The organism is Bradyrhizobium manausense, assembly GCF_018130615.1.
Classification (GTDB): Bacteria; Pseudomonadota; Alphaproteobacteria; order Rhizobiales; family Xanthobacteraceae; genus Bradyrhizobium; species Bradyrhizobium manausense_A.
In genome coordinates this window covers 1-57,044 of record NZ_JAFCKB010000029.1, presented here as the reverse complement: position 1 = coordinate 57,044, position 57,044 = coordinate 1, and the positions used below count along the sequence as shown (strand labels likewise).

Annotated in this window: 50 protein-coding genes (1 of these 50 running past the window's edge); 27 read left to right on the top strand and 23 right to left on the bottom strand. The window is 64.2% G+C overall.

What is annotated here, in order from left to right; genetic code table 11:
- From kynA to JQ587_RS34365, 4 genes are all read right to left on the bottom strand, one after another.
- Positions 1-517: the 5' portion of a tryptophan 2,3-dioxygenase gene (gene kynA / locus JQ587_RS34380; protein ID WP_212428300.1), read on the bottom strand. The gene continues 323 nt to the left of window position 1, outside the view; only the first 517 of its 840 coding nucleotides appear in the window; it begins with the start codon at positions 515-517; its stop codon lies beyond the left edge, outside the window.
- Positions 518-551: 34 nt separating this feature from the next.
- Positions 552-1,361, bottom strand: a complete 810-nt coding sequence (locus JQ587_RS34375; protein WP_212428299.1) for a hormone-sensitive lipase — start codon at positions 1,359-1,361, stop codon at positions 552-554.
- A 192-nt stretch (positions 1,362-1,553) separates the two neighbouring features.
- Positions 1,554-2,831 (bottom strand): ArgE/DapE family deacylase, encoded by a 1,278-nt coding sequence (locus JQ587_RS34370; protein WP_212428298.1) that lies wholly within the window; start codon positions 2,829-2,831, stop codon positions 1,554-1,556.
- A gap of 51 nt (positions 2,832-2,882) precedes the next feature.
- Complete coding sequence (locus JQ587_RS34365) at positions 2,883-3,608, bottom strand: pyridoxamine 5'-phosphate oxidase family protein (RefSeq protein WP_212299503.1); 726 nt, start codon at positions 3,606-3,608, stop codon at positions 2,883-2,885.
- Positions 3,609-3,683: 75 nt separating this feature from the next.
- On the opposite strand from JQ587_RS34365, the gene pdxR reads away from it, so the two are divergent.
- Together pdxR and JQ587_RS34355 are read left to right on the top strand one after the other, a co-directional pair.
- Positions 3,684-5,144, top strand: coding sequence for a MocR-like pyridoxine biosynthesis transcription factor PdxR (pdxR, locus tag JQ587_RS34360; RefSeq protein ID WP_212428297.1), 1,461 nt, complete (start codon positions 3,684-3,686; stop codon positions 5,142-5,144).
- A gap of 69 nt (positions 5,145-5,213) precedes the next feature.
- Entirely contained in the window at positions 5,214-5,471 is a 258-nt protein-coding gene (locus JQ587_RS34355) for a DUF6719 family protein (protein WP_212299499.1), read from the top strand.
- A 4-nt stretch (positions 5,472-5,475) separates the two neighbouring features.
- On the opposite strand, the gene JQ587_RS34350 is transcribed toward JQ587_RS34355, so the two are convergent.
- Both JQ587_RS34350 and JQ587_RS34345 read right to left on the bottom strand, forming a co-directional pair.
- A complete protein-coding gene (locus tag JQ587_RS34350; RefSeq protein WP_212299497.1) occupies positions 5,476-5,841 on the bottom strand; it encodes a hypothetical protein in 366 nt (121 codons plus the stop codon).
- A 34-nt stretch (positions 5,842-5,875) separates the two neighbouring features.
- Entirely contained in the window at positions 5,876-6,040 is a 165-nt protein-coding gene (locus JQ587_RS34345; RefSeq protein ID WP_212299495.1) for a hypothetical protein, read from the bottom strand.
- Positions 6,041-6,088: 48 nt separating this feature from the next.
- On the opposite strand from JQ587_RS34345, the gene JQ587_RS34340 reads away from it, so the two are divergent.
- Entirely contained in the window at positions 6,089-6,229 is a 141-nt protein-coding gene (locus tag JQ587_RS34340; protein WP_212299493.1) for a hypothetical protein, read from the top strand.
- Between the two features lie 218 nt (positions 6,230-6,447).
- Positions 6,448-6,654, top strand: coding sequence for a hypothetical protein (locus JQ587_RS34335; RefSeq protein WP_212428296.1), 207 nt, complete (start codon positions 6,448-6,450; stop codon positions 6,652-6,654).
- On the opposite strand, the gene JQ587_RS34330 is transcribed toward JQ587_RS34335, so the two are convergent.
- Positions 6,644-7,195, bottom strand: a complete 552-nt coding sequence (locus tag JQ587_RS34330; protein ID WP_212299489.1) for a CreA family protein — start codon at positions 7,193-7,195, stop codon at positions 6,644-6,646. The two genes, JQ587_RS34335 and JQ587_RS34330, sit on opposite strands and share 11 nt — an antisense overlap.
- A gap of 208 nt (positions 7,196-7,403) precedes the next feature.
- Between JQ587_RS34330 and JQ587_RS34325 the strand changes: the two genes are divergently transcribed.
- The 4 genes from JQ587_RS34325 to JQ587_RS34310 all read left to right on the top strand — a co-directional run bounded on the left by JQ587_RS34325 (position 7,404) and on the right by JQ587_RS34310 (position 11,499).
- Positions 7,404-9,095: a L,D-transpeptidase gene (locus JQ587_RS34325; protein ID WP_212428295.1), complete on the top strand. Its 1,692-nt coding sequence runs from the start codon at positions 7,404-7,406 to the stop codon at positions 9,093-9,095.
- Positions 9,096-9,183: 88 nt separating this feature from the next.
- A complete protein-coding gene (locus JQ587_RS34320) occupies positions 9,184-9,753 on the top strand; it encodes a glutathione peroxidase (RefSeq protein WP_212428294.1) in 570 nt (189 codons plus the stop codon).
- Positions 9,754-9,935: 182 nt separating this feature from the next.
- Positions 9,936-10,940, top strand: coding sequence for a polysaccharide deacetylase family protein (locus JQ587_RS34315; protein WP_212428312.1), 1,005 nt, complete (start codon positions 9,936-9,938; stop codon positions 10,938-10,940).
- Positions 10,941-10,947: 7 nt separating this feature from the next.
- Entirely contained in the window at positions 10,948-11,499 is a 552-nt protein-coding gene (locus JQ587_RS34310; protein ID WP_212299477.1) for a dihydrofolate reductase family protein, read from the top strand.
- A 3-nt stretch (positions 11,500-11,502) separates the two neighbouring features.
- Here JQ587_RS34310 and JQ587_RS34305 read toward each other — a convergent pair whose 3' ends face one another.
- Both JQ587_RS34305 and JQ587_RS34300 read right to left on the bottom strand, forming a co-directional pair.
- Positions 11,503-11,955, bottom strand: coding sequence for a DoxX family protein (locus tag JQ587_RS34305; protein ID WP_212299475.1), 453 nt, complete (start codon positions 11,953-11,955; stop codon positions 11,503-11,505).
- Between the two features lie 282 nt (positions 11,956-12,237).
- On the bottom strand, positions 12,238-14,547 hold the full coding sequence (locus JQ587_RS34300; RefSeq protein WP_212299473.1) for an NADP-dependent malic enzyme: 2,310 nt from the start codon (positions 14,545-14,547) through the stop codon (positions 12,238-12,240).
- A gap of 245 nt (positions 14,548-14,792) precedes the next feature.
- Between JQ587_RS34300 and JQ587_RS34295 the strand changes: the two genes are divergently transcribed.
- A complete protein-coding gene (locus JQ587_RS34295; protein WP_212299471.1) occupies positions 14,793-16,763 on the top strand; it encodes an aq_1923 C-terminal domain in 1,971 nt (656 codons plus the stop codon).
- A 148-nt stretch (positions 16,764-16,911) separates the two neighbouring features.
- Here the strand turns inward: JQ587_RS34295 and aspS are convergent, their stop codons facing one another.
- Positions 16,912-18,684: an aspartate--tRNA ligase gene (aspS, locus tag JQ587_RS34290; RefSeq protein WP_212299469.1), complete on the bottom strand. Its 1,773-nt coding sequence runs from the start codon at positions 18,682-18,684 to the stop codon at positions 16,912-16,914.
- Positions 18,685-18,892: 208 nt separating this feature from the next.
- On the opposite strand from aspS, the gene JQ587_RS34285 reads away from it, so the two are divergent.
- On the top strand, positions 18,893-20,365 hold the full coding sequence (locus JQ587_RS34285; RefSeq protein WP_212299467.1) for a protein adenylyltransferase SelO: 1,473 nt from the start codon (positions 18,893-18,895) through the stop codon (positions 20,363-20,365).
- A gap of 31 nt (positions 20,366-20,396) precedes the next feature.
- Here the strand turns inward: JQ587_RS34285 and JQ587_RS36820 are convergent, their stop codons facing one another.
- The gene (locus JQ587_RS36820) at positions 20,397-24,332 is read right to left on the bottom strand and encodes an autotransporter outer membrane beta-barrel domain-containing protein (RefSeq protein WP_249154665.1); all 3,936 of its coding nucleotides are present in this window, start codon (positions 24,330-24,332) and stop codon (positions 20,397-20,399) included.
- 604 nt (positions 24,333-24,936) lie between these two features.
- Here JQ587_RS36820 and JQ587_RS34275 point away from each other — a divergent pair.
- The 5 genes from JQ587_RS34275 (at position 24,937) to rnd (ending at position 30,530) form a co-directional block, all read left to right on the top strand.
- Positions 24,937-25,788: a phosphodiesterase gene (locus tag JQ587_RS34275; RefSeq protein ID WP_212299465.1), complete on the top strand. Its 852-nt coding sequence runs from the start codon at positions 24,937-24,939 to the stop codon at positions 25,786-25,788.
- A 1-nt stretch (position 25,789) separates the two neighbouring features.
- Complete coding sequence (locus tag JQ587_RS34270) at positions 25,790-26,740, top strand: carbohydrate ABC transporter permease (protein ID WP_212299464.1); 951 nt, start codon at positions 25,790-25,792, stop codon at positions 26,738-26,740.
- Positions 26,737-27,606, top strand: a complete 870-nt coding sequence (locus JQ587_RS34265; RefSeq protein WP_212428293.1) for a carbohydrate ABC transporter permease — start codon at positions 26,737-26,739, stop codon at positions 27,604-27,606. The genes JQ587_RS34270 and JQ587_RS34265 overlap by 4 nt, the downstream gene beginning before the upstream one ends.
- 11 nt (positions 27,607-27,617) lie before the next feature.
- Positions 27,618-28,949 (top strand): ABC transporter substrate-binding protein, encoded by a 1,332-nt coding sequence (locus JQ587_RS34260; protein ID WP_212428292.1) that lies wholly within the window; start codon positions 27,618-27,620, stop codon positions 28,947-28,949.
- Positions 28,950-29,360: 411 nt separating this feature from the next.
- Positions 29,361-30,530: a ribonuclease D gene (gene rnd / locus JQ587_RS34255; RefSeq protein WP_212428291.1), complete on the top strand. Its 1,170-nt coding sequence runs from the start codon at positions 29,361-29,363 to the stop codon at positions 30,528-30,530.
- Positions 30,531-30,685: 155 nt separating this feature from the next.
- Here the strand turns inward: rnd and JQ587_RS34250 are convergent, their stop codons facing one another.
- From JQ587_RS34250 to JQ587_RS34230, 5 genes are all read right to left on the bottom strand, one after another.
- Complete coding sequence (locus tag JQ587_RS34250) at positions 30,686-32,068, bottom strand: aspartate aminotransferase family protein (RefSeq protein ID WP_212428290.1); 1,383 nt, start codon at positions 32,066-32,068, stop codon at positions 30,686-30,688.
- A gap of 157 nt (positions 32,069-32,225) precedes the next feature.
- A complete protein-coding gene (locus JQ587_RS34245; protein ID WP_212428289.1) occupies positions 32,226-32,393 on the bottom strand; it encodes a hypothetical protein in 168 nt (55 codons plus the stop codon).
- Between the two features lie 35 nt (positions 32,394-32,428).
- The gene (locus JQ587_RS34240) at positions 32,429-32,989 is read right to left on the bottom strand and encodes an isochorismatase family protein (protein ID WP_212428288.1); all 561 of its coding nucleotides are present in this window, start codon (positions 32,987-32,989) and stop codon (positions 32,429-32,431) included.
- Between the two features lie 25 nt (positions 32,990-33,014).
- Complete coding sequence (locus JQ587_RS34235; protein WP_212299454.1) at positions 33,015-33,635, bottom strand: GNAT family N-acetyltransferase; 621 nt, start codon at positions 33,633-33,635, stop codon at positions 33,015-33,017.
- The gene (locus JQ587_RS34230; RefSeq protein ID WP_212428287.1) at positions 33,622-34,239 is read right to left on the bottom strand and encodes a hypothetical protein; all 618 of its coding nucleotides are present in this window, start codon (positions 34,237-34,239) and stop codon (positions 33,622-33,624) included. Before JQ587_RS34230 ends, JQ587_RS34235 begins: the two co-directional genes overlap by 14 nt.
- Positions 34,240-34,310: 71 nt before the next feature.
- Here JQ587_RS34230 and JQ587_RS34225 point away from each other — a divergent pair, with 71 nt between their 5' ends.
- The gene (locus JQ587_RS34225; RefSeq protein WP_212428286.1) at positions 34,311-35,351 is read left to right on the top strand and encodes a LysR family transcriptional regulator; all 1,041 of its coding nucleotides are present in this window, start codon (positions 34,311-34,313) and stop codon (positions 35,349-35,351) included.
- An 18-nt stretch (positions 35,352-35,369) separates the two neighbouring features.
- Here the strand turns inward: JQ587_RS34225 and JQ587_RS34220 are convergent, their stop codons facing one another.
- Positions 35,370-36,560 (bottom strand): autotransporter outer membrane beta-barrel domain-containing protein, encoded by a 1,191-nt coding sequence (locus JQ587_RS34220; protein ID WP_212428285.1) that lies wholly within the window; start codon positions 36,558-36,560, stop codon positions 35,370-35,372.
- Between the two features lie 377 nt (positions 36,561-36,937).
- On the opposite strand from JQ587_RS34220, the gene JQ587_RS34215 reads away from it, so the two are divergent.
- Complete coding sequence (locus JQ587_RS34215; protein WP_008551638.1) at positions 36,938-37,144, top strand: cold-shock protein; 207 nt, start codon at positions 36,938-36,940, stop codon at positions 37,142-37,144.
- Positions 37,145-37,234: 90 nt separating this feature from the next.
- Here JQ587_RS34215 and purN read toward each other — a convergent pair whose 3' ends face one another.
- Positions 37,235-37,888, bottom strand: a complete 654-nt coding sequence (gene purN / locus JQ587_RS34210) for a phosphoribosylglycinamide formyltransferase (RefSeq protein WP_212428284.1) — start codon at positions 37,886-37,888, stop codon at positions 37,235-37,237.
- Positions 37,888-38,961 carry a phosphoribosylformylglycinamidine cyclo-ligase gene (purM, locus tag JQ587_RS34205; protein WP_212428283.1) on the bottom strand — a complete coding sequence of 358 codons (1,074 nt, stop codon included), beginning with the start codon at positions 38,959-38,961 and terminating at the stop codon, positions 37,888-37,890. Before purM ends, purN begins: the two co-directional genes overlap by 1 nt.
- 154 nt (positions 38,962-39,115) lie before the next feature.
- Between purM and JQ587_RS34200 the strand changes: the two genes are divergently transcribed.
- The 7 genes from JQ587_RS34200 to JQ587_RS34170 all read left to right on the top strand — a co-directional run bounded on the left by JQ587_RS34200 (position 39,116) and on the right by JQ587_RS34170 (position 48,918).
- The gene (locus JQ587_RS34200; protein ID WP_212299439.1) at positions 39,116-39,658 is read left to right on the top strand and encodes a CDP-alcohol phosphatidyltransferase family protein; all 543 of its coding nucleotides are present in this window, start codon (positions 39,116-39,118) and stop codon (positions 39,656-39,658) included.
- A gap of 111 nt (positions 39,659-39,769) precedes the next feature.
- On the top strand, positions 39,770-40,447 hold the full coding sequence (locus tag JQ587_RS34195; protein ID WP_212299437.1) for a P-loop NTPase family protein: 678 nt from the start codon (positions 39,770-39,772) through the stop codon (positions 40,445-40,447).
- 139 nt (positions 40,448-40,586) lie between these two features.
- Positions 40,587-42,779, top strand: coding sequence for an RNA degradosome polyphosphate kinase (locus tag JQ587_RS34190; protein WP_212299820.1), 2,193 nt, complete (start codon positions 40,587-40,589; stop codon positions 42,777-42,779).
- 15 nt (positions 42,780-42,794) lie between these two features.
- Positions 42,795-44,297: an exopolyphosphatase gene (ppx, locus tag JQ587_RS34185; RefSeq protein ID WP_212428282.1), complete on the top strand. Its 1,503-nt coding sequence runs from the start codon at positions 42,795-42,797 to the stop codon at positions 44,295-44,297.
- A 104-nt stretch (positions 44,298-44,401) separates the two neighbouring features.
- Entirely contained in the window at positions 44,402-45,535 is a 1,134-nt protein-coding gene (locus JQ587_RS34180) for an efflux RND transporter periplasmic adaptor subunit (RefSeq protein ID WP_212428281.1), read from the top strand.
- Complete coding sequence (locus tag JQ587_RS34175) at positions 45,536-48,610, top strand: efflux RND transporter permease subunit (protein WP_212428280.1); 3,075 nt, start codon at positions 45,536-45,538, stop codon at positions 48,608-48,610. It abuts the gene before it with no gap.
- Positions 48,607-48,918 (top strand): DUF3240 family protein, encoded by a 312-nt coding sequence (locus tag JQ587_RS34170; protein ID WP_212299430.1) that lies wholly within the window; start codon positions 48,607-48,609, stop codon positions 48,916-48,918. Before JQ587_RS34175 ends, JQ587_RS34170 begins: the two co-directional genes overlap by 4 nt.
- An 8-nt stretch (positions 48,919-48,926) precedes the next feature.
- Here JQ587_RS34170 and JQ587_RS34165 read toward each other — a convergent pair whose 3' ends face one another.
- A complete protein-coding gene (locus JQ587_RS34165; RefSeq protein ID WP_212299429.1) occupies positions 48,927-49,790 on the bottom strand; it encodes a TerC family protein in 864 nt (287 codons plus the stop codon).
- A 38-nt stretch (positions 49,791-49,828) separates the two neighbouring features.
- The gene (ndk, locus tag JQ587_RS34160) at positions 49,829-50,251 is read right to left on the bottom strand and encodes a nucleoside-diphosphate kinase (RefSeq protein ID WP_212027602.1); all 423 of its coding nucleotides are present in this window, start codon (positions 50,249-50,251) and stop codon (positions 49,829-49,831) included.
- 313 nt (positions 50,252-50,564) lie between these two features.
- On the opposite strand from ndk, the gene JQ587_RS34155 reads away from it, so the two are divergent.
- From JQ587_RS34155 to JQ587_RS34145, 3 genes are all read left to right on the top strand, one after another.
- Positions 50,565-50,825 carry a sulfur globule protein precursor gene (locus JQ587_RS34155; protein ID WP_212299428.1) on the top strand — a complete coding sequence of 87 codons (261 nt, stop codon included), beginning with the start codon at positions 50,565-50,567 and terminating at the stop codon, positions 50,823-50,825.
- A gap of 212 nt (positions 50,826-51,037) precedes the next feature.
- Positions 51,038-51,211 carry a hypothetical protein gene (locus JQ587_RS34150; RefSeq protein ID WP_212299427.1) on the top strand — a complete coding sequence of 58 codons (174 nt, stop codon included), beginning with the start codon at positions 51,038-51,040 and terminating at the stop codon, positions 51,209-51,211.
- A gap of 45 nt (positions 51,212-51,256) precedes the next feature.
- Positions 51,257-53,119, top strand: coding sequence for an ABC-F family ATP-binding cassette domain-containing protein (locus JQ587_RS34145; protein WP_212428279.1), 1,863 nt, complete (start codon positions 51,257-51,259; stop codon positions 53,117-53,119).
- A gap of 104 nt (positions 53,120-53,223) precedes the next feature.
- Here JQ587_RS34145 and JQ587_RS34140 read toward each other — a convergent pair whose 3' ends face one another.
- On the bottom strand, positions 53,224-54,678 hold the full coding sequence (locus JQ587_RS34140; RefSeq protein ID WP_212299425.1) for an HlyD family type I secretion periplasmic adaptor subunit: 1,455 nt from the start codon (positions 54,676-54,678) through the stop codon (positions 53,224-53,226).
- Entirely contained in the window at positions 54,665-56,797 is a 2,133-nt protein-coding gene (locus JQ587_RS34135; RefSeq protein ID WP_212428278.1) for a type I secretion system permease/ATPase, read from the bottom strand. The genes JQ587_RS34140 and JQ587_RS34135 overlap by 14 nt, the downstream gene beginning before the upstream one ends.
- Positions 56,798-57,044 lie beyond the last annotated feature (247 nt).

The window sequence follows — 57,044 nt, the reverse complement described above, 5'->3', positions numbered from 1 at the left end:
CCAGCCGCAGCACCTCGTCATAGAGACTGGGCGTTGCGAGCTCGCCTTCAAGCAGCTTCGTCGTCTCTACATCGTGCGCGTGCGGCTTCAGCATGGCATGATTGCGGTTGCCGAGCAGATATTCGATCAGCCGGTACTGGCGCGACTGGAAGCCCGAGGATTGGCCGAGCTGGGAGCGGAAGCGCGTATATTCGCTCGGCGTCATCGTGCGCAGCACATCCCAGGCATTGTTGAGCTGCTCGAAGATACGTGACATTCGCGCCAGCATTTTCATGGCCGGAGCCACCTCGTCCTTGGCGATGGCACGCCGCGCGGCGCTGAGCTCGTGGATGGCAAGCCGCATCCAGAGCTCAGTGGTCTGATGCTGGATGATGAACAGCATCTCGTCATGAGCTTCCGACAACGGATGCTGCGCGCCGAGGATCGCATCCAGCGCCAGATAATCGCCATAGGACATGCGCCGGGCAAAATCGGTCTCGGCGCCTTCGCGTGTGGGATCGTAATCGCTGGATGTCATGACAGACCCTTTCGATCGACCATCCCTGCCCTCGTCAGTCCAGGCCGATCAGGCGCGCAGTGATCGGCGACGACGGATCTTTCAGACCATCGATCACGGTGAAATGGTTCAAGCCGGGATCGACGACGAGACGCGTCGGCACGTCAAAGCCGGTCCAGACATTCGCCAGCAGGTCGGATTGACGGATGAATTCGGGTCGTTCACCGCCGCCGACCCAGGCGGTCACAGGCGAATGCCCGCGCGGCAGATGCAGCGCCGCGCTTTCGAGTGCCGCCTCCTCCATGCTCATGCGCAGCGTCTCATTCATCTTCGTCTTGAGCAGCGGGCGCAGATCGTGCAGGCCGCTGATCGAAAGCGTGCCGGCGATGCGGTTGAAGACCGCGGGCTCGAGCCGGCTGTCGTCGCAAAGCATGCGCGTGACGAGATGACCGCCGGCGGAGTGGCCCGCGAGCCGGATCGGCCCCGCGACAAGCGAAGCGGCCTTGGCAATCGCGGCGGTGATCTCGGCAGTGATATCGGAGATGCGCGCGGCCGGTGTGAGCGTGTAGCTTGGCAGCGCAACAGTCCAGCCGTGATGCCGCGCGCCTTCGGCCAGATCCGTCCAGGTCGATTTGTCGAAGCGCATCCAGTAGCCGCCATGAACGAACACGACGAGGCCCTGGCTGTCGCCATCGGGCAGGATCAGGTCGAACCGCTGGCGTTCACCGGAGCCGTAGGCGATATCAGGGCGAAATCCCTTCAGGGCGGCGCGGTAAGCCGCCGCCCGCTCCGCCCATTGCGCCGGCATCTTGTCCGAGCCCGGGATATGGGCCGAATTGGCGTAAGCATCATCCCAATCGCGCATCGTCACTCCCAGGGACTCGTCCGGCGAACCAGGCGCCAGTCTGCCACCGCTGAGGACGGCATCCTAGTCTTTATTTTAAGCTTAAAGGATCTAGAGAGCCATTGTTTCGTTCAGCGCGCGCCGCAACCAAGACGTGGGTACGGCGCACGTGCACCTTTTCCCACCCGACGAGAGCTGCGGCTGAGGCGACCCTTACGCCTTCTCCACCCCGCACCACTCCGCGACGAACAGCGCCATCGCCTTGGTGGTCTTCTTCAACGACTCCAGATCGACGAATTCGTTGAAGCCGTGCATCTCGCCGCCGCTGGCGCCGAAGCAGAGGCTCGGGATGCCGTAATTGAGGCCGTAGAAGCGGGTGTCAGTCAGCGCGGTGAAGACGAGGTCCTCGACCGCGCCGCCATAGACCTTGCTGAACGCCTTGCCAAAGGCGGCTTCCGGCGCGGCGGCGTCGGTCAGCTCATAGCCCTCTGACAGGAAGCCCGACCATTCGACCTCCGGCGGATTGTTGGCGAGGAAGCGGTGATTGCGCGAGGCGGCGGCGACGCAAGCCAGGATCTCCTTTTGGTGATCGGCCACCGACCAACCCGGCAGGATCGCTATACGGCAATCAACGTCGCACCAGGCCGGCACGCTCGAGGCCCAATCGCCACCCTTGATGATGCCGGGGTTGAAATTGATGGGATGGTTCAGGGTCTTGAAATGACGATCCGCCTTGGCACGCTCGTTCCACTCAATCTCGAGCTTCTGCAGCGCGTGGACGAGGTGATAGGCCGCCATGATCGCATTCGATCCGGAGCCCGCAAAGGCGACGTGGGTCGGATAGCCCTTCACGCGCAGGCGAAACCAGATCACACCAACCTGCGACCGCACCATCTTGCCGGCGGTGGGCTCTGGGATGAAGCAGGCGTCGGCACGATAGCCACGCTGCAGCGTCGAGAGCGCACCGACGCCGGTGCTCTCTTCCTCGATCACGGACTGGAAGTGGATCCGCGCCGTCGGCTTGAAGCCCGCGGCCTTGATTGCATCCAGCGCATAGAGCGCGCCGATGGTCCCGGATTTCATGTCGCAGGCGCCGCGGCCGAACATCTTGCCGTCCTTGATGACGGGCGAGAACGGCGGCGTGTCCCACAATTCCAGAGGCCCCGCCGGCACCACGTCGCAGTGCCCCTGGAGGATCAGCGATTTGCCGGCCTCGGTCCTGGGACGATAGGTCCCGACCACCGTGCGCGCCTTCGAGAAATCATGCTCGATCGGCCCGAAGCCCCGCAAATCCTTGAGGTCGTCGACATTGATGTGCCAATCGTCGACCTCGTAGCCGCGCGCGCGCAGGAGGTCGCCCATCATGTCCTGGCACGGTCCCTCGGCCCCACGGGTCGAAGGGATCGCGACGAAATCGCTTGTGGTCGCAAGCTGGGCTTCGAAGCCGGCGTCGACGGCGTCAACAATCCTCTGCTGCGTTTCGGCATTCATCAGGCAACTCCGGGCATCCACTGGTCGAGGGTGCGCGCAAGCTAGCCGATTTCAGCCGTTCGGGTACTCCTCAAAATAAGCATCCCGCAATGCATCTTCGAGCAGTCGGCCTTCGAAATAGCCATTCAACGTCGCAGGACGCGTGACGCCGTCGAGCAAGCGCGAACACGGCTCGGGCGCGCCCAGCACCGTGCGCACCGGAATGCGCTCGGCATAGATCGGCAATTCGTAGTCCTCATCGTCATCCGCAACGCCCTTGGCGCGGACCTTGGCGGAAGCCTCCTCGATCTCCATCGCGATGAAGGAGGTCGCCTTGATCTCCTGGGTATTGCTCGCCCGCAGGCTCGCGGTGCGATCCGGGAAGAAGCGGTCGACCATGGCGATCACCGCCCGCTCCTTCTCCTCGGGGTCGGTGACGAGATAGGCGGTGCCGAACGCCATCACGGCGCGATAGTCGGCGGAGTGGTTGAAGCCGCAGCGCGCCAGCACCAAGCTGTCGAGATGGGCGACCGTCAGGCAGACACGCTCGCCTCTGGTCTGATTGCGCAGCATGCGGCTGGCGCTCGAGCCGTGCCAATAGAGTTTTGTGCCCTCGCGCCAGAAGAAGGTCGGCGTGCAATAGGGCTGGCCGTCGATGACATAGGAGACGTGGCAGAGCATCGAGGAATCCAGGATGCGATGAACGGTGGCGTGATCGTAGAAGCCACGGTCATGCCGGCGCTTCACCTGGTTGCGCGCTGACGTCGGATAGGACTCTTGGCTCTCGGTCTGGCTCACGGCCGCTCCTGTCGGGATTCGAACAATTCGAGGAGAGTTGTAGCGGCGCATTTGGTCTGCGATAGTGCCAATTCCATGCGAAAAATTCCGACCAATTCCCCAACCAAGCCCGAGCTGCCGCTGGATCTCACCGGCCCGCACATCACTATCGGCGCTTCCTCGGCGCACCGGCTGTACCAGGCGCTGTGCGAGACGATCGTCTCAGGCCTCGTCAAACCGGGCGAGCCGCTGCCGCCATCGCGCATGCTGGCGAAGCAGACCGGTTTTCGGCGCAACGCCGTCGTCACCGCCTATGAGCGCCTGATTGCCGACGGATTTGCGCAGGCCACCGTCGGTTCCGGCACCTTCGTCGCAGCGCGCATTCCGGCGCGCGCCGCCGCACCGAAAAAGAGGGCGATCGTCGAAACGCCCGGCCAGGCCGCACTCGCGCTCGGCTGCACCCATATCGACGAGCGCGCGCTGCAGCGATTTCGCGCGTTCGTCGGCCGGCGCATGCGCGCCTTCGGCAGCGAGCATTTGCATTACGGCGACCCGCGCGGCAGCCGCGAGCTGCGCGTCGCGATCGCCGATCATCTGCTCTCGGCGCGGGGGCTGCGCTGCGACCCCGACCAGATCATGCTCACATCAGGCACGCTGCACACGCTGCGCATCATTCTCGGTGCGATCCTGAAGGCCGACGATCAGGTCTGGTGCGAAGATCCGGGCTATCCCATCGCGCGCAGAACCATCGCGCAATGCGGCTATCGCACCGTGCCCATTCCAGTCGACGCCCATGGCCTGCAAATCGCGAGGGGCCGCACCGCCGCGCCGTCCGCACGCGCGGCCTATGTCACGCCGTCGCATCAGTTTCCGCTGGGCGTGCAGATGTCGATGCCACGGCGGCTCGAGCTGCTCGACTGGGCAAAGCAGGCGGGCGCCTTCGTGCTCGAGGACGATTACGACAGCGAGTTTCGCTATGACGGCGCGCCCCTGATGTCGCTCGCCGGCATCGATCACCTCCAGCGCGTGATCTACATGGGCACGTTTGCCAAGACACTGTTTCCGGGTCTGCGCATCGGCTACTGCGCCCTGCCCGAGCGCCTGATCGGCGACGTCACGGCCGCGCGCGCCGCACTCGACCGCTTTCCCGGAACGCTGATGGAAGGCGCGGTCGCCGACATGCTCAATTCCGGCGCGTTCGCGGCGAATCTGAAGCGCGTGCGAAAACTCTATCGCGAGGCGCGCGACACGCTGGCCGAAACGCTCGAAGCGGCATCGGAGGGCGCGCTGTCGGTCCCGGTGCCGTCGCAGGGCCTGCACCTGGTGGCCCGGCTCGATCCGTCGGTCGCGCCAGCGATTGCGGCCGAAGCGAAACAAGCCGCGGGCGCGGAAGGCTGGCTGCTCGCCGACACCTATGCGCGGGCGCGCCCGCTTCCCGGTTTCGTGCTGGGATTTTCGGGGCACGCGGTTCCACGCCTCGTCGCCGCCGCAGAAGCGCTGGCGCGGGAGGCGCGCGCTGCCTTGCGCAGCAAGGGCAAATCGGCCCGGCGGGCGTGACGAAGGTTGGCTATCAGAATCGCCGACCGCTCCTTAACATCGCGGCAATCGATTCCGGGATCTCTCATCATGTCAATTGTCACGTCACTCGGCCGCGCGGCCGGCCTCGCCCTCCTGATCGCCATCGCCCTTGCCTCAACGGCGAGCGCCGCTTCCGTGGGGCGTGAGCAGGATATCGTCGATCTCAAGCTCGGCCAGCGCGTGCAGGTGGACGACGGAACTTGTCCCGCCGGACAAATCAAGGAAGTGCGGGGCTCGAAGATGACCGACAAGGGCGTGGTGCGAACAGCAACCTGCGTGGCACGCTTCGGTCCGAAGTCGAGATGACGGCCTAAGACTTCGCCGGGTCGAACATGCACTGCAAGGTCGGCTTGGCGATCTTGGTGAAGGTTGCGCCGATCTCGGCTTGCTTCGCTGCCGGCACCCAATCGGTTTCAATCGTGGGCACACCGGTCTCGCTGATGCCGCGCAGCAGCGCCTCGCGCAGGTCGCGATCCTCGACCACGGCCGCGGCATGGTCATGCAGGCAGCCGCAGACCTCTTCCGGATGCTCCCAGCGCCCAAGCATGCGGGGAGCGCACTGCCGCACGAACTCAGTGCGCGGATCCGGCAACCGGCTCGGAGCGCGCACCTGCGCTTGAACGGAACTGATCGTCAGAACGGAGAGGAACGCTGCGGCGCAGAGACGAAGGTACATGATGGCCTTTGCCGGCTGATTTTCTTGTTGGTGATCAGAAGCGCGCCGCGAGGACCAGAGGCTGCGGCGATGTGGTCGTGACCGGCGAGCCGCTGTACTGGAAGGTGCCGATACCCGGCAAATTGCCGTCCGGCGCGCCGGCGAACGAGGAACCGGCGAGCACGAAGCCGAAAGCAAGGATGAAGCTGAGCGCGCGCATGGATCTCTCTCCGAATTGCGTGGCCGGCGGTGCGCCGTCGTCGTTGTGATGCTGATAACCATCCGCGGTTTCTCCCGTGATGCGCTCAAAGCCGAAAATGGTTTCATTGCCGGTGAGAATTGTTTCGTCGCCCGCGGCGCGACGACACAATTCTCGGAAAACATCAATGATTTCAGACGGGATGCATGACAGCTTGAACGCGTTTGGGAACGACCATCCACACAGGTTGAGGTGAGGCGGTCACATCCGCGACGTCAGCGCTTCACATGCATTTTACGGTTCTCTGCTGAAGAGAGCTGCAAACGACGGCCGGTCCCGCCGATGAACCCAGCATCCATCGGGCGCGACCGAAGCTTCGAAACCGAAAGGCCCGTCATCGACGGGCACACCTGTGAAGGATGGCCATCATGATGGCGCGAGATCGCGCAACGACGCGCGACGCGGCAGAGCGCACGGACCGCGCCGATCGAGAGTTGAGCCGCCGCACCGGCTCGCCCGGCGCGATGGCGCAGCAATCAGGCCGCGGCTACGAGGCCGCGCCCCAGGCGTTCGTGCGGCTGAGCGGCTCGCATCTTGCGAGACCGCGCGGCAGCCGCGATCACATCACTGAGTGAAGAAGTCGCCGCACTTCTGGACGTTGGCGTCAGCCGGTCCCCACGGCATGATCGGCACGGTCGAGGTCGAGTTCTTCGGCGACCCCTCGATCAGCTTGTCCGAATAGACCATGTAGACCAGCACGTTGCGTTTGGCGTCGCAGCCACGCACGATCTGCATCTTCTTGAAGAAGAGCGAGCGGCGCTGGCGGAACATGTCGTCGCCCTGCTCCATCTTGCTGGCCTTGAACTTGATCGGGCCGACCTGGCGGCAGGCAAGCGAGATGTCCGAGACCTCCTCGGCAAGACCGAGCCAGCCCTTGAAGCCGCCCTTCTCCGGCACCGTGAAATGGCAGGCCACGCCCTCGACTTCGGGGTCGTCGAGACCGTAGGTCGCGAGCTTGTCATTCGGGCTCATCCACTTGAAGACAGTGGAGCGACGGAAGATCAGATCCGGCTCATCGGCCGCGGAAGCGGATGCTGCCGGCACAACCAGCAGCAACAGGAATAAAGCGAAGTCTTTCAAGCGGATGCGGGAAAGACCGGGGAAACGAGATGACATGAAGTTCTCCGGTAACAAGTCCTGGCAATGTAGGCATGGGGTGGCCGATCAGGAAGATGATGCAAGCCGGCTGCCGCCGCCGTTTACCGCTCCGTGAGGCTTTTTTGCTACGTCTTGGACAAAAGTCGATGATGGCAGAACCGCCATGCTGGTGAACGCGTATCCCCTCTGCGAGACTAACGTCTGATTTGGATTGTGGATTCGAGGAATGAATAGCGTGAATGGGTCCCGTTTTGCCGCCGCGCCGAGGCGGCTGTGGCAGGTCGCCATTGTGACGGCGGCGGGTGCGATCGGCACGGCGAGCCAGGCGGAAGCAGCGTTCTATTACTATTCGGATTATTCCGACGGATCCTATGGACGGCAGGAGCGGTATCCCGAGCCGCCGCGCGTGAAGCCGCAGAAGCGCGGCTCGGCAGCCTCCAAGAACAAGAAAGAGGCGCTTGTCGAGAAGGAGACCGGCGCGAAGCCGCAAGGTCCGCTCGTCATCGTCGTCTCGATCGACCGCCAGAAGGTCACGATCTACGACTCCAACGGCGTGTTCGCGGAATCGCCGGTATCGACCGGGATGAAGGGCCACTCGACGCCGATGGGCGTGTTCAGCGTCATCCAGAAGCACAAATTCCACCATTCCAACATCTATAGCGGCGCGCCGATGCCGTACATGCAGCGGATCACCTGGTCCGGTGTTGCCATGCATGCCGGCGTGCTACCGGGCTATCCGGCCTCGCACGGCTGCATCCGCATGCCGATGGCGTTCGCGGTGAAGATGTGGAACTGGACCAAGATGGGCGCGCGCGTGATCGTCTCGCCCGGCCAGATGACGCCGCAAAGCTTCTCGCATCCGATGCTCGCATCGCTGCGCGTGCCGCCGCAGCCTGCAGCGAGCCTCGAGCCGACGACGAGCGTTGGCGACAAGGCGGACAAGGGTGCGCCCGAGACCAAGGTCACGGAAGCCAAGCCCGTCGAGACCAAGTCTCTTGAGACGAAGACCGCCAGCGCGGACGGCGTGCTCGAACTGCGCTCCACGGTCGGCCACACCGTGATGTCGGATGTGACCACGGGCAACGCACCGGTCCGCGAGGAAGCCGCCAAGACTGACGCCAAAATCGAAACCAAGACCGACACCAAGTCCGCCGAGGCCTCCGAGCCGGCCACGCAGCCGGAGGCGGCAGCGAAGAGGGACGAGGTTGCCAAGCCCACTGACACTGCAGAGGCGCCCAAAGCGACCTCGGACGACAAGGTCGAGACCGCGAAGTCTGAGGCCACCGATACTCCGAAGCCGGAAGCCGCTGCCGAGCCGGCCAAATCCGATGCGGCCGCCGCCGAGAAGAAACCCGACGCGGCCGTGACGGCAACGGCGCCGGCACAAGCCGCTTCGCCCGACGCGAAGAAAGACCAAACCCGCCTCGCCGATCCCGCGCCGTCCGTGAAGCCGGATCTGCCGAAGCGGACCGGCCAGATTGCAGTGTTCATCAGCCGCAAGGATTCCAAGCTCTACGTCCGGCAGAACTTTGCGCCGCTGTTCGACGTGCCCGTGACGATCGCGGCAAGCGACCGGCCGCTCGGCACTCACGTTTTCACCGCTGAGGTCGACAAGACCGATTCCAATGCGCTGCATTGGTCGGTGGTGTCCCTGCCCGTCGCTGTTCGCGCCGCCGCGCGCGACGATGACGGCCACATACGCCGCCAGCGTGGCGTTGCCGTGATTCCCGTCGCGGCAAAGCCGGTGATCACGCCGGACAGCCCCGCCGAAGCACTGGATCGCATCACGATCCCGGCCGATGCCATGGCGAAGATCAACGAGATGCTCACCACCGGCGGCTCGGTCATCGTCTCCGACCAGGGCATCAACCAGGGCGAGACCGGCGAAGGCACCGACTTCATCGTCCGCCTTTACTGAGCCTCGAACGGCGATAACGCGGTGTTGAGCGGGCCTGTCGCATCACCGGAGTAAGCTCCGCCCCGGATCACATCCGGGGGACACTGCCATGCTGAACCGCAGAACCGTGCTCACCGCCGCGCTGCTCGGAGCAGCCACCTCGGCAACGCGCGCGCGGGCCGATGCGGGCATGAGCCGGATCTCGGCTTACGCCTTCTCGTTCCCCGCGCTGTCCGGCGAGGACATCCGGCTCGCCGCCTTCACCGGCAAACCAGTGTTGGTCGTGAACACCGCCTCGCTATGCGGCTACACCCCGCAATATGCGGGCCTGCAGGAGCTCTGGAACGAGTTTCGGGAGCGCGGCCTCACCGTGATCGGCGTACCCTCCAACGATTTCGGCGGCCAGGAGCCCGGCGGCACCAGCGAGATCTCGGAGACCGCGCACCACCAATACGGCGTTACCTTCCCGATGACCGCCAAGGCCGTCGTGGTCGGAGCTAAGGCGCATCCCTTCTACAAATGGGCCGCGGAGGCGCGACCGAAGGAGGTTCCGAAGTGGAACTTCCACAAATACCTGATCGGCCGCGATGGCTATATCATTGAGGTGTTTCCGTCCGCTGTGGAGCCCGCCGACACGCGCATCAAGACTGCGATTGCCAGGGCCTTGGCTGATAGCTGACACGCCTGACTTGAACAGGCTCCTGACGTGAACAGGCTTGGGCACAATTGTGGCGAAGCGCCAAACAGCCGTTGCAATGGCGATGGGCCACCATCTAGGCTAGGATGATCAGGGGCAGGATGGGTTTTGCCGGAGGCGAAAAGCTACGGCGGAACAACGGGATCAATCTCGAGGACAACACCATGCGTGTGGCGGCAGGACTGATTTTGGCAAGCGCGATGTCTGTTGCGCTGACAGGCGCGGCATGGTCGCAGACCCCGGCTGCAAAACCCGCAGCCGCCACGCAGGCCGCCCCCGCGGCGGCCCCGGCCGCAGCTCCGGCTCCTGCCGCAGCGCCGGCGTCGCAGGCCGCCGCCTTCCCGCCGCCGCCGCAGCAGGCCCCGCAGCCGGCGCGCGCCGCCTGCAACAATCCGAACGCGCTGGGCGTTGCCCGCACCGTGGAGATCGACACCACCGGCGGCCCCGGCTTCGGCTTCGAGCACTTCAAGGAGCTCGACTTCCTGCGCGACAAGGAGGTCGTCCTGACCTTCGACGACGGCCCCTGGCCGCACAACACGCCTGCCGTGCTGAAGGCGCTCGCCGACCAGTGCACCACCGGCATCTTCTTCTCGATCGGCAAGCACGCCACTTATGAGCCGGAGATCCTGAAGCAGGTCTACGCGGCTGGTCACACCGTCGGTACCCACACCTGGTCGCACGCCAACCTCAACAACAAGAAGCTGACCGAAGCGCAGCGCAAGGAAGAGATCGAGAAGGGCATCAGCGCCGTGAAATGGGCGCTCGGCGGCATCTCGCCCGCGGCGTTCTTCCGCTTCCCGGCGCTGCAGCATCCGCCGGAGATGGTCACCTATCTCGGCAACCGTAACGTCGCGATCTTCTCCTGCGACATCGACTCCTTCGACTTCAAGGCCTCGAAGCCCGAGAAGGTGATCGAGACCGTGATGAAGGGGCTCGACAAGAAGGGCAAAGGCATCATCCTGATGCACGACTTCCAGAAGCACACGGCCGAAGCCCTGCCCGAGCTTCTGAACCGTCTCAAGGCCGGCGGCTACAAGGTGGTGGCGATGCGCGCCAAGGCACCAGTGGCCTCGCTCCCTGAATACGACCAGGAGCTGATGAAGGACGTCAAGCTGCCGACGGTGAGCACGCGTCCGGTCAATTCCGTGGTGACGACCGTCTCCGAATAGCCGTCGCTTGTCTTTCCATTTCGAAGGTTACGTCATCGTCTCGGCGGACGGCATGCTTGCCGACGCCAGCCATGTCATGCCCGACAGTCTGAAGTTCGAAGGCGACAAGCTGTTCTTCGAGCAGGCGCTCGATCGTGCCGCCCTGATCGTGCACGGCCGCAATTCATATGAGCAGCAGGCGAACTCGCCCAAGCGCAAGCGGCTGATCCTGACCCGCAAGATCAAGGCCCTCACCGTCGATCCGGAGATGCCGAACGCGACGCTGTGGAATCCGGAACATGCGAGCTTCGAGGAAGCCTGTGCCTTTGCCGATGTCGCCTCGGGACGGGTCGCCGTGATCGGCGGCCCTATCGTCTTCGACATGTTCATGGACCGCTACGACACGTTCTGGCTGTCGGAAGCCCCGCATGTGCGGCTGCCCGGCGGCGAAGGCTGTTTTGTCGAAGTGCCCAAGCGGACGCCGCACGAGGTGCTGACGTCCCACGGCATGAGGCCAGGCACGCCTTACATGCTCGACGCCGCGCACGATGTGACGGTTACGCCGTGGCGGCGAGCCTAGCGTTCACACGTCGCCGTAGGCCGTCTCGGCCGAGCGCGTGGCGCGGCCATAACCCATGATCATGAACAGCGCACCGATGATCGCGAGGTTCTTCAGCGCGTCGACCACCACCTTGGCATTCTCGGGCGCCGTCTGATTCCAGAAATCGTTGAACAGGATCGTCGAGACCGCGATGTAGATGACCATCAGCATCGCAAAGAAGCGCGCGCCGAAGTTCAGCGCGATCATCAGACCCGCAACGACCTCGAGCCCACCGACCGCGATCGCCAGAAGCTGCGGCGTCGTCATCGCGGTCGCGGCCTCGACCTGCTTGGCATAAGGCGCCACCACATCGGGCACCACGAGCTTGCCGGCGATGAAATCGGCGGTCTCCTGGATGGCAAAGAGCTTGGTTGCGCCCGTGTAGATGAACAGCACGGCGAACAGGATTCGCCCGAAAGTCACGAACGCTGGCATGGTCGGCCTCTTGCAAAACGCTAAGCACGGGACGCATGCGGATTATGGAGAGTCCGTTTGCGCTTTTCAAACGGGGAAATGGAAAACTGCGAGTTATTCAAAATTGACGATGCGCTTTGGCGCTTCCTCGCAGACTCGAACCGTCCGGAACAGACTTGACCGCTACGCTCTCAGTGTCATGCCCGGGGCTTGTCCTGGGCATCCACGGTCATTGTGCCGCGAGGCAAGTCGTAGATGGCCGGGTCTCAAGCCCGGCCATGACGAATCCGCGGAACGGCGCCGCTACGTGAACAACGTCGGCTGTTGTCGCGCCGCACGCTCCTGCGCCTCGACCACGGCGACCGCCGTCATGTTGAGGATGCCGCGCGCGGTCACCGAGGGGGTGAGGATGTGGGCGGGCCGGGCCGGGCCGATCAGGATCGGACCGACGGGAAGCGCATCCGCCAGCGACTTGATCATCTGATAGGCGACATTGGCAGTGTCCAGCGTCGGCATGATCATGATGTTGGCCTCGCCCTCGAGCTTGGAGTGCGGCAGCACCATCTTTCGGGCAGCGGCGGAGAGCGCGGTGTCGCCCTGCATCTCGCCGTCGGCCTCGATCTCCGGATGCTTCTCCCTCAGCAGCTGGGTCGCCTGGCGCATCTTGCGCGACGAGTCGGTGTCGTAACTGCCGAAATCGGAATGCGAGACGAAGGCGATCTTCGGCTTGATGTTGAAGCGCTGGACATGGACCGCTGCGAGCGAGGCAATCTCGGCCAGCTCTTCCGCGCTCGGATTGGGGCGCACCTGCGTATCCGCGATGAAGAACGCGCCCTTGCTGGTGATCAGCAGGGCCAGTGCAGCGTAGTCGCTGATCCCCGGCGAAAAGCCGACGATCTCCCGGACATGACGCAGATGGCTCATGTAGCGGCCCTCGACGCCGCAGAGCATCGCGTCCGCCTCCCCGCGCGTCACTGCGAGCGCCGCGATCACCGTGTTGTTGGTGCGCACCACGGTGCGGGCGGCATCCGGCGTCACGCCGCGACGGCCGGCGACCTCGACATAGGATTGCACGTAGGAACGGTAACGCGGATCGTCCTCGGGATTGACGAGATCGAAATCCTTGCCCGCCTTGATCGACAGGCCGAAGCGCTTGATGCGCGCCTCGACCACCGAGGGACGGCCGACCAGGATCGGCGTCGCCAGCTTTTCCTCCAGCACCACCTGCGTGGCGCGCAACACGCGCTCGTCCTCGCCTTCGGCGTAGATCACGCGCACCGGCTGGGTCTTGGCCTTGGCGAACATCGGCTTCATGACGAGGCCGGAGCGGAAGGCGAAGCGCTCGAGCAGCGCAGCATATTCGTCGAAATTGGTGATGGGACGCGTTGCGACGCCCGACTCCATCGCGGCCTTCGCAACAGCAGGCGCCACGCGCAGGATGAGCCTTGGATCGAACGGGCTCGGAATGAGCGAGCCCGGACCAAAGCCACCCGCCTCGCCGGTGTCAAAACCCTGCGCCACGGCATCCGACGGCGCCTCGCGCGCGAGCTGCGCGATGGCCTCGACGGCGGCGTGCTTCATCTCCTCGTTGATGGCGCTGGCGCCGACATCGAGCGCGCCGCGGAAGATGAAGGGGAAGCAGAGGACGTTGTTGACCTGGTTCGGATAGTCGGACCGGCCGGTGCAGATCATCGCGTCGGGCCGCACCTTGCGCGCCTCCTCCGGCATGATCTCCGGCGTCGGATTGGCGAGCGCCATGATGAGAGGCTTCTCGCCCATCGCCTTGGCCATCTCGGGCTTGAGCACGCCCGGGGCCGACAGGCCGATGAAGATATCGGCGCCGCCGATGACGTCGCCGAGCGTGCGCTTGTCGGTCTTCTGCGCATAGACCGCCTTCCAGCGATCCATCGAGGTGTTGCGGCCCTCATGCACGAGGCCGTCGATGTCGCACACCCAGATGTTCTTGCGCTGCGCGCCCATCGACACCAGCAGATTGAGCGTGGCGATCGCCGCGGCCCCTGCCCCCGATGCCACGATCTTCACGTCCGACAGCTTCTTGCCGTTCAGGCGGAGGCCATTGGTGATGGCGGCGGCGACGATGATGGCGGTGCCGTGCTGGTCGTCATGGAAGACCGGGATCTTCATGCGCTCCTTCAGCCGCGCCTCGATCTCGAAGCACTCCGGTCCGCGGATGTCTTCCAGGTTGATGCCGCCGAAGGTCGGCTCGAGCGCCGCCACGGTCTCGACCACGCGGTCGATGGTGTCGGCGGCGATCTCGATGTCGAACACGTCGATGCCGGCGAACTTCTTGAACAGGACGGCCTTGCCCTCCATGACCGGCTTGGAGGCCAGCGGCCCGATATTGCCGAGGCCGAGCACCGCGGTGCCATTGGAGACCACGGCGACCAGATTGGCGCGCGTGGTCAGGGTCGCGGCTTCCGCCGGGTTCTTGGCGATCTCGGTGCAGGCGGCCGCAACGCCCGGGGAATAGGCCAGCGCGAGGTCGCGCTGGTTGGCGAGCGGCTTGCTCGCCTGGATCTCGAGCTTTCCGGGACGCGGCAGACGGTGATAGGCCAGCGCCGCCTGGTGGAGATCATCAGAATAGGACGACATGCGGTCTCTTGCCTCGCGTTACCGGCTCAAAATGCATCATCCGGAGTGGCCATCCAAGCGGATGGTATTTCCGGGCCGTGGAAACGGGATGAAGCACGGCCGAAGGCCCGGTGGCAACATCCGATTGCGTTCCCATCAACAGGACGCATGCTCAAATATTTGAAAGCGCTAGCTTTCCCTGGACCTTGTCAGCTTTCCCGAATATGGCAGGTTGCGCAGCGCACAACGAACAACTGGAGCTGGGAATGAAGCGGATCCTGATCGGCCTGATCGCAGTCGTGGTGCTGGCCGCGGCCGGATGGTTCGGCTTCAGCCTCTACGCAAAACATCGTGCCACCGCCGAGATCGAGGCAGCCTTCGAGCAGATCCGCGCCAGCGGCGGCAAGGCGAGCCACGGCAAGATCGAGTTCGACCTGATGAGCCGGACGCTGACCATCGACGACATCGCGGTCACGCCTGGCAGCCAGCCGCAGGCGCAGGTCAAGATCGCCGGCATCAAAGGCACCGGCGTTCGCCAGATCGACGACAGCAGGTTTTCGGCCGACAGCATCGACATCACCGGCCTCGACATCGCGCTGGATCAGGTCGGTCCGGCCAAGGTGAAGGCGTCCTACAAGGTCCCGCAACTGACGCTGCGCGACTATGCCGGCCCCCTGCACACCGGGGCGGCGCCGGCGAACGGCTCCCTGATCGAACTGTACCGCTACGTGCTCGGTCAATACGCGAGCGTCAAGGCGTCTTCGCTCACGGCACCGACGCTGACGTTGAGCTTCGATTCCGGCAGCGGTCCCGGCGGTAGCGGCGACGTCACCTATTCCGGGCTGGCGATTCAGAATCTGAAGCACGGCAAGATCGATGCGATGAAGGCGGACCGCGCCGTCATCTCGATCGACGTGAAGCAGAAGGGCAAGCAGGACAAGCTGACCGGCGAGCTGTCGAACATCATTGTCAATGATTTCGATGCGACCGCGATCATCGACGCGCTCGATCCAAAGACCAGCAGTGACGAGACCTATCATCGCGTCTACCGGCAGGTCTCGGCGGGCCCCTACGCGCTCAGATCAGCTCAGGGGATGCGTGTCGATTTCGACGGCTTCGCGATGGAGGACATTGACGTGCAGCCGTCGAAATTCCGGCTGGCCGAGCTGTTTGCCGCGCTGCCGCAGGATCAATCGGCCCCACCGACGCCGGCGCAGGCGCGCGAGATCATGGAGAAGCTTGCCGGCTTCTATGAAGGCCTCCGCATCGGCAAGGCCGAGGTCAGCAAGATCTCGGTCGGCACGCCCCAAGGGACCGGCAAGGTCAATGCGATCAGATACCGCGAGGGTGAATTCGCAATCGAGGGCGTCGATACGCCGGCCCCGCAGGGGCAGTTCAAGATGGAGCGCTTCGCGCTGAAGTCGTTCAGCGCGGCAAACCTGATGCGCTGGACGGCGGGCCTTGCCACGCCGGGGCGGGCGCCCTCGCCCGATCAGATGCTCGGGCTGTTCGGCGTGCTCGCAGGCGCCGAAATCAAGGGCGTGACGGCACCCTACAAGACCACCAAGAAGCTCGTCACGATCGACACGCTGAGCCTGGACTGGGGGCAGTTGATCGGCTCGATCCCGAGCCAGGCGCACGTGGTGGCCAAATTTGTCACGCCCACCGATCCATCCGATCCAAAGCAACTCCCGTTACTTGCGGTCGGGATCGACAAGCTCGCGATCGATCTCGACCTCGGCGCGGCGTGGACTGAGTCTTCCAACGACTTCGCTCTGACGCCGGCAACCCTCGACATCGGAGGAATTGGAAAAGCGCAATTGCGTGTCACGCTCGACAATGTGCCGCGCGAGGTGTTTTCGTCCGATCCCGCCCAGTTGATGGGCCAAGCGGCTCGGATTGAGGCCGGCGCGCTCGAGTTTTCACTGCGCGACAATGGCGGCGTCGAGGCCGCAGCGACGCAGTACGCACGCGGCAAGAATGTGAGCCGTGACGCGGCGCGTCAGGCACTCGCGGACAGCGTCAGAGTGCACCGGGAGGAGATCGCGGCCGCCAATCCGGATGCGGGCGCAGCAGTGGACGCCATCGCAAGCTTTGTCGAGACGCCGGGCCAGACGCTGTCCATCAAGCTCTCGCCGCGCGCCAAGGCGCCGCTGATGCAATTGATGCAGCTCTTGCAGACCGACCCGCAGAGCGCGCTGGCCCAGTTCAGGATCGAGGCCTCGACGGGGTTGTAGGAGCGGAGTTGGGACCGCGGGCCCTCACCTGCCGTCATGGCCGAGCTCGTCCCGGCCATCCACGTTCCCGCAACACCCCAAAAACGTGGATGCCCGGGACAAGCCCGGGCATGACGTATTCGTGGCGCGTTCCCAGCGCAGAAGACTCTCACTTCTGCGGCAGGTTCACCCGCACATGCAGCTCCCGGAGCTGCTTGGTCGTGGCTTCCGAGGGTGCGCCCATCAGCAGGTCCATGGCCTGCTGGTTCATCGGGAACAGCGAGATCTCGCGCAAATTCGTGGTGCCGCAGAGCAACATCACGATGCGGTCGACACCCGCGGCCATGCCGCCATGCGGCGGCGCGCCGTACTGGAAGGCGCGGTACATGCCGCCGAAGCGGTCGACCACTTCCTGCTCGCCATAGCCTGCGATCTCGAACGCCTTCACCATGGCTTCCGGCACGTGGTTGCGGATGCCGCCCGAGGCGATCTCGTAGCCGTTGCAGGTGATGTCGTACTGGAACGCCTTGATGGTCAGCGGATCCTGGCCCCTGAGCGCCTCGAGACCACCTTGCGGCATTGAGAACGGGTTGTGCGAGAAGTCGACCTTCTTGTCGTCCTCGTTGTACTCGTACATCGGGAAGTCGACGATCCAGGCGAGCTCGAACCGCTCCTTGTCGGTGAGGTTCAATTCCTCGCCGACCTTGTTGCGGGCGAGCCCCGAAAACTTCCAGAACTTGTCGGGATCGCCGGCGACGAAGAAGGCGGCATCGCCTTCCTTGGTGCCGATCTGCGCGCGGATCGCAGCGGTGCGCTCAGGCCCGATGTTGTTTGCAAGCGGACCTGCGCCCTCGCCGCCCTCGCGCCACATGATGTAGCCGAGGCCCGGCTGGCCCTCACCCTGCGCCCACGAATTCATGCGGTCGCAGAACGCACGGCTGCCGCCGCCGGTCGCGGGGATCGCCCAGACCTGGTTCTTGGGATCTTCAAGCATGCGCGCGAACACCTTGAAGCCGGAGCCGCGGAAGTGCTCGGAGACGTCCTGCATCTCGATCGGGTTGCGCAGGTCCGGCTTGTCGCTGCCGTATTTGCGCAGTGCCTCGGCGAACGGAATCCGGCGCCAGTTCTTGCTCACCGGCTTGCCCTTGGCGAACTCCTCGAACACGCCAGTGATCACCGGCTCCATCGCCGCGAAGACGTCTTCCTGCGTCACAAAGCTCATCTCGACGTCGAGCTGGTAGAACTCGCCGGGCAGACGGTCGGCGCGCGGGTCCTCATCGCGGAAGCACGGCGCGATCTGGAAGTAGCGGTCGAAGCCCGACATCATCAAGAGCTGCTTGTACTGCTGCGGCGCCTGCGGCAGCGCATAGAACTTGCCGGGATGGATGCGTGACGGCACCAGGAAGTCGCGCGCGCCTTCCGGCGAGGACGCGGTCAGGATCGGCGTGTTGAACTCGAAGAAGCCCTGCCCCTCCATGCGCCGGCGCATCGACTTGATGATCTCGACGCGGGTCATGATGTTCTGGTGCAGCTTCTCGCGGCGCAAATCGAGGAAGCGGTACTTCAGGCGAATGTCTTCGGGATATTCCTGGTCGCCGAAGACAGGCAGCGGCAGGTCGCCGGCCGGGCCCAGCACCTCGATCTCGGTGACATAGATCTCGATCTTGCCGGTCGGCAGGTCGTCATTGTCGGTGCCTTCGGGGCGGCGGCGAGCCTTGCCGTCCATCCGCACCACGAATTCCGACCGCAGCTTCTCGGCCAGCGCGAACGCCGGCGAGTCCGGGTCGACCACGCACTGGGTCAGGCCGTAATGGTCGCGCAGGTCGATGAACAGCACGCCGCCATGGTCGCGGACGCGATGGACCCAGCCTGACAGGCGGACCGTCTCGCCGATGTTGCTCTCGCGGAGCGCGCCGCATGTATGTGACCGGTAGCGATGCATGGTCGTCCCAAAAATGATGTCTGAGGATCGAATCGAACGGCCTGTTACGGCCGGTCCGAAGTTCCGGCAGGGTTTACCCGACGAGGCCCAAAGCAGCAACCCGATGCGGCAACCAATGGAACGGCCTGATTTGGGCTGGAAGTGCCCATTTTTGCCCGATCCGGCCCCGAGCCTTTGCCATCGGGCGTTCCAGCCCTATCTTGAGGCCATGACGGTCCGTTTCCCCTTCCAGAACTCGTATTCGGCGCTGCCGGACAGCTTCTTTGCCCGCGTCGCGCCGACCCCTGTCGCCGCCCCCCGGCTGATCAAGCTGAACCGGCCGCTGGCGATCCAGCTCGGACTCGATCCAGACCTGCTGGAGGCCCCTGAAGGTGCCGAGATCCTGGCCGGCAAGACGGTTCCCGCCGGCGCCGATCCGATCGCCATGGCCTATGCCGGCCACCAGTTCGGGCATTTCGTGCCCCAGCTCGGCGACGGACGGGCCATCCTGCTCGGTGAAGTCATCGACAGGGACGGCGTCCGCCGCGACATCCAGCTCAAGGGAAGTGGCCCCACGCCGTTCTCCCGCCGCGGCGACGGCCGCGCTGCGCTCGGGCCCGTTTTGCGCGAATACATCATCAGCGAAGCCATGTATGCGCTCGGCATTCCGACCACGCGTTCGCTCGCCGCCGTGGTCACCGGCGAGCACGTCATCCGCGAGACCGCACTCCCCGGTGCCGTGCTGACGCGCGTCGCCTCGAGCCATATCCGCGTGGGCACCTTCCAATTCTTCGCCGTGCGCCGCGACACCGACGCGATCCGCAGGCTCGCCGACCACGTCATCGTCAGGCACTATCCCGATCTGCTTCATGCCGAGCGCCCCTATCACGCGCTGCTCGCTGCCGTCGTCGCGCGCCAGGCCGAGCTCATCGCGCGCTGGCTCCTGGTCGGCTTCATCCACGGCGTGATGAACACCGACAACTCGTCCATCTCCGGCGAGACCATCGATTACGGTCCCTGCGCCTTCATGGATGCCTACAACCCTTCGCAGGTGTTCTCGTCGATCGACGAGATGGGCCGCTACGCCTATGCCAACCAGCCGCGCATTGCGTTGTGGAATCTGACGCGGCTGGCCGAATGCCTGCTGCCGCTGTTCTCCGACGATCAGGAGAAGGCCGTCGCCGAAGCGCAGGACATTCTCGGTGCCTTCAGCGAGACGTTCAGCGCGGCCTATCAGGCCGGCCTGCGCAAGAAGATCGGCCTGTTCACGGAGCGCGACGGCGACGAGGCCCTGATCCAGGACCTGCTCGATGCCATGGCGAAGAACCAGGCCGACTTCACCCTGACCTTCCGCAAGCTCGGCGATGCCACGGGCGATGACGGCGCCGACGTGCGCGCGCAGTTCATGGAGCCGGCAGCCTTCGACGAATGGGCGGGACGCTGGCGCGCGCGCACCGCGCTAGAGCCGCAAACCGCAGCCGAGCGGCAAGCCGCGATGCATGCCGTCAATCCGGCCTTCATCCCGCGCAACCACCGCGTCGAGGCCGTGATCCAGGCGGCGGTGAATGACGACGACTACGCGCCATTCGAGGAATTGGTAAAGGTGCTGGCGAAGCCGTATCAAGACCAGCCGGACTACGCCGCCTACGCCGATCCACCGCTGCCGGACCAGCGGGTGCTGCAGACGTTCTGCGGGACGTAAAGCGCGAGCCGGGGCCGTTTCCGGCCCTCACCTACCACGCGTAGCGCACGAGGCCTTTGGCGGCGTAGGAGCGTGTGACGTTGGAGAATTCGCCCTCCAGGGTCGCCGCGGCCGACCAGCCGTTCAGCCATTTCTTCTCGACCGCCCCGGTCACGAGCGCGGCGTCGGCGGCCATGGTCGCGCCGTTCACGACAAAACTCGCGCCGGGCAATGTCTGGAAGGTCGCTCCGATGCCACGGTCCGGATTGAAATCGTGCGCCCAGGCGACGCGCCCGCGCAGCGTGACGATGCCGTCCGGCGCCGCAAAGGATTTGTCGGTGCGAAGGCCAAGTTCGCTGCGCGTATCCGTGACGCTCTTGGCATTGTAGGCCAGCGCGAACTGGTTACTGCCGACAATCACGTGCTCGGCATAGGCCGGCAGATCGAACGCAGTGAACTGCGCCGCGGCGTAGGGCGTGAGACCGACGCCCTGCCTCACGAAACGATAGCCGCCTTCGAGCCGGCCGGAATAAGCATTGGCATTGAACTCGGCGCGCAGCCGATCGATCCCGGCCACCGTCAAGGTGCGGTCGGTGACGACGTCCTGCCAGCTATAAGCGAGCGCGCCGGAGATATAGGCGGGACCGACGATGTGTCGGACATACACCCCGGCCTGGAACAGGTCGGAGCGTCCGCCACCCAGATTGTTCGCGACCGTGAAGTTGGTGCCGCCGCCAGCGACTGCGAAGCCGACCAGCGTGTCGCGCGAGATACGATAATCAGCGCCAACGGCAGTGCCGTAGAGGCTGCTGGTGCTGTTGTTCGAACCGGCGGCGGTGCTGCCGTCAGTCGTCTGCGAACCTCCAAAACCCGCCGCCCATACGCTCCAGCGTTGCGCGAACGACGGTGCAGCCGGCGCCTTGGTGTAGACGGCCGCGTAAGCGTCGCGCTCGCTCCTCGCGCCGGCCTTGCCGCTCGCCGCATAAGCCATGCTCTCCTCGGCGTAAGCGTTGGAGGCGCCGCCCGGACCTGCGGCATCGTCACGCCCGGCGACGAAGGGATCCGTCATCACCCCCATGAACTGGGTCATCGCGCCGAACGTCGCCTGCTGTGGCGCGCTACCGACCTCGCCGGAGAGTTGCGCCAGTCCGGCCGGCCCGAGGCCGCCGAACGCAATCGGAATGGTGCCGTTCGTGTTGAAGAAGTTGATGATCGCGTTGCCGACGCTCTGCTGATTGCCGTTCAGACTGCCCGAGGGCGGTGCGAAGTTCAGCGCGAGATTCAGATAGGCGTTGTGCGTGTCCTGACTCAGGCTGACATGAAAGCCTGTCGGCAGGCCGAATGAGAGCACAGTGGGGTCGAACGCGCCCGTGATGCTGCCTGCCTTGAGGATTGTGTATTGCTTCGCGATATAGCTGCCGGGAGAAAAACTCGCCCCCACCGTGGCGCCGCCGAGCGATGCGTTGCCGGTCACATTCGCAAAGGTCGAGGTCGTTGGATCGACGAAGACGAGATAGGCCGCGCCGGACTGCATCGCGAGACTTGTCAGCGTCATCGACGTGCCCGGCGTCAGGCTGCCGGGCGCGAGCAAGCCCCCGGCGTTGACCTCAGTTGCGCCGACGGTGCCGGAACCCCAGAGCGCCCCGCCGTTGTTGACCGTCATGGCTGATGCGGCGAGCGAGCCGCTCACCATGAGAGAACCGTCGTTGACGGTCATGGTGCCGGTGTATGTGCTGCTGTCGCCCGACAACGACATCGTTCCGGAGCCGGTCTTCACGAAGTTGCCGGTGCCCATGATCGCGCCTGCGAAAGTCGAATCCGAATTATCGCCGCCGACGGTCAGCGTGAATCCGCCGACATCGACCTGGGTGAACGCCACTCCAGCTAGCGATCCGTAGGTCGCGCCGCCTGACGTCGAATAGACTCGCGCTCCGATGGATGCCAGGTCTACGCGCCCCGAGACACTGCCCCCATAGCTGTTCATAGTGGCGAGATTGCTCAAGAGCGTGATGTTTCCGTTGATCGCGCCGTAGAGCTGGATGTATCCGCCGGCGGCATCAATAGATCCGTTGATCCTGCCTGTGGTATCGACCACGATGTTGGCACCGATCGCATTGGCGAAGCTATTCGTCGCGTTCACGGTTCCATAAACGATCATATTGCCGTTATTCACGACGTTGGCAGCAGTCAGCGTCCGCCCGGCACCGATCTGCGTACTGTAGATCATGCTGCCTGCGTTGTTGGTGAACGTGCTGATGCCCGTGATGTCGCCACCCGATACGATAAAATACGCAAGGTCGCCGGCCGTTACCGCGCCGTTGGAAAGCAAATTGCCCGTGACCGTAAAATTGCCGCCGGTCTGATTGGTGATACCACCATTGATGGTGCCGCCGGCATTCACCGTGCCGTAATTCGTGAGCCCACCGTTGACCGTGCCCGTGCTGTTGAACGTCGCGCCAGCGGCATTCATGATCCCGGCGGTCGTCGTGACCGTTCCGTTGTTTGTGAACGTACCCACATAATTGGCGATGCTGGTCGCACCAAGTGTACGGTTCACTGATATCTGGATGGCACCGGCTGAGGTCGAATTGTTCGTGAGCGTGGTCAGGCCCGTGAAATCGCCGCCGGAAACGAGAAGGCGTCCCGTGCCATTGTTTGCGAATGTGCTGTTGGCCGTCACGTTGCCAGTGATGGAGAACGTTCCGGCTGCGTAGTTGCTGTTCGCACCGTTCAGAGCCCCACCGCTGGCATTTACCGTATCGGTGTTAGAAATGCCTCCATTGGTTGAACCCGCTGTCTGCATATAGGTGCCGGAGTTTCCCACCGCAGAGTTCATCGTTCCGGAGTTGATAAATAGAGCGCCGTTGAACGTCCCGCTGGGTGTAGTCGTGACCGTGCCGTTGTTGGTGAAGGTCCCGGCGTTGTTAGCGATGGACGCTAGGCTCAATGTCCGTGTCGCCGATACCACCACGGCGTTCGCCGAAGTCGAGTAGTTGTTGAGGTCCGAGTGCAGACCGGTCAAATCGCCGCCTGACACCATTAGCTGCGCGGTACCGGAGTTGAGCCAAGTGTTGTTTGTCGTTAGCGCGCCCGTCACATTGAGCACACTGGTACCCAAGTTGAAAACGGTGCCAACCGTGCCCTGCACATTCACGATGGAATCTGTGCTGTTCAGTTGGGTCTGGATCGTGCCGGTGGTTGTGAGCGTACCGCCGATCAGAATGGCTCCCCCATTAATAGAGCCGCTGTTGGTGGTCGTTCCGGCGCTCTGCGTGACGGCTCCGGTAATCGTGCCCCCATTGTTATTGAGGGTCCCTGTGTTGCCGACGGAGCCGGTCAAAGTCCCGTTGTTGCGAAAAACAGCGCTGTTGGTGACCGCAGTGGTCAAGCTGCCGCCATTGACCAGCGTGCCGTCGGTGACACTGGTGCTGGTAAACGTGTTGGTCCCTGACAATGTCAGCGTGCTGAACCCCGTTTGTGAGATCGAGGTACCAGTCATGTCGTTTGAGATGGAGATCGTCTGGCCGAAAAACGCGTTGTTGACGAGGTTCGGCCCGGCGCCGTTGAAGTTCACGGCCTGGCCGCTGATCGTGTAGTTCTGCGAGCTGGTGGTGAAGGTCCAGGAGTCGGGCGTGATCGGGCCGGCCGTGACCGACACGGTCGTGCTGCCTGTCAACGTAAAAATCGCGGTTTGACCCGCGTTGACCGGCGGTGCGCCGGCCGGCGGATTGCTCCAGTTGGTGCCGAGATTGTAGTCGCTCGTCGCCGTGGTCGAGCCGACGTTACCCCAAATTTGCGCCCTGACACTCGACAGGCTCGTGCTCGCCAACGCGAGAGCGAGCAGTCCTATCCTGGTTGCTCGACCGGCGATCCGGCGGCCTGTCCGCGCTGCCAGGACGCTTTCGACCCTACCTACCTGCGCCAGCTCAAACGATTTAATGAACGCAACGGCCCGACGTGCGGGCCTAGAAAAACCTGCCCCGATCATTCCAAATTCCACAGCGCCGCCCGACGCGCTTTATTGTCAGTTATTTCAAACAGTCACTGCGTAGCCGGTTCCTGGCGGGCGAGCCATGGGTGTGGGTTCCGCCCGGTTCAACGGATGATCGAATCGTGTCCAACTGTGTCTCAACCGCAACATGAGGTTGCAGCGTCGCGGTCAAACCAGCGTTGGCCGCGAGCCGACGAAGCCTGCGGCCCGAGCCGGCCAGCACCGTTTGGGCGCCCGGGTGTAAACGGCAGAACAGACGTCGCGCTACGCGACGAACGCGCGCCGTTCATGGAGCTCGCCGATCTGCGGATTTTCCGATTTTGCCATCATGCCGCTGTTTTGCCCGACGTGTCAACGGACGTCGAACGGCGCCTGTTGTCAGGCAACCACCGGCTACTGTGCATGGGGTTGTTTTCGGTCTTTTTGTGCGATCGGGCGACTACCGCACCGCGAGATGACCCCGTTGACCCCGTCTGCTCTTCCGCCCGACAATTTGCCGGATCGGCAACCACTGTCATCAAACTGAAACACTGTCACTCTAACCGGCTGGCGGGCCGTCTTGCCGGAGGCGACCGTCCTCCCTGGAAGACCGACACACGCTATGCCCTTCAAATTCATCCACCTCACCGACACGCATCTTGCGGGCCCGGGCCAGCAGCTCTATGGCCTCGACCCGCGCGCCCGCCTCGACGCGGCCATCGCCGACATCAACCAGCATCAGTCCGACGCGGCGTTCGCGGTCGTGACCGGCGATCTCACTCACTGGGGTGAGCCCGACTCCTACGCCAATTTCGCTGAAGCGATGGCTGCGCTGAAGATCCCCTACATCGCCATGGTCGGCAATCACGACAAGCGCGTGGCCTGCCTCGACGGCCTGAAGGCTGCGCCGCGCGATCCCAATGGCTTCGTGCAGGGCACGCGCACCACCGAACACGGCCTGTTCGTTTTCCTCGACACGCTGGACGAGACCAGCCACGCCGGCGAGATGTGCGCCAGGCGCTTCGACTGGCTGGCGAAGACGCTCGCGGCCGCGCCCGCAGACCAGCCGTTCGTCGTGTTCATGCATCATCCGCCCTTCCCCGTCGGCGTCCACGCGATGGACGAGATTGCGTTGAAGCAGAGCGCAGAGTTTGCCGAGGTCATCGCGCCCTATCGCGCGCGCATCCGTCACCTGTTCTTCGGACATGTGCACCGGCCGATCTTCGGCAGCTTCGGCAAGATCCCGTTCTCGACGCTGCGCGGCACCAATCACCAGGTCTGGTTCGAGCTCAACCCCGCCGCCACCGATCATCTGGCGAGCCACGAGCCGCCGGCCTATGGCGTGGTGCTGATCGACGACGAGAACCTGGTCGTGCACAGCCACGACTTCCTCGACACCAGCCTGCGCTTCCCGTTCGATCCACCTGCAGGAGTGGACGGCCGCGACTATGCGCTCAATTTCCCGGCGCGGTGACATGAGCCTCGCTGAACCCGCGGCTCTCCCGGTCGCGGCGCCGGCGCCGCCGCGCCTGCACATCGCGAGGCGGTTCACCACGCGCTTCAAAGCTTCGCTGCCGGCCTATCTGCTGCTGCTGCCCTCGCTGATCTTCCTCGCGCTGTTCACCTATGGTGCGATGGGGCGCGTGCTGATCGACGCGCTCTATCAGCGCGCCACGCCGAAGGCGCCGCTGCGCTTCGTCGGCCTCGACAATATCAGCGCCGTGCTGGCGGATTCGGCCTTCACCGGCGCTGTCATCAACAACCTCGTCTACGCCGTCGGCACCGCGATCCCGAGCATCGGCCTCGCGCTGCTGTTCGCGCTGGCGCTGGCGCGCACCAATGCGGTGACCAGCGCGCTGCGGGCTGCGCTATTCCTGCCGGTGCTGATCCCGATGGTCGCGGCCTCCGCGCTATTCCTGTTCATCTTCCTGCCCAATGTCGGCCTGCTCGATTACTACATCGGCCGGCTGCTGCCGGTGCTGCCGAATTGGCTCGGCGACCCCGACATTGCACTTTACGCAATCATGATCATCACGATCTGGAAGAACGCCGGCTACTACATGCTGTTCTTCCTCGCCGGCCTCCAGGCCGTGCCCGAGGACGTGATGGAAGCGGCGCACCTCGACGGCGCCGGTCCCTTCATGCGGCTGCGCTACATCATCCTGCCGGAGCTCAAGCCAACCTTCCTGTTCGTCATCGTGATCGCCACGCTGAACGCGGTGACGCAGGTCGATCACGTCTTCGTCCTGACCCAGGGCGGCCCGTCCAACGCGACCAATCTCGTGCTGTTCTACATCTATCAGCAGGCCGTCGAGCACTTCGATGTCGGCAAGGCCTCGGCCGCGACGCTGCTGACGCTCGCCGCCCTGATGGGCCTCACCGCGCTCTCGTTCCGCACGATGGCGAACCGCGAGGGCGGGCCATGAAGCTGATCGACCGGATCTACAGGGACGCCCCGCTCGCCACTCGCAACGAGATCACCCCGAAGCTCGGCTTCGCGCTGACCGTGCTGCTCGCGCTCGCCTGGCTCATACCGTTCCTGTGGATGGGCGTGGCGACGCTGCGCCCGGCCTCCGACGGCATCAATCTGATGGCCGAGCTGATGCCGAGCCTGAAGCCGACGCTCGACAATATCAGGGACGCCTGGGAGATCGGCGATTTCCCGCGCTACCTGCTCAACACCACCATCATCTGCACCGGCATCCTTCTGGTGCAGTTCGTCACGATCACGCTGGCGGGCTTCGCCTTTGCGCGGCTCGACTTCGCCGGCAAGACGCTGATCTTCTACCTGTTCCTGATGCAACTGATGCTGGTGCCGGTGCTGCTGATCGTGCCGAACTTGAGTCTGGTGGCTCAACTCGGCCTCTATGACACGCTCGCCGGCGTGATGATGCCGTTCTTCGCGTCGGCCTTCGGCACCTTCCTGATGCGTCAGGCCTTCGAGGCGATTCCGACCGAGCTGGAAGACGCGGCGCTGATCGACGGCGCCAGCCTGATCCAGCGTATTCGCCACATCTACGTGCCGCTGTCGCTGCCGAGCTTCTCGGCGTTTGCGATCATCTCGGTCACCAGCCACTGGAACGACTTCCTGTGGCCGCTGATGGTGATCAATTCGCCGGACAAGCGGCCGCTCACGGTCGGGCTCTCCGTCTTCACCAAGACCGCCGAGGGCACGCAGGCCTGGGGCACCATCGCCGCCGGCACGCTGATGGTGATCGCACCGCTGCTCATCACCTTCCTGATCTTCCAGAAGCGTTTCATCAGCTCTTTCGTCACCTCAGGCATCAAATAGGAGATTTTTCGATGCTGTTCTCCCGCAGGCTCATGCTTGGCCTCGCCATGGCTGGCTCTATGGCAGCCGCCCTCACCGTCCCGGCAATGGCCGAGGGTCCGACCGAGATCGACCTGTTCTTTCCTGTCCCTGTCGACGGCAAGCTCGCCCGCGACATGGGCACGCTGATCAAGGAGTTCAATGACGGTCATCCCGGTATCAAGGCGACCGCGGTCTACACCGGCTCCTATGATGACACGCTGATCAAGACGCGCGCCTCGATCAAGGCCGGCAAGCCGCCAGCGGCCGTGATCATGTCGGCCAACTTCCTGCTCGACATGCAGATCGAGAACGAGCTCACCAATCTCGACAGCCTCATCGCCGCCGACGGCGGCACCAAGGACCAGTTCCTCGGCCAGTTCTTCCCGGCGCTGCAGGGCAACGCGGTGATCAACCGCTCGGTCTACGGCGTGCCCTTCCACAATTCGACGCCGCTGCTCTACATCAACGCCGACAAGGCCAAGGAAGCCGGCCTCGATCCGAGCAAGCCGCCGCAGACCTGGGCCGAGCTGACCGACTGGGCCAAGAAGCTGACCAAGCGCGAGGGCGACAAGGTCACCCAATGGGGCATCGCGATCCCCTGCGCCTACGACTATTGCGGCTGGATGATGGAAACGCTCACCATGAGCAACGGCGGGCGCTATTATAATGAGGAGTTCGGCGGCGAGGTCTATTACGACACGCCCTCGATGCTCGGCGCGCTGACCTGGTGGAGCGACCTCGTGAGCAAGCACAAGGTCCACCCGCCCGGCGCCACGCCCGGTCCTGCGGTCAGCACCTCCTTCATCTCCGGCAATGCCGCGATGATGATGCTGTCGACGGGCTCGCTGACCTACGTGCGCGAGAACGCCAAGTTCAACTACAAGGTCGCCTTCATCCCGCGCAACGTCCGCAACGCCGTGCCGATCGGCGGCGCCTCGCTGATCATTCCGGCGGGCGTGGAGGCCGACAAGCAGAAGGCCGCCTGGACACTGATCAAGTGGATGACCTCGCCCGAGAAGAGCGCCTGGTGGAGCCGCGCCACGGGTTACTTCGCGCCCAACATGGCCGCCTACAAGACGCCCCACATGGTCGACTTCCTCAACAAGAACCCGGACGCCAAGACCGCCGTCGAGCAGCTCGACGTCGCAAAGCCGTGGTTCGCGACCTACAAGACCGTGCCGGTGCGCAAGAACCTCGAGGACGAGGTGATGCTGGTCCTCAACGGCAAGAAGCAGCCGAAGGAAGCCCTCGTCGCCGCCCAGAAGGCCGCCGACGAGACGCTCAAGCCGTTCAACGCCGAGACCTCCCTGAAGCTGCCGTAGAGGCAAGAGCAACGGCAGACGAACACGGCGCTCCGCCATGCGGGGCGCCGAATTCGTTTTGGACGGCTACCGCCATTAACCCCCCGTCCACCATCCGGCTGCCCGCGCCGCCGGTAACCATTTGAATTAACAGACCCTCAACGCACAGCCGACAAATCTAACGGTGTTTCTGGAGATTTCCGCCGTGGATTTGCTGGTTTTCGAGTTCCTGGGGTTGGCGCTGGTTGGCATGTGCCTGGTCGTTGTGGCGCTGCCTTGCGCCCGCAAATCCTCACACCGGGTCCGCTACGAGTAGGAATTTCGTCGGAAAAATCGATTCCGGCCCCAATGCAAGGCTCGAATTCGCTTAGAGCCCCTTGACATCACAGCGCTTTCGGCAGAACGGCTGATACCAAGTGTCATGGGCCGTTCATGGATTTGATTACCACCACCGCTGACCTCGCGGCTGCCTGCAGCCGGCTGGCCAAGCACCCCGTCATTACCGTCGATACCGAGTTCCTGCGCGAGACCACCTATTACCCGCTGTTGTGCGTGGTGCAGATGGCCAGCGCCGAGGAAGCGATCGTCATCGACACCCTGGCCGAGGGCATCGACCTCAAGCCGTTCTTCGAGCTGATGGCCAACGAGGGCGTGCTGAAGGTGTTTCACGCCGCCCGCCAGGACATCGAAATCATCTGGCACCAGGCCAACATCATCCCGCATCCCGTGTTCGACACCCAGGTCGCGGCCATGGTGCTCGGCTATGGCGACAGTATCGCCTATGACGCGCTGGTCGAGAAGGTCGCCGGCCATCGCCCGGACAAGACCCACCGCTTTACCGACTGGTCGCGCCGGCCGCTGACCAAGGAGCAGATGCACTACGCGGTGTCCGACGTCACGCACTTGCGCGACGTCTTCGCCGCGCTCGACGCCGACCTCAGGAAGCGCCGCCGCAGCGAATGGGTCTCCATCGAGATGGAGGTCCTGACCTCGCCCAAGACCTACGACTTCCACCCCGAGCGTGCCTGGGAGCGGTTGAAGACGCGCGTGCGCAAGCCGAAGGACCTTGCCGTGTTGATGGAGGTCGCTGCCTGGCGCGAGCAGGAAGCGCAGAGCCGCGACGTGCCTCGCGGCCGTGTGCTGCGCGACGAGGCCATCAGCGACATCGCCACCCACGCGCCAAACACGCTGGAAAAGCTCGCCCATCTGCGCTCGGTACCTAAGGGCTTTGAGAAGTCCAAATGGGGCGCGGACATCGTCGCAGCGGTCGAGCGCGGGCTGGCGCGGGATTTCTCCACCCTGCCGAAGCTGGAAAAGCCGCGCAACAATTCCAATGGCGCCGCGACCGTCGAGCTGTTGAAGGTGCTGTTGCGCATGACGGCCGAACGCCATGCGGTCGCGAGCAAGGTGATCGCGACCGTCGATGACCTCGAGGAGATCGCAGCTGACGACGAGGCCGACGTGCCGGCGCTGCGCGGCTGGCGCCGCGAGCTGTTCGGCGACAACGCGCTGAAGCTGAAGCGCGGCGAGCTCGCGCTGGCGATCGAGAAGGGCCGCGTGATCGGGGTTCAGCGAGTAGAGGCGGTTAAACCTTCATCCTGAGGTGCGGGGCGTGCGGTGCGAAGCACCGCGCGCGGAGCCTCGAAGGATGAGCGCCGCCCGCTACGGCCAGTCGGGCCGTCGCCCTTCGAGGCTCGCCGAAGAGGCGAGCACCTGAGTGTGACGGTGAAAGATCGAACGCCCGGACGGGGGAGACTCTACGCCTGCGGCAGCTTCGCGACTTCCGGCTTCATGTCATTCAGCACGCCGGTGATCGCCGCCACCAGCTCATCGATCTGGGCCTTGGTGGTAATCAATGGCGGACAGATGGCGATGGCGTCGAGCATGTTGCGCGAGATCACGCCGCGCTCCTGCAGCATGCGGCTCGCCATGCCGCCGACGGCTCCGGGCGTCGCGGCTGCCGTCTTGCGGCCCTTGTCGAGCACGAGCTCAATCGCTGCGATCATGCCGACGCCGCGGACTTCGCCGACCAACGGGTGGCTGGTAAGCTCGCGCAGCTTGCCCTGCATGTAGCCGCCGAGCTCGGCGGCATGCGCGACCAGGCCGCGCTCCTCGATGATCTTGAGGTTTTCCAGTGCAATCGCCGAGCCGACCGGATGACCGCCGGCGGTGAAGCCGTGGCCAAGCACGCCGATCTTGTTGCTCTCATCCGCGATTGGCTCGAACATGCGATCGTTCATGATGATGGCTGACAGCGGGAAATAGCTCGAGGTGATCTGCTTGGAGACCACGATCGCATCGGGCTTGATGCCGTAGGTCTCACAGCCGAACATCTTGCCGGTGCGGCCGAAACCGCAGATCACTTCGTCGGCGACCAGCAGGATGTCGTACTTCTTCAACACCACCTGGATCTTGTCCCAATAGGTCGCCGGCGGCACGACGACGCCGCCCGCCCCCATCACCGGCTCGCCGAAAAAGGCCGCGATGGTGTCCGGTCCCTCCTTCTGGATCAGCGCATCGAGCTCCTCGGCCCGGCGCGTCGCAAAGGCTTCCTCGCTCTCGCCGGGGGCGCCGTCCTTGTAGAAATGCGGCGAGCCCGTGTGCAGGATGTTCGGCAGCGGCAGGTCGAACGAGCGGTGATTGTTCGGCAGGCCCGTGAGACTCGCCGAGGCGATGGTGACGCCGTGATAAGCGCGCATGCGGCTGATGATCTTCTTGCGCTGCGGCTGGCCGAGCGAATTCGATCGATACGCGATCAGTTTCAGGACGGTGTCGTTCGCTTCCGAACCCGAGTTGGTGAAGAACACCTTGCTCATCGGCACCGGCGCAAGCGCCACCAGCTTCTCGGCGAGATCGATCGAAGGCCCGTGCGATTTGGCCGAGAACGTGTGATAGAACGGCAGCGCCTGCATCTGCTTGTACGCCGCTTCGACCAGCCGCTTCTCGTTGAAACCGAGCCCGACGCTCCACAAGCCAGCCATCGCCTCGAAATAGCGCTTGCCCGACGCATCGAACACGTAGGGCCCCTCGCCGCGCTCGATCACCAGGGGACCTGCCTGCTGATGGGCGCGCGCATTGGTGTAGGCGTGGAGCTGATAGGCCACATCCCGGGCTTCTTGCGAATTGGGCAGCATGGACATTTGCAGGGATCCCTTAAGTCATCACGTCGTCGGCACGGCCAACGCCATCGCTCGACCATCAGTTACTTGGCTATTGCGGCGGGACGGAACTTGCAACGCCAATTCGTCAGCAGCAAGCGCTCAGCAGCGATGCACAAAGCCGCACACAAGTCGGTGCTCAAGCAGCGCTGTCGTCGTTCCCATCATTGTCGGCCGCGGCTTCCCTCACCTCGACCAGCGCCATCGACAGCAGATAGACGGTCGTGGGCAGACCGACCCGGCGCGCCGCCTCGACGGCACGCGACAGATCGCTCGCCAGCTCCCTCAGCTCGTCCTCCCGAGACAATGTCCCACCCCATCCATCCGCCGATCGCGTCTCTCTCAGATCGCGATGGCGCCACTGGTTCTAATCAGTTCGGCGCTGGACTGGAATGTAGCAAAGTTGCCGATCACATTCACTACCGACTGTTTGTAGACAGCCGCCTCGCTCGTTCCCGTCTGCCCGCAGGCCACGGCATCGGCGACCACCTGGTAGCGATGGCTGCGGTGAAATCCCTCCACGACAGTGGCCAGGATGGTCTCCTCGAGGGAAACACCTGCTACCACGCAGCGCACATTGCGAATGCTGGACATGTGTTCCACGAAACGCGACGAGCTGTACGCCGAGGGCAGCGGATGCTCGAACGTCATCTCACCCGGCCAGGGACGCGCCTGCGCGATCCAATCGGTCAGCCTGGATGACGGATTGAACCACGCCGGTTGCGCAATGCGCTTCAAATGCATCACCGGCAGGAGCTTGCTGCGCCACAGCGTCAGCAGCTCCAGGCAGCGGACGATCGAAGCGTCGGCATCGAGAATGACGTGGCGGTCCCCCTGGGTCAGGTATTCGACCTGGAGATCCGCACAGACCAGAACCAGCGGATCCTCGTGGGAGATCGGCATCGTGTTGCGCAGACCTGCACCAGTTTCAGCGGTCGGCGAGCGCGAGGTCCCGTAGCGGCGAAGTCACCGCCCGCCCCGCCGAGGCATCGAGCACGCCCGGCCGGTCCCAGTCCCCCTCAGGGCGGATGATCACATAGGGATCGCTGTCCAGCGTGATGGCGTCCGGTCCTGGCTCGATCTCCAGCAGCATCTCCGTATAGGCGAAATCCGAGAAGGTAATCTTGCGATTGTGGCCAAGTGGCTTGGCGCCGAAATGAGCCCAGAAATCCACCAACCGGTCCTGAGCCTGACCGTAGATCTTGCGGAACCCCTTGCGCTTCACGAAGTCGATGCTCGCCTGCACCAGCTTGAACGAGAGACGCGAGCGCCGATATTGGTGACGCACCGCAAGCCGCTCGACCTTGGCGAAATCGCCGAAGAAGCGCACCCGCAGGCAGCCCGCTGGCTCGTTGCCGATATAGCCGATGAAGTGCGCGGCAACCATGTCGTTGCCGTCGAACTCCTCGTCAAACGGACAATCCTGCTCGGCGAGATAGACCGCAGAGCGAATGGCCGTGATCAGCATGAGGTCGCTCGGAGTGCGCGCAAGACGGATGGTGATGGCGCGGGAGTCAGGCTTGGCGAGAGGAATTCTAGTGCCGTGCATCTGCAAAACTCCTTGCTTGGATGAACGCACCCGGCATGGGCGTCGGCTGTCGATGCCAGGGACGCTCGTAACACCAGAGGTCGGGCTGGAAGCTCGAAATAGGCTCGAAGCCGGTCGCCCTCATGATCTCGCGTCCGGCCACGGTTGACGGCTGCGCATAGCAATCGGCACCACGAAATCTTACCTGCCGAAGATGAGCAGCCGCCTTGCCAAGACCGGCGATGCCGCGGCCGGTAGCCGCGATCGCCCAGATATAGATGGCTGCGACGTCATCATTCGCGGAAGCGAGATAACGCGTCTCGGGCGCAGTCAGACAGATATCGTCGAGCAACAGTGCATCATGCCCGTGATCGTTGAGAAACAGGAAGGCCATGCCGCCCAGAAGATTGCCTTTCCGGGTGAAAGTCAGGATGCTCTGGGGATCGAAAGCGAAATATGTCGCGAGCTCTGTCGCCCCGATCTGCACACCGGGAACCAGCCGGCGCGCCATCTCCGAGAGCGCTGCTATTTCGGAAAATTGCGCGCGACGGACGTCCACCTCGGGACTCAGCGGCAAGGCGTCGAAATCATGCCTTGCGGCAAACGAGCCCCTTTCCATACTCATGTCGTCCCTCTATCGTTCAGGGGTTTTGTACGCCGCTATGAAGAAAAGCTTAGCGGCTGGAGATCAGGAGTATGCAGCAAGTATTGCACCGGGGTGCTGCAATAATGCAGCACCATGAAGAAGCGCTAAATGCGTCCTGGGACGATTTGAAACTGTTTTTAGCCTGCGCAAAGTTTAAAAGTTTCCGAAATGCTTCAGAAGAGCTTGGGCTCACCTCCACCACGTTGATGCGCCGGATCGACCGGCTCGAAGAGAGCATCGGCTGCAAGCTTTTCCTGCGCGACCAGAGCGGGCTCACGCTCAGCGACGAAGGCACCGCGATGATTGCCGACGTCGCGCATATGGAGCGTCACGCCTTCAATGTCTTCCGCCGAGCCTCACGTTCATCGAACGATACGTCGGGTACGGTGCGCGTCGCCGTGACAGAAGGCCCCGGCAATTTCTGGATCCTGCCGCGGCTGATCGATTTCCAGAAGACCTATCGCAAGATCACCGTCGATCTGCGTTGCGCGATGGAGCAGGCCGACGTCGCGCGACTGGAGTCGGACATCGCAATCCAGCTCGAACCGCCGACCAATCCCGATCTCATCGTCGCCAAGCTCGGCCGGCTGCACATCTATCCCTTCGTCTCCAAAGGCTATGCTGACCTCTACGGCGTGCCGACGACGCTCGCCCAATTGTCGAGCCACCGCATCATCAAGCAGAGCGCGCCGCAGGTCGACGACGGCGCCTATGCCCGCGTGCTCGGGCTGAAATCGCTGGAGGGCATCGTCGGGATCAAGACCAACTCCTCAGTCGGCGCGCTCTATGCGGTGGAGCGTGGCGCGGGCATCGGTTTCCTGCCGTCAGTGTCGATTGCGCTCGGCGCGCCGCTCGTCGCCGTCGATCTCGGCGTCAGCCACCACGCCGACCTCTGGCTGACCTATCACAAGGAATTCCGCGCCTCCGAGCGCCACAGGATCGTGGTCGACTGGCTGAAGAAGATCTTCGACCCAAAAACCTATCCTTGCTTCCGTGACGAGTTCATCCATCCCAACACGCTGGTGCCGATGATGACGGATGCGCGCGAAGGCTTCGGATTGTCTGGATACATTGCAGCAACGCCGATTTGAGTGGGAAGGAGCAGCCCTTCACCACCGATGTTCGAAGCCGACCGTGCCCTGGTGCGACGTCAGTTCATTGCGGAACTTGCCATCGTAATTGACATAGAGCCGTGCCGTGTTGGTCAGGCTGAGCGACGCCGAGGCGCCGGCGTCCATGCCGTAACGGCTCTCGCCGATGCCAGGGACAATGATGCTCTGGCTGCCGAGGCTGACCTGGACCGATCCCAGATCCTGATGAAAATTGTCGACGAACTTGCCGTAGGCCGAGAGGTCCAGGATCTTGCGGTCGAAGATGAAGTAGCGCCCGATCTCTGCGCCGATCATGACGCGCGCGCGAGAAAGCGCGCTCGAGCCGACGTTGAGTGGATCCAGTCCACCGGCCTCCTGGAACGCCGCACTGGTGGCTCGCACATATTCGAGCGCGCCCTTGGGCACGATGCGCATCTGGTCCTTGGTCCAGTAATAGCTGATCTCGGTCAGCGCGCCATCGACGGTGGCACGATAGCCCGCCGTCGCGAGGCCCAAGCCGGTGTCTCGGCTGGAACGGACCTTGCCCAAACCGTGCACCAGCGCAAAGGCCCAGGTCCACGGTCCCTTGTCGAGAGAGCCGTTGAAGCCGATCTGGGTGAGGTCGAGCGTCGCCGACTGGAGCGCGAGCGGCACGTCGATGTCGGTATGGCTCTGGTCGACGGAGAAGCCGAGATTGACGCCCGGGGCGATCCGCGCACCGAATCCGGCAACGCCGCCGAACGTCTTGCGCTTGTCGCCAACGAAATCGCCCTGCGCATCGGTCCGGACTGCAATGCCGTAGCCCTCATACCAAGTGCGGTAGCGCGGATCCTCCGTGCCCTCCGACGCGCCGCCGCCGCCGGGATTGGTGCGCGCCCCGCGGTTGATGCCGCCGGAGGCCTGGTTGCCGAGCCGCTCCAGGAAGTTAGAACCGAGATTGAGCGCGCTGTTGCCGGCCGACTGGTTGAAATTGGTCGAGGTCGCGCTCGGGGTCGGCGACGGCGTGGGTGTCGGAGTGGGGGTGGGCGTGGGGGTGGGTGTCGGCGTGGGCGTCGGAGACGCGGCCGGCGTCGGGGTTTGCGCAAAGCCTGATGTCGCCGACATCATCGCGACGACGACAAGAGCCATGGCAATCGCCGTCACGATCCGGCGGACACGGTCCAACCCGATCGTCTGCCGTATCCGAATAGGCTGCTGCGTGCAGCACATGACGAAACATCCCGAAGCAAAAATGGCGGCTCGCAAAAATACAACACGAACGGCGAGCAGGTGCGGCGATTTGTGCTGAACTGCCACGGGGGGTCAACCGGGTGGCATGGTATCGTCGGGGTGATTGCGCCTGATTGTGGTTCCGCGGCCACAGGTCGCAAATTGCCGCGGGACATCTCCAGTGCGGACTTGAAATTCGCGCGCGGCTTGCTAGCGCACGGTTTTCGTGTTGGAATATCGGACACAATCGGAATTGGCCGCTCGGCTGTGCGTTTCGCGACAGACTCAAGACTCGAACAGACTTCCGGAAGCCCGTTTGTGACGTGGCACGCGAAAAGCGGCCGCGTCTTTTTAGTATCTAGCGGAGGAGACTAACGATGCCACAAAAGGGCACCGTCAAATGGTTCAACCCCACCAAGGGCTACGGGTTCATCAAGCCGAACGGCGGCGACAAGGACGTGTTCGTCCACATCTCCGCGGTCGAGCGCGCTGGCCTCTCGACCCTGAACGAGAACCAGGTGGTTGAATACGACCTCGTGGAGAACCGCGGCAAATCGTCCGCGGAGAACCTCAAGGTCTCCTGATTTCTCTCGAAGCTCAGCACGAGAGATCATGACGTTGCCCCCGGCTCTGCCGGGGGATTTTGCTTAAGGGGACGAAACGGAGGCTGCGTTTCAGCGCACCACCGGCGCAATCAGGAAATTCTCCGACGCCGCACTGCCCGCGGTCTTGCAGACGTCGCCCTCGATCTTGACCTTACCGGTCGCCAGCAGGCTCAGTGCCGCAGGATAGATGCGATGCTCGACTTCGAGGATGCGCTCCGACAGCGTCTCCGCCGTGTCGTGGTCGCCGACGGGCACGGCGCCCTGCATCACGATCGGGCCGGCATCAGTCTCGGGGATCACGAAATGCACTGTCGCACCAGACAGTTTGACGCCGGCGCGCAAGGCCTGGCCATGCGGGTCGAGGCCTGGAAATGACGGCAGCAACGACGGATGGATGTTGAGCATCCGCCCGGACCACGCCTTGGTGAATTCGGCAGTAAACAGGCGCATGAAGCCGCCCAGACAGATCAGCTCGATGCCGTGCTGGTCGAGGGCGGCCTGAAGCACCGCCTCAAAACCGGCCCGGTCCTTTCCGAACGGCTTGCTCTCGATCACCTGCGTCGTCACGCCAGCGGCCTTGGCCCGTTCGAGGCCGAGCGCGTCGGCCTTGTTCGAGACAACGAGCGAAATCTCCGCCGGAAAATCCGCAGAGCTTGCTGCCTTGATCAGCGCGGACATGTTGGAGCCGCGACCGGAGATCAGAATGGCGACGCGGCGCTTCATCACAATGCCAGGTCGAGATGGCCGTTGTAGACGACGCGGTGCTCGCCCTCGGCAGGGATCACGGTGCCGAGTTGGGCCACGGTCTCACCGGCGTCGGTGAACACCCGCATGACTTCATCGACCTTGTCCGGCTCGACGATCGCGACCATGCCGATACCGCAGTTGAACGTGCGCAGCATTTCCAGCTCGGCGATGCCGGCCTGCGCGGCCAGCCATTTGAACACCGGTAACACCGGCAGGCGCGCGAGGTCGATGCCCACACCGAGATGGCTCGGCAGCACGCGCGGGATGTTGTCGGTAAAACCGCCGCCGGTGATGTGGGCGAGGCCCTTCACTGCAGCCGTTTCACGGATCGCGCGCAGACAGGATTTGACATAGAGCCGCGTCGGCGTCAGCAGCGCGCCGCCGAGCGTCATGACCGGTGCGAACGGCGCCTGTGCCTCGAAGCCGAGGCCGGACTGTTCCACGATCTTGCGGACCAGCGAGAAACCGTTGGAGTGCACGCCCGATGAGGCGAGACCGATCACGGCGTCGCCGGCGGCAATGTCCTTGCGCGGCAACAGCGTACCGCGCTCGGCGGCGCCGACGGCAAAGCCGCCGAGATCATAGTCGCCATCCTTGTAAAGGCCGGGCATCTCGGCAGTCTCGCCGCCGATCAGGGCGCAACCGGATTCGCGGCAGCCTTCGGCGACACCGGCAACGATTGCTGCGGTGGCCTCCGGGTCCAGCTTGCCGCAGGCGAAATAGTCGAGAAAAAACAGCGGCTCGGCGCCCTGCACCACGAGATCGTTGACGCTCATGGCGACGAGATCGATGCCGATCCCGCCATGCAGGCCGGTCTCGATCGCGATCTTGACCTTGGTTCCAACGCCATCGGTGGCGGCGACCAGGACCGGATCCTTGAAGCCGGCCGCCTTGAGATCGAACAGGCCGCCGAATCCGCCGATCTCGGCGTCAGCGCCCGGCCGTGCGGTGGCGCGCACCATCGGCTTGATCAGGTCGACCAGGCGGTTGCCCGCGTCGATATCGACGCCTGAATCGGCGTAGGTAAGGCCGTTTTTGCGGTCGGTCATGCCCGATTTCCAGTGGGTTTGCGGCTGGTTACGTCGAATTCCGGGGACACGCAATGGCTCGTATGGCGCGCTGCCCTATACTATGTAGATATCAACGGGTTCAGCCTCCAAGGGGCCGGATTTCGAGGACAGGTCGGGTGCCGGGAAGCGCCGCGTGAGTATTCCGAACATCATTACCCTGGGCCGCATCATGCTGGTCCCGATCATCGTCTGGGCCATCGTGTCGAGCCAAATGGAGGTGGCTTTCGCCGTCTTCCTGATCGCCGGCATCAGCGACGCGGTCGATGGCTTCCTGGCCAAGCGCTTCAACATGACGAGCGAGCTCGGCGCCCTGCTCGATCCGCTGGCCGACAAAGCCCTCCTGGTTTCCATTTACCTGTCGCTCGGCATCTGGGGCGACATCCCGCGTTGGATCGTGATCCTGGTGGTATCGCGCGACATCATGATCGTCACCGCCGTGATCGTATCCTGGCTGTTCGACAAGCCGGTCGAGATGAGGCCCTCAAAGGTATCGAAACTCAACACCGCCGCGCAGGTGGCCTACGCGGCGCTGGTGCTGGCCGCCCTCGCCTTCGGCTTCAGGCCTGCGCCTTATGATATAGTGCTGATGGGTCTCGTCACGGTGTTCACGCTGTCCTCCGTGTCGCTCTATCTCGTCGAGTGGCTGCGGCACATGAGTACTATTGAGGCCAAGTAGCACGATCGAGGCCAAGAGCCGGGACACGGCCCCGCAAAAGGCCAACTCCCGATCGAATAACCCGCATCTTTTTCAGACGAAGCCGGCACGCCGGCACGGAGCAAAGCAAGCGTGGCAGGCCGCGTTCATCCCCGACAATTGGCGTTTTCGCTTCCGCATGCGGAGAGCCTCAGCCGCGACAATTTCCTCGAGGGCCCCGCCAACGCCGCCGCTCTCGCTCTGATCGATGGCTGGCCGGAATGGCCGAACCGGATCATGTGGCTCGCCGGCCCCGAAGGATCCGGCAAGAGCCATCTGGCCGCGATCTGGGCCGAGGAGGCCGGCGCCCGCTCGACAACGGCCAATGCGCTGACCGCCGCCGGCGTTCCGGGGGCCCTCGCCACCGGCGCGCTGGTGGTCGAGGATCTCAAGGCCAGGAATTTTGACGAGCGCGCCCTCTTCCATCTGATGAACCTCGCCCGCGAGGACGGTGCCTATGTGCTTTTCACCGGACGTGAGGCACCTGCGGCGGTCGAGGTCGAGCTCCGCGACCTCCGGTCCCGGCTTCGGACGATTCCAGTGATTTCGCTGGCGCCCCCGGATGACCAGCTTTTCCGCGGCCTGATCGTCAAATTCTGCGCCGACCGTCAGCTCTCGGTGGACGAAAGCGTGGTGAGCTATCTTGCGACCCGGCTCGAGCGATCCTCGGCCGCCGCCCGACGGGCCGTCGAGCTGCTCGACGGCGAGGCCCTGCGGCTCGGCCGCCCCGTCACCCGGGCCCTTGCCGCCGAGCTGCTTCGGGACGCCTGACCGCCACGCCGCGCACCGGCTTGACGCGGTGCCAAGGCGGAACGTCAATGTCATCGAAACGTCATCGCATTAACACATGCTCCGGCCGGTTTTTGCGCATAAGTCGCAAATTGGGGCAATTTTGATGGACCGACTTCTCATGGACTCCGCGCAAGCTATTGAAACGAAAGAGAAAGCCACGGAGGCCGAGCGTCTGCCGGCGATCGCCTCGAGCCCCGAGCGATTCATCAATCGCGAGCTGTCCTGGCTGCATTTCAACCGCCGCGTCCTGGAGGAATCGGTCAACGCCAGTCATCCGGTGCTGGAGCGGGTGCGATTCCTGTCGATTTCGGCAAATAACCTGGACGAGTTCTTCATGGTCCGCGTCGCCGGCATCAAGGCCCAGGTGCGCGAGGGCATTGCCGAACGTGCCCCCGATGGCCTGACCCCGTCCGAGCAGCTCGCGCTGATCAATCGCACCGTCTCCCAGCTCGCCAGTGACCAGCAGGCAATCTGGCGCGACCTGCGCGGCACGTTGGCCGATGTCGGCATTGTGCTGGTCGACGGCAAGGAGGTCACCAAGGCGGAGCGGACCTGGCTCGAAGACTATTTCCTCAACAACGTGTTCCCGCTGCTGACACCACTGGCGATCGATCCGGCCCACCCATTCCCGTTCATCCCGAGCCTCGGCTTTACCATCGCGCTCCAGCTCACGCGCGAGGCCGACGGCAAGCCGATGAACGCGCTGATCCGCATGCCCGGCAAGATCGACCGCTTCATCCGTCTGCCCACGGAGGGCAAAGCAGTGCGCCTGATCTCACTGGAGCAGGTCACCGGCCTTTTCATCAACCGCCTGTTCCCCGGCTACAGCCTCCACGGCCAAGGCGCCTTCCGCATCATTCGCGACTCCGAGCTCGAAATCGAGGAAGAGGCCGAAGACCTCGTCCGCCTGTTCGAGACCGCGCTGAAGCGCCGTCGCCGCGGATCGGTGATCCGGCTCGAGATCGACGCCAAGATGCCCGAGGAGCTGCGCAGCTTCGTGCAGCACGCGCTGTCGGCAGCCGACGACGAGGTGTTCCTGGTCGACGGCGTGCTCGCCATGAACGAGCTCTCGCAGCTCACCCGGCTCGACCGGCCCGACCTCGAGTTCACCCCTTACGTGCCGCGCCATCCCGAGCGCGTGCGCGAGCATGGCGGCGACATCTTTGCCGCCATTCGCCAGAAGGACCTGATCGTCCATCACCCCTACGAATCCTTCGACGTGGTGGTGCAGTTCCTGCAGCAGGCGGCGCGCGATCCTGATGTCGTCGCGATCAAGCAGACGCTCTATCGCACCTCCAACAACTCGCCGATCGTGCGCACGCTGGCCGAAGCCGCCGAAGCCGGCAAGTCCGTCACCGCGCTGATTGAATTGAAGGCGCGCTTCGACGAAGAGGCCAACATCCGCTGGGCGCGCGATCTCGAACGCGCCGGCGTGCAGGTCGTCTATGGCTTCCTCGAACTGAAGACCCATGCGAAGCTGTCAATGGTGGTACGCCGCGAAGGCGGCAGCCTCACCACTTACGTCCATACCGGCACCGGCAACTATCACCCGGTGACCGCGCGCATCTATACTGACCTCTCCTACTTCACCTCGGAACCGACCATCGGCCGCGACGCCGCGCGCGTGTTCAACTTCATCACGGGCTACGCGGCACCGAGCGATCTGGAAAAGATGGCGGTGTCGCCACTGACCCTGCGCAAGCGCATCATCGAGCACATCCAGGGTGAGACCGAGCACGCGCGTCACGGCAAGCCCGGTGCGGTCTGGATGAAGATGAATGCGCTTGTCGACCCCGATATCATTGACGCGCTTTACGAGGCGTCACAGGCCGGCGTCCAGGTCGAGCTCGTGGTGCGCGGTATCTGCTGCCTCCGCCCCGGCATTCCCGGCCTGTCGGAGAACATCCGCGTCAAGTCGATCATCGGTCGGTTCCTGGAACACGGCCGAATCTACTGCTTCGGCATGGGCCAGGGCCTGCCGAGCGCCAAAGCGGCTGTGTATATCTCGTCGGCCGATATGATGCCGCGCAACCTCGATCGCCGCGTCGAGGTGCTGTGTCCGCTGCAAAATCCTACGGTGCATCAGCAGGTTCTCGAACAGATCATGGTCGCAAATCTGAAGGACAATGAGCAGAGCTGGCAATTGTTGCCGGACGGGTCCTCAACGCGTATGAAGGCCGCGAAGGGCGAGGAGCCTTTCAACGTGCACAACTACTTCATGACAAATCCGAGTCTGTCTGGCCGTGGAAAGTCGCTCAAGGAATCTTCGCCGCGGCGTCTCACGCGCCGAAACGAACGCCATCAGTCCTGACCGGAGATCTTTGCCGTGAAACGGCCGCGCAAGCGTGGCGCTAGCGTCGCGGTCATCGACATCGGCTCCAATTCGGTTCGTCTCGTCGTCTACGAGGCGCTGGCACGGAGCCTGATTCCAATCTTCAACGAGAAGACGCTTTGCGGCCTCGGGCGCGAGGTGCAGAGCACGGGCCTGCTCGCGCCCGACGCCGTCGACAAGGCGCTGACGTCGCTGAGGCGTTTTCGCGCGCTGTGCCGCGTGATGCAGGTCGGCCGCGTGTTCGCGATCGCGACCGCCGCCTGCCGCGACGCCTCCAACGGTCCCGACTTCATTGCGAAGGCCGAGCGCATCTGCGCCGTGAAGATCGAGATCCTGTCTGGACCGCGCGAAGCCAAACTGTCGGCTCTCGGTGTAATCTCGGGAATCCATCGGCCCGACGGCATCGTCGGCGATCTTGGCGGCGGCTCGCTGGAACTGATCGATGTGCGCGGGAACAGCGTGCGCAGCGGCGTAACGTTGCCGCTCGGCGGCCTCGCACTGCAGGACCTCGCCCACAAATCCCTCAAGCGCGCCGACCGCATCGTGCGCGAGGCGATCGACGAGGTCCCACAACTCACCGCTGGCCGCGGCCGCACCTTCTATGCCGTCGGAGGAACGTGGCGCGCGCTCGCGCGCATCCACATTATCCAGAGCGGCTATCCGCTCCAGGTGATGCACGGCTATTCGATTCCAGCGACCGAGGCGCTCGATTTTGCCCGCCGCCTGCGGCGCCTCGCCGCCGCCGACATGCTCGCCGACATCGAGGTCGTCGCCGACGCGCGGCGCCCTCTCCTCACCTATGCGGCGCTCGTGCTCGAGCACATCATCCGGGTCGCAAAGCCGAAGACCATCGTGTTCTCGACCTTCGGCGTGCGCGAGGGCCTGTTGCACGAGAAGCTGCCGGAGTCCGAGCGCGACAAGGACGGCCTGATCTGCGCCGCCGAAGAGCTCAACCAGCTCTTATCACGCTCGGCGAAGCATGCGCGAGAGCTGATGGCCTGGACCGACCGGCTGGCGCGCGTCGTGAAGCTGCGCGAGACTGAGGAAGACCGCCGCCTGCGCCACACCGCCTGTCTGCTGTCTGACATCGGTTGGCGTGTTCATCCCGACCATCGCGGCGAGCAGACGCTGAGCCTCGTAGTCAACGCCAATTTCGGCGCGATCGATCACCGCGAGCGCGCCTTCGTCGGGCTCTCGGTGTTCTACCGCTATGCGGGCTTGAGCGAAGAGAACCAGCCGCCGCTGACCATGCAGGAACTGCTGACGCCGGCGCAGCTCGAACGCGCCCGCCTGCTCGGCGCGGCGTTCCGCGTCGCGCATCTGATCTCCGCTGCGCGCCCTGGCGTGTTGCCGGCAACGCATTTCCGCAGCCAGGGGCGCAATCTGATGCTGGTGTTCGAGCACAGGCTCGGCGACCTCGTCGCCGACCGCGTCGGCAGCCGCTTCAAGCAGCTCGCCCGCCTGATCGGGCGGTCCGGCTCGATCGTCAGACGCTGAACAGCGCTGCCTTGTGTCGCAGGCTGACGTCAGTTGATGCAAATCAACGAGGCCGCGTCCCGCCGGATTAACGTGTCCTCACGTTGTTTCGGACCACTTCTGCCATGCAACTCCAACATGGGCTTCGCCTCCCGATTCGCGGTCGGAAATTGGCTGCGTGTATCCTGTCCGCGCTCGCTCTCGGCTTTTCGCCCCCGGTGCTCGGAGCGCAGGACGAGCTCAAGCTGAGCGAGCCGCAGGCGCGAAATCTTGGCGTGCGCGTCGCCCATCCGGTCGCAAGCAGGACCGACCTGACGCTGCCCTACCCCGTCCAGATCGTGATCCCCACGCCGCAATTGTGGGTGGTCAGCGCGCCCGTGGCCGGCATGGTGGCCGGCCTCCCGGTCGGTCGCGGCGACCGCATCTCGGCCGGCCAGCCGCTGGTTGTCCTGGAAAGTCCAAGCTTCGTCTCCCAGCAGCGCGACTATCTGCACGCGATCGCGCAGGAGCTGCTCGCAAGCCAACAGCTCAAACGCAACATCGATCTGTTCGAGGGCAAGGCGATCCCGCAACGCGTGCTCGAGGCGAGCCAGGCCGAGGCGCGCCAGGCCACTCTCGTGGTCGCCGAACGTCGGCAGATGCTGCGCCTGAGCGGAATGTCCGACGAGGCAATTTCGCGGCTAGTCCAGGAAGCTGCGATCAGCGCCACGCTCACGGTCAACGCACCGCAGACCGCATCCGTGGTCGACGTCGCGGTATCGCCGGGGCAGCGGCTCGAACAATCCGCGCCGCTGGTCAAGCTGGCGCGGCTCTCGCCGTTATGGGCCGAAATTGCGGTTCCCGCTGCCAGCATTCGAGCGATCCGCACCGGGGCGAAAATCGAGATCGAGGGTTATGCCACGCCCGGCAAGGTCGTGCTGGTCTCCGAGACGACAGATCCCGCCACCCAGACCATCCTGGTCCGTGCGGAGATCCCCAACGACGGCGAGCTGCATCCCGGCCAGACCGCCGCAGCCCGCATCGGCTTTCTCTCCGCCGGCGACAGCGCCTGGGAGATCCCCTATGCCGGGCTGGTCCGGCGGGGTGAGCAGACCTCCGTGTTTGTGGCCTTCGATGGCGGTTTCCGGCTCGTTCCGGTCACGCTCCTTGCCGAAGACCAGGACCATGTCGTGGTATCCGGCCCGATCACCGATCGCGACGAGATCGCGATCGGCGGCATCTCGGCGCTCCGCGGCATTCTCTCGGGATTGGGGCAATAGATGCTCCGGCGTCTGGTCGCATTCGCGCTTTCGCAGCGGCTGTTCGTCGTCCTGAGCGTGCTGCTGTTGATCGGCGCCGGTGCTGTCCTGTTGCCCAGCCTGCCGATCGATGCGTTTCCCGACGTCTCGCCGGTTCAGGTGAAGATCATCATGAAAGCGCCAGGCCTCACCCCCGAAGAGGTCGAGCAGCGCATCACAGTGCCCGTCGAGCTCGAGCTGCTCGGATTGCCGAACAAGAAGATCCTGCGTTCGACCACGAAATATGCGCTGGCCGATATCACCGTCGATTTCGAGGACGGGACCGACATCTACTGGGCACGCAACCAGGTTTCGGAACGACTGTCCAATATCTCGCGCGATTTCCCTGACGGAGTCAGCGGCGGTCTTGCCCCGATCACGAGCCCTTTGGGCGAAATGTTCATGTTCACGATCGACAGCGCCGAGCTTTCACTCGCCGAGCGTCGAACCCTGCTCGACTGGGTGATCCGACCGGCCCTGCGCACGGTCTCCGGCGTTGCGGACGTCAACGCGCTGGGCGGCTACGTGCGAGCCTTCGAGATCGTTCCGCGAAATGACGCGCTTGCCGCCCGCGGCATTTCCTACGACCTGTTTCGCCGGGCCATCGAGGCCAACAGCCGCAACGACGGCGCCGGTCGGGTGAACCAGGGCGAGGACAGCGCCCTGGTGCGGATCGAAGGCAGCATCCGTTCGATCGAGGACATCAAGGCCATCGTCGTGGACACGCGCGAGGGGGTCCCGATCCTCGTCAATGACGTCGCGAGCGTCAAAGTCGGAACGCTGACACGCTATGGTGCCGTCACGTCGAACGGCCGCGGCGAAACGGTCGAGGGGCTCGTGCTCGGTTTGCGCGGCGCCAACGCGGGACAGCTCGTCCGCGACGTGCGGGCTCGCCTTGCGGAGCTGCAACCCTCGCTGCCGAAGAGCGTTTCAATCAACGTGTTCTATGATCGCAGCCGCCTGGTCGACCGCGCCGTCGGGACCGTTGTGCGCGCTCTTGGCGAGGCCACCGCCCTCGTCATCGTGCTTCTGCTGCTTTTCCTCGGCAACTGGCGGGCCTCGCTGGTGATCGCCCTCAGCCTGCCTCTCGCCATCGTCATTGCGCTGATCGTCATGCGTGCGGCGGGAATGTCGGCCAACCTGATGAGCCTCGGCGGACTTGCGATCGCGATCGGCATGTTGATCGACGCGCTGGTCGTTGTGGTCGAGAACATCGTCGGCAACCTCGGCAAGCACGAGCCAGGCAAGGGGGCTCCGCTGATCCATTTGGTCTACCGGTCGGTTTGCGAAGTCCTTGAGCCGGTGGCCTCGGGCGTCCTGATCATCATCATCGTGTTCGTCCCCCTGCTGACGCTCCAGGGACTGGAGGGGAAGCTCTTCATCCCCGTCGCACTGGCGATCATTTTCGCGCTCGCCGGCTCACTGTTGCTCGCGCTGACCGTGATTCCGGTCGCGACGTCCTTCCTGCTCAAATCTGCGTCACATCGCGATCCTCTGATCGTTCGTGCGGCCCAGCGCGTCTACGCGCCGGCACTGGACTGGGCCTTGAGCAACGAGCGCAAGGTCATGGCTGCGGCCCTGATCGGCCTGCTCGCTGCGGGCTTGGCCTATGCGAAGCTCGGCAAGACTTTCATGCCGACCATGGACGAAGGCGACGTCATCGTCAGCGTGGAAACGCTTCCTTCCGTCAATCTCGACGAATCGCTTGCCATCAACGGGAGGCTGCAGGCCGCGCTGCTGGCTGTGCCTGACATTGCCGGCATCGTCGCACGGACCGGATCCGACGAGCTCGGCCTGGACCCCATGGGGCCGAACCAGACCGACACATTCCTCGTGCTGAAGCCAGCCGCCGAGAGGCAGACCGACAATCGAGAGGCCCTGCTGCAGAAATTGCGTGAGGTTCTCTCCGGCTTTCCCGGCATCTCGCTTAGCTTTACTCAGCCGATCGACATGCGTGTGCAGGAGATGATCAGCGGCGTACGTGGCGACGTCGCGGTCAAGATCTTCGGCCCGGAGATCGCCAGGCTGAACGAAATCGCGGCAAAGCTGTCGGCCATCCTGTCCGGCATCGACGGTGCCGAAGACGTCTACACCACGCTCAACGAAGGCGCTCAATATTATGCGGTTTCCGTCAATCGAATGGAGGCCGGACGTCTCGGCCTGACGGTCGACGCCATTGCCAATTCGCTCCGCACGCAAATCGAGGGGCGAACGATCGGAACCGCGCTCGAGGAGGGACGCCGCACACCGATTCTCGTCCGAGGTAGCAACGCGACGAGGGAGGCGCCGTCGCTGCTCTCGAGCCTTCCGCTGACGCTCGCGTCGGGGCAGCACGTTGCGCTGTCGCAGGTCGCCCGAATTCAACGCGTGGACGGCCCGGTCAAGATCGATCGCGAAGATGGCGCTCGCATGAGCGTGGTTCGAGCCAACGTCCGGGGCCGTGACATGGTCGGCTTCGTCGAAGCGGCCCGCCAGAAGGTCACGGCAGAACTCCAGCTCCCGGACGGCTATCGGCTGACGTGGGGCGGCCAGTTCGAGAACCAGCAACGTGCCTCCGCACGCCTGTCCGTCGTCGTCCCCGTGGCGATCGGTCTGATTTTTGTGCTGCTGTTCACGACGTTCGGAGCGATCCGGCAGGCCTTGCTCGTGCTGGTGAACATTCCCTTCGCCCTGATCGGCGGCGTCTTCGCGCTGGTCTTCACGGGTGAGTACCTGTCGGTACCGGCGTCGGTCGGATTCATCGCGCTGCTCGGGATTGCCGTTCTCAACGGCGTCGTCCTGGTCTCCTACTTCAACCAACTGCGAGCCCACGGCCTGAGCGAACATCGTATCGTCGTCGAAGGCGCAATGCGCAGGCTTCGGCCGGTGCTGATGACCGCAAGCATCACGGCGCTCGGCTTGATCCCGCTGCTGTTTGCCTCAGGTCCGGGATCCGAAGTCCAGCGACCGCTTGCCGTCGTCGTGATCGGAGGGCTGCTGTCCTCCACGGTGCTGACCCTGATCCTCCTGCCGATCCTGTATCGCCGCTACGGCGGCACGTCGAAGGTGGCCAAATGACCGACCAGCAGGTCTGCCTCACCCTGATTGTGCCGCGTCAGCTCCGTGAAGAGGTGTTCGACTATCTCGCCGAACAGAGCGACCTTGTCTCGGGCTTTACGGCCTCGCACGCGGCCGGCCACGGCGGCGAAGTCCGGCTGCGCACGGCCGCCGAACGCGTCCAGGGCCACGCCGATCAAGCCATGGTGCAGGTGATATTGGTGCGGGATGATGCCACCCGCCTGCTCGACCGTCTTCGGGTTTCGTTTGCCGGAACCAAGCTCGTCTTTTGGGCGACGCCCGTGACGGAATTCGGCGTCATCGACTGAACAACGAGCTAGCCTTCAGCCGATGCCTTGGCGTGCTGCTCGGAGGCCTCAAGCGCAGCCGCATGCAGGCTGCGCCGGCGCCAGATCCAGCCGACCAGCAGCACTACCACGACACCGAGCGCGGCGCAGAGATACTCGCCACCTGACCCGCCATGGGCGAATTGTGGCGGGATGTGCAGGCCGCCGAGTATTTTGTCCAGCGAGACGCCGAGCGGTCCCTCGGATAGCGAGTGCAGCTTCGGCGCGATGCCGGGATCGGTCGCGACCACCTCGCCGGCGATCCAGCCGAGCAGTGCCGCACCGGCCCAAACCAGGATCGGCAGTTTCGACAGCAAAGCCATGATGAGCGCCGCACCGGCGACGATCAGCGGCACGCTGATGGCAAGGCCGAGGACCAAAAGCGGTGCGCTGCCATTGGCGGCCGCGGCGACCGCAATGACGTTGTCGAGGCTCATGATGATGTCGGCAACGACGACGATCTGCACCGCCTGCCACAGATGCGAGGCCGACTCGACGTCGTCCTCGTCCTCGTTTTCCGGCACCAGCAGCTTTGCCGCAATCACGATCAGCGCGAGGCCGCCGACCAGCTTCAGGTACGGCAGCTCCATCAGGCTCGCGACGATGCCGGTGAAGATGATCCGCAGCAGCACCGCAGCGCCAGCGCCGAGCACCATGCCCCACAGCCGGTGCCGCGGCTTCAGTCCGCGGCAGGCGAGCGCAATGACCAGCGCGTTGTCACCGGACAAAAGGATGTTGATCCAGATGATCTTGCCGACCGCGATCCAGAAGGTCGGTTCGGCCATTTCATTGCGGAACTGGGTGAAGAATGCCCCGATCGTTGCTGGATCGAAGATCTGCCAGAGCCAGTTCACAATGAATCCTTTCGTCCCGTCGACTTAACGTATTGGCTTTAGCCGACGATCTCGTTGCCCGAGAAGAACTGCGCGATCTCGATCGCGGCGGTTTCCGGAGCGTCCGAACCGTGGGCAGAGTTCTCGCCGATCGACTTGGCGTAGAGCTTGCGGATGGTGCCCTCGGCAGCCTTCGACGGATCGGTCGCGCCCATGGCGTCGCGATACTTGGCGATCGCGCCCTCGGCTTCCAGCACCTGGACCACGACCGGACCCGAGGTCATGAACTCGACGAGCTCGCCGAAGAACGGGCGGGCCTTGTGGACGGCGTAGAACGTCTCGGCCTGTTCCTTGGTCATGCGGATGCGCTTCTGCGCGACGATGCGCAGGCCCGCCTTCTCGATGACGGCGTTCACGGCGCCGGTGAGGTTACGCGCGGTCGCGTCGGGCTTGATGATCGAGAAAGTGCGTTCGATGGCCATGATCTTGTCCTTGAAGAGAAAAAGGGTGGTTCGGAGTTGCGGGGCTTATATCGGCGCCTTTGCGATCCGGCAAGCGACCGCCGGAACGGCCTCACAGGGCGCTTCGCCGCAGGTTAAGGGCGGGAATTCCAACATGGATTACAACGATTTCACCCAGATGAACCCAATCTGAAGGCTCCGTCAGGGTTTGGTTCAGCCTCGCTGGCGTAACGTCAGGTCTATCGAAACCGAAGCCTTCCCCCTGAGGCGGACCGTTTCGGCGGCCTTTCCATCGACGCGATAGCCCCGCGCCGGCAGTTTTGAGGAGATCACCATGTTGAGGAAACTTTCGCTCGCTGCAGTCGCCGCGGTCGCGCTGGGTGCCGCGCTGGCTCCCACCTCCGCCTCCGCTCACTGGCATGGCGGCGGCTGGGGCTGGCACGGCGGTGGCGGTTGGCATCACGGCGGCTGGGGTTGGGGCGGACCGCGCGTCTATGCCGCTCCCGTCGCTTACGGCTATGGCGGCTGCTATGTGCGCCGGCTGGTTCCGACCCCTTGGGGCCCCCGCTGGCGACTGATCAACCGCTGCTACTAAGCCCAGATGAATTCCCGAGGTGCCGTTCCCCCCTGCGGTACCTTCCAAGAGAGGCCCCGGCGTTCCCCCCGCCGGGGCCTTGCTTTTGGGCAGGCACGACGGATTCATACAATTTTTACTAGAATGCCGGGCATTGCCCACGGCCCGCGAAACCATTTTGGGGGCCTGTGACTTGGTACCGTGTCGTTACTTTGCAAACACGGAACCCTGCGATGCCCGGCCTTTCTGCCAATGACAGCGAACAGATCGACGGGCGCACCAGCCGCTCGATCTGTGATGCCGTAGGCGAGCGGCTGCAGCAGAGCCTTCGCCCCGAACCCCGGCTCCCGACGCATCTCGAGCAGCTTCTCGACGAGCTGAAGCGGCGCGACCGCGACTCGCACTGACAAAAACGGGGTTGCGTTCGACGCGCCTTGCGGTGACAAGGCCGCATGCTCTCCATCACCGACCTCTCCATCCGCCTTGCGGGGCGCCTTCTGATCGATAGTAGCTCCGTGCAGATCGCGCCCGGCTCGCGAGTCGGCATGGTCGGCCGCAACGGCACCGGTAAATCGACGCTGTTCAAGGTGATCCGCGGTGAGCTTGCGGCCGAGCACGGCTCGGTGACGCTGCCGCCGCGCTGGCGCGTGGGCAGCCTGGCGCAGGAGGCGCCGAACGGCCCGGAAAGCCTGATCTCGGTCGTGCTCAAGGCGGACCTCGAGCGCGACGCGCTGCTCACTGAAGCAGAGACCGCGACCGATCCGCACCGGATCGCCGAGATCCAGACCCGGCTCGTCGACATCGACGCGCATTCGGCCCCGAGCCGCGCCGCCGCAATCCTGTCCGGCCTCGGCTTCTCCGCCACGGATCAGCTGCGGCCCTGCGCCGAATTCTCCGGCGGCTGGCGCATGCGCGTCGCACTGGCTGCAACCCTGTTCGCAGCTCCCGACCTCCTGCTGCTCGACGAGCCCACCAACTATCTCGACCTCGAAGGCACGCTGTGGCTCGAGGATCACCTCGCGCATTACCCGCGCACGGTGATCGTGATCAGCCACGACCGCGACCTGCTCGAAAGCTCGGTCGACCAGATCCTGCATCTGGAGCGCGGCAAGCTCACGCTCTACAAGGGCACCTATTCCTCGTTCGAGGAACAGCGCGCCGCGCGCGAGCTGCTCGACGCCAAGGCGGTCAAGCGCCAGGAAGCCGAGCGCGCCCGCCTGCAATCCTTCGTCGACCGCTTCAAGGCCAAGGCCTCCAAAGCGCGCCAGGCGCAGTCTCGCGTCAAGATGCTGGAGCGGCTGAAGCCGATCACGGCGCTGGTGACGGAGGACGTGCGCGAGATCACCTTTCCGGCGCCGGAGAAGCTGCTGTCGCCGCCGATCATCGCCGTCGACAATGTTTCGGTCGGCTACGATCCCGCCACCCCGGTGCTGAGCCGCGTGACGCTGCGCATCGACAATGACGACCGCATTGCGCTGCTCGGCGCCAACGGCAACGGCAAGTCGACGCTGGTCAAACTGCTCGCCGCGCGTCTCGCCCCCTTCTCCGGCAAGGTGACGCGCGCCGACAAGCTGTCGATCGCCTATTTCGCGCAGCATCAGCTCGACGAGCTGAACGAGGACGCCTCCGCCTACGACCACGTCCGCAAGCTGATGGGCGACGCGCCCGAGGCCAAGGTACGGGCCCGCGCCGGCGCGATCGGCTTCTCCGGCAAGGCGGCCGACACCAAGGCCGGAAAACTCTCGGGCGGCGAGAAGGCCCGGCTGCTGCTGGGGCTTGCGACGTTCTACGGCCCCAACATGATCATCCTGGACGAGCCGACCAACCATCTCGACATCGACAGCCGCGCCGCGCTGGCCGAGGCCATCAACGAATTCCCCGGCGCGATCATCATGGTCTCGCACGACCGCTATCTGATCGAGGCCTGCGCCGACCAGCTCTGGATCGTCGCCGACCGCACCGTGACCAATTACGACGGCGACCTCGACGAGTACCGCCGCATGGTGCTGTCCGCGCGCAACGCCGAACCCGCCCCGCGTGAGCGCAACGCGGCAAGCGAGAAGCCGCCGCGCCCGAAGTCGGACAATCGCGGCTCGCTGAAGAAGCGGATCGCGGAAGCCGAGAGCGAGATCGCACGCGTCACCGACATCATCGCCAAGATCGACACGGCGCTGGCGCTGCCCGACATTTTCACGCGCGATCCCAAGCAGGCCGCGCAGCTGTCGAAGGCCCGCGCCAATGCGGCCGACGCGCTTGCGCGCGCCGAAGAACAATGGCTGGAGGCGAGCGCGCAGTTCGACGAGGCGGCGGGCTAGATCAAAAACTGCAAAACAACCCCATGCACAGTAGCGGGGTGGTTGCCGGGGCAGTTTCATCGACCCGTATCAAGTCATTGAAAACACGTGCTAATTGGCGCACCCTAGCGTTCCCGCATGATCTCGTGCCGGTAACGCTGCAGCGGCGACAAAAGATAGCTCAGGATGGTGCGCGATCCGGTCCTGATTTCCACCGTCACCGCCATTCCCGGGGACAGGCTGACGAGACGATCGTCCACCTGCATCTGGGTGCGATCGAGCGAGATGCGGGCGCTGTAGCCGAGTTCCTGCCCGTTGGGCTCGCTGCTGTCGTGCTGCGTGCCCGGCGCGCGATCGCTTCCGCGCTCCGGCGGACGGTCGCGAATGATAGCATCCTGCGAAACGCTCACGACCCGGCCTTCCAAGAGGCCGTAGCGAGTGAAGTTGAAGGTGTCGATCTTGATGGCGGCGCCCTGCCCGGCCTCGACGAAGCCGATATCGCGGTTGGAGATCATCGCCTCGATCTCGAGCCGCGTGTCCGTCGGCACGATCACGAGCAGCGACTGCGCCGGGGTGACCACGCCGCCGACGGTATGGACCGCAAGCTGCTGCACGACGCCGTCGACAGGCGACGTCAGCTGCTGCAGCTTCGTCCGCTGCTGCGCCTTGATCAGATCGCGCGCGAGGCCATTGGCCTTCTGCTCGCTCTTGGCGAGCTCATCGGACAGGCTCTTGCGATATTCGGCCTCCGCCTGGATGCGGGTCTCGCGGATCGCGGCGACCGCGGACTCGGCCTCTTTCAGGCGGCTGCGCTGGACACCGAGCTCCTCCTGCTGCTCGATCTGGAGCTGAAGGGTCTCGTAATAGGTCAGCTTGGAGCCGATCTCCTTCTCCATCAGCGTCTTGCGGATATCGACGCGCTGCTGGGTCACCGGGAGCAATGCATCCAGCTTGTGAATCGTCGCCGCGATGGTCTGATGCTCGGCGTCCTTCTGCGCCTCCTGGCGCTCGAGGCCCGCGAGCTTGGCACGGTGCTCGCCGACTTGGTTGGTCAGGAGCTGCCGCTGCGTCGCGACCAGCAAGGGATCGGCCTCCCCTGGCGGAACAAGATCGACAGAGCCATCGTCGCCGGCACTCAATGCCGCGCGGAGGCGCGCGCTGTTGAGCCGTTCGGCCACGAGATCATCATGCAGGCGATCGCGCTCCGCGGCATTCACGGTCGGATCGAGCTCGATCAGTACATCGCCCGATTTGACCGCCTGCCCATCCTGTACATGGATGGCGCGCACCACGCCGGTCTCGAACGGCTGCACCACCTTGCTGCGCCCGCTCGACACGACCTTGCCGGTCGCTGACGCCACAATGTCGATCGTGCCCAAGGCCGACCACGCGAGCGCCGCGCAGACAAGCGCCATCAGCGCAAACGCGATGGCGCGACCGATCGGCGATGGCGGGCTTTCCGTGATCTCCAGCGCCGCCGGCAGGAAAGCGATTTCCTCAGGGCGCCGGCCCTTGGCATTCCGGAAGGGAACGATGGTCTGCTCCGGACGAGCAGCCTGCGCAGCGCTAGCCGACCTCATAGATCCCTCCCTGGAGACGATGCAGCACGGCGTAGCGGCCACCGTTCCTGATCAACGCCTCATGCGTGCCGTCCTCGACCAGACGGCCGCGCTCCAGCGTGAAGATGCGGTCGGCGCCGCGGACGGTGGACAGACGATGCGCGATGATCAGGACCGTGCGGCCCTTCGCGATGTCCTTCATGTTGTCGTGGATGATCCGCTCGCTCTCATAATCGAGCGCGCTGGTCGCCTCGTCGAAGATCAGGATGCGGGGATTGGTCACCAGCGCGCGGGCGATGGCGATGCGTTGGCGCTGCCCGCCCGAGAGCGTCGAGCCGCGCTCGCCGACGACGGTGTCGTAGCCCTCAGGCAGCTCGATAATGAAATCATGCGCGCCCGCAAGCTTTGCCGCCTCCATGATCCGGTCCATCGGCAGGGTCGGATCGGCCAATGCGATGTTGTCGCGCACCGAACGGTTGAACAGCATGTTCTCCTGCAGCACGACGCCGATCTGCCGCCGCAGCCAGGCCGGATCGGTCATCACCAGATCCATGCCGTCGATCAGCACGCGTCCGCCCTGCGGCACGTAGAGCCGCTGCACCAGTTTTGCGAAGGTGCTCTTGCCCGACCCCGACGAGCCGACGATGCCGACGGTCTGCCCGGCCGGAATATCGAACGAAACGTCGTGCAGGATTTCCGGTCCGTCGAGCCGGTAGCGAAACGCGACATGCTCGAAGCGGATATTGCCCCGCAGTGCGGGCAACCCGGCGCGGCCCGCCGCGTAAGCTGGCTCCGCGGTGCTGTTGAGGATATCGCCGAGCCGCGCGATCGAGAGCCGTGCCTGGTGAAAATCCTGCCAGACCTGCGCCAGCCGCAGCACCGGCGCAGAGACGCGTCCTGCAAAGATGTTGAAAGCAACGAGTTCGCCGACCGTCAAGGCCTCGCCAATCACGAGCCTCGCACCGACATAAAGGACCGCGGCAGTAACGACCTTGCTGACGAACTGCACGAGCTGGCTTGCGGTGTTGCCGAGGCTGGTGACGCCAAAGCTCGCGGAAACGTAGCCGGCAAGCTGCTCTTCCCAGCGGCGCTGCATCTGCGGCTCGACCGCCATCGCCTTCAGCGTCTCGATGCCGCTGACACTTTCGACCAGAAAAGCCTGGTTCTCGGCGCCGCGGCGGAATTTCTCCTCCAGCCTGCGCCGGAACAGCGGCGTCGCCACCGCCGAAATCGCGATGTAGAACGGGAACGATCCGAGCACGATGCAGGTCATCAGCGGCGAATAGGCAAACATCACCGCCAGGAAGACCGAGGTGAAGACAAGGTCGACGACCAGCGTCAGCGACGAGCTGGTGATGAAATTGCGAATGTTCTCGAGCTCGCGAACCCGCGTCACGGAATCGCCGACTCTCCTCGCCTGAAACCAGGCCATCGGCAGCGCCAGCAAATGGTTGAACAGGCGCGCCCCCAGCTCGACATCGATCCGGTTGGTCGTATGCGCGAACAGATAGTTGCGCAGGATCCCGAGCACGGTGTCGAACAGCGAGACCACGACGAGGCCGATGACGAGAATGTCGAGCGTCGACAGCGAGCGGTGCACCAGCACCTTGTCGATCACGACCTGGAAGAACAGCGGCGACACCAGCGCAAAGAGCTGGAGGAAGAACGAGGCGGCCAGCACTTCGCCGAACAGGCGACGGTATTTGGCGATCGCGCCGATGAACCAGGTGATGTCGAACCGGCGCCCGAGATCGGACAGTCCGGCGCGCCGGGTCATCAGGATCAATCCGCCGTCCCAGATCGCACTGAGCTCGTCGCGCGCCATGAACACCGGCCGCTGCGCCACCGGCGACTGCACCAGCACCTTGTCGGCGGAGGCTTTGGCAATGACCATGAAGCTGCCGTCACGCAGCATCGCGATCGCCGGCAACGGGCACTCCGGCAGACGGCGCCACTGCGTGCGATAGGTTCGTGCCTTCATTCCGAGAGATCTGGTGCAACGGACAATGTCCGCTGCGCCAAAGCTTGCGGCACCGAGCCGGTGTTTGAGCTGATCGCGGTCGGCCGCCACGCCTTGCAGGTGAAGCAAGGTCAAGAGCGCGTCGAGCCCGGTATCAGTCGAGACCGTTTGCGTTGTCATGGGGGTTTTCCTCCACACCAGTGCTCTCTCCGTTCCCTCCCCCCTTGTGGGGGAGGGTTAGGGAGGGGGGTGCCACACGGGAATTCTTTCCGTCGCACGTCTGCTTGCGGCATCATCAGCAATCGGCACCTTGTGCTGGGCTACCCCTCTCCCTAGCCCTACCCCACAGGGGCAGGGGAATCGCATATGGATTTGCGGCCCCTATTGCGTTGTTTTGTAAGATGGATTCTGAGAACGACTCCCACAA

What these genes read in the sequence shown, in the direction of transcription:
- JQ587_RS34375 (WP_212428299.1), bottom strand. Translation starts at nt 1,361, where the DNA reads ATGCGCGATTGGGATGATGCTTACGCCAATTCGGCCCATATCCCGGGC.
- JQ587_RS34370 (WP_212428298.1), bottom strand. Translation starts at nt 2,831, where the DNA reads ATGAATGCCGAAACGCAGCAGAGGATTGTTGACGCCGTCGACGCCGGC.
- pdxR (WP_212428297.1), top strand. Translation starts at nt 3,684, where the DNA reads ATGCGAAAAATTCCGACCAATTCCCCAACCAAGCCCGAGCTGCCGCTG.
- JQ587_RS34355 (WP_212299499.1), top strand. Translation starts at nt 5,214, where the DNA reads ATGTCAATTGTCACGTCACTCGGCCGCGCGGCCGGCCTCGCCCTCCTG.
- JQ587_RS34350 (WP_212299497.1), bottom strand. Translation starts at nt 5,841, where the DNA reads ATGTACCTTCGTCTCTGCGCCGCAGCGTTCCTCTCCGTTCTGACGATC.
- JQ587_RS34345 (WP_212299495.1), bottom strand. Translation starts at nt 6,040, where the DNA reads ATGCGCGCGCTCAGCTTCATCCTTGCTTTCGGCTTCGTGCTCGCCGGT.
- JQ587_RS34340 (WP_212299493.1), top strand. Translation starts at nt 6,089, where the DNA reads ATGCTGATAACCATCCGCGGTTTCTCCCGTGATGCGCTCAAAGCCGAA.
- JQ587_RS34335 (WP_212428296.1), top strand. Translation starts at nt 6,448, where the DNA reads ATGATGGCGCGAGATCGCGCAACGACGCGCGACGCGGCAGAGCGCACG.
- JQ587_RS34330 (WP_212299489.1), bottom strand. Translation starts at nt 7,195, where the DNA reads ATGTCATCTCGTTTCCCCGGTCTTTCCCGCATCCGCTTGAAAGACTTC.
- JQ587_RS34325 (WP_212428295.1), top strand. Translation starts at nt 7,404, where the DNA reads ATGAATAGCGTGAATGGGTCCCGTTTTGCCGCCGCGCCGAGGCGGCTG.
- JQ587_RS34320 (WP_212428294.1), top strand. Translation starts at nt 9,184, where the DNA reads ATGCTGAACCGCAGAACCGTGCTCACCGCCGCGCTGCTCGGAGCAGCC.
- JQ587_RS34315 (WP_212428312.1), top strand. Translation starts at nt 9,936, where the DNA reads ATGCGTGTGGCGGCAGGACTGATTTTGGCAAGCGCGATGTCTGTTGCG.
- JQ587_RS34305 (WP_212299475.1), bottom strand. Translation starts at nt 11,955, where the DNA reads ATGCCAGCGTTCGTGACTTTCGGGCGAATCCTGTTCGCCGTGCTGTTC.
- JQ587_RS34300 (WP_212299473.1), bottom strand. Translation starts at nt 14,547, where the DNA reads ATGTCGTCCTATTCTGATGATCTCCACCAGGCGGCGCTGGCCTATCAC.
- JQ587_RS34295 (WP_212299471.1), top strand. Translation starts at nt 14,793, where the DNA reads ATGAAGCGGATCCTGATCGGCCTGATCGCAGTCGTGGTGCTGGCCGCG.
- aspS (WP_212299469.1), bottom strand. Translation starts at nt 18,684, where the DNA reads ATGCATCGCTACCGGTCACATACATGCGGCGCGCTCCGCGAGAGCAAC.
- JQ587_RS34285 (WP_212299467.1), top strand. Translation starts at nt 18,893, where the DNA reads ATGACGGTCCGTTTCCCCTTCCAGAACTCGTATTCGGCGCTGCCGGAC.
- JQ587_RS36820 (WP_249154665.1), bottom strand. Translation starts at nt 24,332, where the DNA reads ATGATCGGGGCAGGTTTTTCTAGGCCCGCACGTCGGGCCGTTGCGTTC.
- JQ587_RS34275 (WP_212299465.1), top strand. Translation starts at nt 24,937, where the DNA reads ATGCCCTTCAAATTCATCCACCTCACCGACACGCATCTTGCGGGCCCG.
- JQ587_RS34270 (WP_212299464.1), top strand. Translation starts at nt 25,790, where the DNA reads ATGAGCCTCGCTGAACCCGCGGCTCTCCCGGTCGCGGCGCCGGCGCCG.
- JQ587_RS34265 (WP_212428293.1), top strand. Translation starts at nt 26,737, where the DNA reads ATGAAGCTGATCGACCGGATCTACAGGGACGCCCCGCTCGCCACTCGC.
- JQ587_RS34260 (WP_212428292.1), top strand. Translation starts at nt 27,618, where the DNA reads ATGCTGTTCTCCCGCAGGCTCATGCTTGGCCTCGCCATGGCTGGCTCT.
- rnd (WP_212428291.1), top strand. Translation starts at nt 29,361, where the DNA reads ATGGATTTGATTACCACCACCGCTGACCTCGCGGCTGCCTGCAGCCGG.
- JQ587_RS34250 (WP_212428290.1), bottom strand. Translation starts at nt 32,068, where the DNA reads ATGTCCATGCTGCCCAATTCGCAAGAAGCCCGGGATGTGGCCTATCAG.
- JQ587_RS34240 (WP_212428288.1), bottom strand. Translation starts at nt 32,989, where the DNA reads ATGCCGATCTCCCACGAGGATCCGCTGGTTCTGGTCTGTGCGGATCTC.
- JQ587_RS34235 (WP_212299454.1), bottom strand. Translation starts at nt 33,635, where the DNA reads ATGCACGGCACTAGAATTCCTCTCGCCAAGCCTGACTCCCGCGCCATC.
- JQ587_RS34230 (WP_212428287.1), bottom strand. Translation starts at nt 34,239, where the DNA reads ATGAGTATGGAAAGGGGCTCGTTTGCCGCAAGGCATGATTTCGACGCC.
- JQ587_RS34225 (WP_212428286.1), top strand. Translation starts at nt 34,311, where the DNA reads ATGCAGCAAGTATTGCACCGGGGTGCTGCAATAATGCAGCACCATGAA.
- JQ587_RS34220 (WP_212428285.1), bottom strand. Translation starts at nt 36,560, where the DNA reads ATGTGCTGCACGCAGCAGCCTATTCGGATACGGCAGACGATCGGGTTG.
- JQ587_RS34215 (WP_008551638.1), top strand. Translation starts at nt 36,938, where the DNA reads ATGCCACAAAAGGGCACCGTCAAATGGTTCAACCCCACCAAGGGCTAC.
- purN (WP_212428284.1), bottom strand. Translation starts at nt 37,888, where the DNA reads ATGAAGCGCCGCGTCGCCATTCTGATCTCCGGTCGCGGCTCCAACATG.
- purM (WP_212428283.1), bottom strand. Translation starts at nt 38,961, where the DNA reads ATGACCGACCGCAAAAACGGCCTTACCTACGCCGATTCAGGCGTCGAT.
- JQ587_RS34190 (WP_212299820.1), top strand. Translation starts at nt 40,587, where the DNA reads ATGGACTCCGCGCAAGCTATTGAAACGAAAGAGAAAGCCACGGAGGCC.
- JQ587_RS34180 (WP_212428281.1), top strand. Translation starts at nt 44,402, where the DNA reads ATGCAACTCCAACATGGGCTTCGCCTCCCGATTCGCGGTCGGAAATTG.
- JQ587_RS34175 (WP_212428280.1), top strand. Translation starts at nt 45,536, where the DNA reads ATGCTCCGGCGTCTGGTCGCATTCGCGCTTTCGCAGCGGCTGTTCGTC.
- JQ587_RS34170 (WP_212299430.1), top strand. Translation starts at nt 48,607, where the DNA reads ATGACCGACCAGCAGGTCTGCCTCACCCTGATTGTGCCGCGTCAGCTC.
- ndk (WP_212027602.1), bottom strand. Translation starts at nt 50,251, where the DNA reads ATGGCCATCGAACGCACTTTCTCGATCATCAAGCCCGACGCGACCGCG.
- JQ587_RS34155 (WP_212299428.1), top strand. Translation starts at nt 50,565, where the DNA reads ATGTTGAGGAAACTTTCGCTCGCTGCAGTCGCCGCGGTCGCGCTGGGT.
- JQ587_RS34150 (WP_212299427.1), top strand. Translation starts at nt 51,038, where the DNA reads ATGCCCGGCCTTTCTGCCAATGACAGCGAACAGATCGACGGGCGCACC.
- JQ587_RS34145 (WP_212428279.1), top strand. Translation starts at nt 51,257, where the DNA reads ATGCTCTCCATCACCGACCTCTCCATCCGCCTTGCGGGGCGCCTTCTG.
- JQ587_RS34140 (WP_212299425.1), bottom strand. Translation starts at nt 54,678, where the DNA reads ATGAGGTCGGCTAGCGCTGCGCAGGCTGCTCGTCCGGAGCAGACCATC.
- JQ587_RS34135 (WP_212428278.1), bottom strand. Translation starts at nt 56,797, where the DNA reads ATGACAACGCAAACGGTCTCGACTGATACCGGGCTCGACGCGCTCTTG.